This is a genomic window from Pseudomonas sp. 02C 26, assembly GCF_002843585.1.
In the GTDB taxonomy this organism is placed as follows: domain Bacteria; phylum Pseudomonadota; class Gammaproteobacteria; order Pseudomonadales; family Pseudomonadaceae; genus Aquipseudomonas; species Aquipseudomonas shirazensis.
On record NZ_CP025262.1, the window covers coordinates 1,874,108 to 1,931,778 of the forward strand.

Here is a 57,671-nt window from a genome sequence, read left to right on the forward strand (position 1 = left end):
CGATCTGGGCTTTTTTCGGCTCGTTGACGTATTTGTCAGCGATCAACTTGAGCTGCTTGCCGTCGTAGACCACGGTGCTGGCGGCATTGGCCTTGAGCTGGGGTTCGATGGCCTTGCCGCCGACGGCGATCTTGTGCGTGCCGGCGGGGATGAAGCGGTACCCGCTGAGCTGGCCGGCGGCGACTTTCTGCGGATTGACCTTGCCGCTGAGGCTGACGTCGATGTTGCTCTGCGACAGGTTGAGCACGCGGACAAACGCCGAATCGGCCGGGGCGACGGCATCGTACAGGTCGGCGTTGCCTTCGGCGGCGACCGCCAGGTGGCTGCCGAAGGCGAGGGCGATTGCGGTAAACAGGTGGGTGAGTTTCATCAGTTACTCCTTTGATTCTTCAAAAATGCTGCGGCTGGGCGCTACGGCTGAGCGAGCCCGGGCGATGTGCCAGCAAAGTGCGCAGGGGGAATTCCCAGACCACGGTGTCGATCTGTGGGTTGCTCAACTGATCGCTGGCGAGAAACTGGCTCATCGACTCGAACGGACCACGTGCCTCGACGGCAATCGAGATCAGGTCACGGTTGAGCGCTTCCTTGAGGAAGCCGACAAAGTTCCAGTCATCGATCTTGCTGTAGCTGGTGCCAACCAGCAGCAGGCTCTGCTCCTGCTCGGCAAACAAATCGTCGCTGCTCTGCTCGGCCTTGAGCGTCTCGTACAGGTCGATCTGGTTCGGGCCGAACTGCGGCGCGAGGCGGTTGTGGTCGAACTGGATGTAGTTCATCAGGTCGCCCTTGACGCTTTTCTCGCCGGCCTTGTGCGACACGTAAGCCTGATCGCCGATCAGTTGCGGGCGTTGCCGGGCCAGCTCGAAGGCGGCCAGGCGGGCACCGTCCGGGCTCCAGTGGGTATCGGACTTGAGGAACAACTCCGGGCCGTTCAGTTTGCTGAGGAACGCCCCGCGCAGAGGCACCACGTCGAGCTGACGCGCTTGCAGTTCGCCGACAAAATCGTCGTACAGGCTGACTACGCGTGGATCGAAGCGGTGCTGTGCATGCTCGGCATACACATCCAGCTTCATCGGCAGCGGCAGGATCACCAGCTGCTTGCCGTGCTCGGCCAGCTGCGTCTTGATCTTGGCGATCTGCTCCAGCTGGGTGTTGAGGTTGGCCTGCAGGTCGTTCGGGACGCGGTATTCCTGGTTGGTGTAGAGCCAGCCCTGCTTGCCCAGGACCACGCCTTTGGTGCCTTCACCAAACAGCTTGAACTGGGCATCGGCCCACAGCTCCACCGAAGGCTCACGCAGGAAGAAGCGCTTGTCGTAGACCTGCTCGAACTTGCGCAGCAGCTTGCCATCGACAAACAGGTTCCAGGTGTCGGTCTGGGTGCGGGCAAAGCTGAACACCGGCGGCAGCGAATAGACGAACATCGCCGCCAGCACCAGCACGAAGAGAATGCCATTGGCCTTGCTGGCCGAATTCATCACGGGGTACATGGCAGTCTCCTAGAACTGGAAATACAGGAAAGGCGAGAACGAATTCGCCGCCAGGCTGCTCAGTGCCAGCACGAAGCCGCCCCACAGCAGCACGCTGTGCAGCGCGCCGACGTGGCGCATGAAGTAGCCGTCCTTGTTGCCGGCGTAGAAACGCACGTTGTTGATCCCTGCCAGCAGCAGCCACACCACCGCCACCAAGACAAACGCCATGGCCATCTTCGAGGCACCCAGCACGTACAGCTCCAGCGAGCCGAAGCCGTTGAAACCAAACAGCGCCTGGTAGATGTCCAGGCTGTGGCGCAGGTCCATGGTGAAGAACAGCGGCATGCTCAGCACGATCAGCAGCGCGGTGCGCAGGTTGCGGCCGAGCTTGTACGGCGTGTTGATCTTGGTCGCCAGGTGGAACTTGCGCTCGATGACCATGGCGAAGCCGAAGAACAGCCCCCAGAAGATGAAGGCGAAACTCGCGCCGTGCCACAGGCCCGACAGCAGCATGGTCCAGACCAACGCGGGCAGGGCGCCGGTGACGCGCTTGCGCACCAAAGGCATGTACACGTAGTCGCGCAAAAAATGCGCCAGGGTCATGTGCCAGCGCGCCCAGAACTCGGTCACGCTCTGCGCTACATACGGCTGGTTGAAGTTCTCCGGGAAGCGGAAGCCCATCATCAACGCCAGGCCCAGCGCCATGTGGCTGTAACCGGCGAAGTCGAAGTACAGCTGCAGTGTCGACACCACCAAGCCAAACCAGGCATCGCTGAACTGCAGCGTGCCTTCACCGACGAAGAGCATGTTGATCGGCGCAAGGCGGTCGGCAATCAACACTTTCATGATGAAGCCGAGCATGAACCGACATACACCGAGCGAGAACAGTTCCCAAGAGTGGGTACGCTCGCGCAACTGCGGCGCCAATTGGCTGTAACGCAGGATCGGCCCGGCCACCAGGTGCGGGAACAGCGCCACAAAGGCGGCAAAGTCGATGAAGCGGTTGGTTGGCGTGGCGTCCTTGCGGTAGATGTCGACGATGTAGCTCAGTGCGTGGAACACATAGAACGAGATGCCCAGCGGCAGGAAGATGTTCTCCAGCGTCCAGGTGTTGATACCCAGTGGCGCCAGCAGCACCGCCAGCACTTCAGCGCCGAAGTTGGCATATTTGAAGTAACCCAGGGTCGACAGGTTGCCGATCACGCCGATCCACAGCAGGCGCAGCGCCCAGCGTTTGTCGCCGGCATCCAGGCGATCCTTGATGCGCAGGCCGAACCAGTAGTTCCAGTAGGTGATCGCGACGAACAGCAGCAGGAAGTCCGGCCGCCACCAGGCATAGAAGATGTAGCTGGCGGCAACGATCACGGTCGAGCGCCACTGCGGCCTGGCCAGGAAGTACACGGCCAGGAACAGCGGCAGATACAGGAACAGGAACACATTGGAGGCGAAGATCATGGCAAGGTCCGTCCTTAGTAGCTGACAACTACGCCGAGGCTGAGCTGATAGTCATCGCCGGTTTCCAGCGCGCTACCGGCATTGAGGTAGCTGGCGCTGACCAGGGCGTTGATATCGAGGTGCTTGCCATCGAGGGCGACCGGGAACATCTTCCAGTAGTAGTTGACGTCGAGCATTTGCCCGACGTTACGGCCACTGCCGTTGGTGCGATTGTCGATTTTGTTGTTTCGTTGCGATCTTGCATCGCTGGCCACGCGGATTGGCATGACGCCGTCTTCATCACGCAGATTCAACTGAGTGACCCGCAGGTCCAGTGAGCTACGGGGCGTTGGGTTGGTTTCCAAAGCGAAGCCGTAGTAGCTCAGGTTCTGCAGGTCGAGGGCGACGAACGAGCTGGTCAGCCGCGTGCTGTAGGAACCCTGGCGAGTGATCCGATCAGACTGAATGGCGTTCAGGCGGAAGCCATCCTTTTCATCACTCGGTTTATCTGTCAAACCGGCGCGCAACGCTACGCGAGGAGTCCAGGGCAACAAATCGAAACGACGGCCGATTTCACCTAGCGCGGCCCAACCTCTGCTGTCGTTGCGCTTGGTCGTTCCCGCCTGCCGTGTCTCAACCATCTCGCCATCAAGCGCAGCCAGCTCCAGATGATAGTCACTGATCACCGGGTTGACGAGGTTGTCGCCCTTGAAGAACAACCCATAACGCATGCCTTTGAAGTCGAATCGATCGTCGATGTCGCGATCGCTGCGGTCATTCTCATGCATCAAGCGCACACCGACCTGATTGTTCTGGCTCAAGCGGTAAGCGTACTCACCCATGACATAGGTCGTGCGCGTTTCGCTGTCAGCGAGCGAGTTGACGTCGGTGTTGTAGTTGTTGAACTTCTGCCCAACCGCAACGAACGCTTCAGAGAACGTGTCCTTGTAGTTGAAGCGCAGCGACTCCAGGCTGTCATCCCACCAGATGCCGTAATCGTCAGAGAACCGCTGGCGACCCAACGATGCCGAGAAACGCGGGTCATCGCCGATCAGGTTGCGTTTGACGTACAGCTCACGCATTTCGGCGTACCAGCCTTCTGGCTGTTCGCGCGCGTTGGCAGTGGTCGATTCGTTGGTCAGGTTGCTCGACTGGCTCGAGTCATAGTTGACCCACAGGCGACCGTACACCATCCACTTCGCCCAGCGTTTCTCAGGTGAGTACCAGGCAAACGACGGCTCATAGCGCAAGCTGTAGAACATCTCGCGGTCACGGTCGACCTGCGAGTCTTCAGGGCCGTAGCCAGTTTGTACGGTCACCTTGTTGAAGACTTCAGACGTGATCACCGGCTCGCTGCCATCAGCAGCGGCAACCCGCACGGGTTCGTTGCTGTCAGCCTCGGGGCCGGTGACTTCTTCAGCAGCGAACGCTGCCGACATTGGGGCCAGGGCAAGCAGGGCGCCGAACAGGGGGGAATGCGCTTTCACAGGGTGGCCTCCTTCAACAGGTCGTTGCGTGCGGCCAGGGCACGCTCGATATCATCCTTGGGCAAGGTTCTTTCCAGACGTCGGACCAGGCTGCGCGCGCTGCGCTCACCCATGTCCAGGGCAATCCGCGCGTAGGTGTAGGCCTTGACCCGGTCATGGCACAGGGCACGGCCAAAGGTGTGCAGGCTGGCCATGCGGTACCAGGCAGCCGATGAACCCTTGTTGGCCTCGGCCTGGAACAACGCCATGGCCTTTTCCTGATCGGGCTGATCAGCCACGCCCTTGCTGTAGTACTCGGCCAGCAACAGGCCGGCGCTTGGGTAACCGCTGGCGCGCAGCTCTTCGATCAGGGCCAGGGCCTTGTCCGGGTCCAGCGTCAGCCAGTTGTTGACCATATAGAACGACGCCTGCAGGGCTTTGCCGCGGACCGGGTCGCGCTTTTGCACCAGATCGATCATCGCCTGGGTTTCATCGGCGTTGTGCTCGGTCGGGTTAGAGATCATGTAGTTGGCCTTGGACACCATCGCCGGCACAAACCCGCGCTCGACGGCGTCATCGCGCCAGCGCTGAACCTGCGCAATCGACGCCGCCAGCGCCTCGGCCTGAGCCTTGTCGTGGGCCAGTTGCTCAGGCGTTGGCGGTAGCTTGGCAGCGGCCGGGTTGGCTTCTTCGCGCTCGTAGCGGTCGGCGTCCTGCTCGGCGCGTTGCACGCTGGTGATGTTGTCCAGCAGCGAGGCAATCGCGTGCACGACTTCTACCGGCAGCTGGCTGCGCTGCGGCTCAAGCTCGGTGGCGAAGGCGCGGAAGGCCGGATCCTGTTGTTCGCCGAGAAACGCGTAGTAACGGTTGACCGCACGCACATCGAAACGCGCAGCCTCGCGGTACCAGCGCTCGGCGCCGGCGCGATCGCCCTTGCGTTCAGCCAGCACCGCCTTGTACAGCTGCGGCCGGCAGTTGAGCAGGCACGACTGTTCGTACAGGCCGAGCAGCTCGGTGGCCTGCGGCACGTCGACCAGCTCCGGGTAGACCAGGAACACCTCAAGCGTAGTGCTGGCGTTGCGCGGGTCGAGCCGGCTCGGGTAGCGCTCCAGTGCCTGTTTCATCCACGGCTGTTGGGGCTGGCGCAGGCTTGGCTGGCGCTCGATCAAGCGTGCCAGCGAAGCCAGCGCCGGGATCAACCCGCGGCCATCGGCAAAGGCCTGGTGATACAGCGCCACCGATTCTTGCGGTTTGCCATCCGGCCGCCCGGCCAGTACGTCGCCCAGCAGCAGGGCACTGGCCAGGTCACCGCGGCCGGCCAGCTCGCGCAGGTCGGCAGTGACGTCGGCGCTCGGGTCCTTGTACAAGGCGTAGCGGATCTGCTCCAGGCTCTGTCCAGCGCTGGCGGCGCTGGCACAGGCGAGGGCGATGCTGGCCAGCAGCAGGCGCGAAGGCGTCTTCAGGGTCATGACGTCAGCTCTCTCGATGAACTCAGTTCTGGCCGGTAAATGGCAGGCCCAGGAACAGGTCTACCGACACTGCCTTCTGGTAGGCCGTGGCCGGCAACGGGCTGTCTGGGGCAATGGTCAGGGACAGGTTGCGGTTAACCTCGTCAACCCGTGCATCGACCACCTTGCCGCTGAAGTGTTCATCCAGGCCAAACACCTGCATGTCCACCGAGCGAATGCGGCTGACGTCGGCCAGCTTGTCGAACGGCACGTTGGCGCGTACGAACAGGCCTTGGTCTTTCGGCAGCAGATGCATCAGCGGTGCTTCTTTATAGCCATAGCCATCCAGTGGCTGGCTTGGGAAGTACACCTGGCAGTCGCATGGGCTGTTGATCACGGTCTCGATGGTGGCGCGGCCGAGCAGGGTTTGCAGGTCGCCTGGCGAGAGGTCGGCAACCGCCTTCATGTCAGCCGGGCTGGTGAAGCTGGTGGCCAACTGAGTAGAGATGCTGGCCAGTGGCTGACCCGCTTTGACTTCGGTGGTGCCGGCCGGCAGCAGGAACTTCACATAGCCGTTGTCGGGCATGCTGATGATCTGCGCGTTGGTAGCAACCTGGGCCTGCAGGGCCGGGATGCGGAAGAACAGCATGTAGCCCTTGTAGCCAACGAATGCCAGGGCAGCCAGGCCAGCAGCGCTGTACAGCAAGGTGCCGGTCATGGCCTTGAGGCGAGCACCGGCAGAACGCGGCGAAGCGTACTTGTGTTTGCGTTCCTTGATGTAGTTTTCCCGCTGCATCACGTTGAACAGGCCATTGATGTCGGCGATCTCGCCGGACATGTAGGCGGTGATGATGTAGCGCAGGATGTCGCGCTTCTGCGCGTCGAGGTCGACGAACTGCGCGCCGACTTCGTTGCCACGCTGGGAGACGATCTTGACCTTGCCATCGATCGACAGGTCGACCTGATTCAGGCGCAGCTGGATCGATGCGTCATACAGCGCGCCGATGGTCAGCGGGCCTTCATGCAGCAGGCCGATACCGCCCAGCGAGATGTCCTGCAGGGTGGTTTCGATGACGGTCTGACCACCGCTGGCAAGGCGCACGCGGGCGTTGATGCGGGTGCGTACGTACTGGCGCTCGTCAACCGCTTCATGAACGATGTTGGCCGATGTCTTGCCCGGGGCCGCGGGACTGTTGGTCATGCTCATGTGCAGGCGCCTTTCCTTTAACGTTGCGTGAGTTCAAGAAGTACGGTGATGACCCCGAAGAAGATGGCGATGGAGGAGAACAACATCGCCTTCGAGGACCAGCGGTTTAGCGAGGTGTCAAAATCGACACTGCCGGTAGCCAGGGTGGTTTTCTGCCGGGTCCAGCTTTGCTGGTCCATATGGAACATCGCGTAGACCTTCATTACCGAGCCAACGATCTGGTTGTAATAAAGGACAAACGGATACATCGGGCTGACCGGGTGCTTGGCGAACACGAACAGCACGGTCACCAGAGTGCGTGAGATCAATACCCAGAACAGGTACACCAGCAGGTACTGGATGCCGAACACCAGGCCAGCCACCACCGAGGCGGTCAGGCCCATCAGGCAGGTCCACATCGACACCCGTTGGTCCCACAGCACGTACAGGGTGAACAACCCCAGACGCGCGCGGCCGAGCAGGGCGGTGGCGCGGAAGTTCTGCCGCAGCGAGTTGCCGTACCAGCGGAACATCAATTGCCGGGTGGCGATCCAGAAGCTGTCGCTGGGCGGGTGCTCGACGGTCAGGGTGTGGCTGTCGGGTACATAGAAGGTGTCCCAGCCGGCGCGCATCAGGCTCAGCCAGCTGGACTTGTCGTCGCCGGTCAGGAACTGGAAACGGCCCAGGCGCCAGTGCTGAAGAAAGTCTGCTTCGACGTCGCGAATGAACTCCGGGTCGATCATCACGCTGGCGCGGAAGAACGACAGCCGCCCGGTCAGGGTCAGTACCCGGTGCGACAGGGCCATCGAGCACATGTTGATGTGCCGCTGGACAAAGCGCATCGAGTGCCACTGGCGCATCAGGCGGCTACCCTCGACTTCGCAGAACTCGTTGGTAGTCAGGCCGCCGACGTCGGGCAGCACGGCAAACATCTTCACGGCGCGCTCGACACAGCCGGGCAGCATCATGGTGTCGCCATCGACCACGCCGACCACCGCATCTTCCATCGGCATCTGCCGCGACAGTGCGCGGAAGGCGTGGGCCAGGCCATCACGTTTGCCGGTGCCGCGGGCGCGGACGATCACCAGCTTGATGTCGTCGCGGTCGCGCACTTCATTGCGCATGATGTCCTTGATGAAATTCTCGTCGCCCTTTTCCACGATCGAAGCAATCACCGTGCACGGCACATTCAGCCGCTGCACTTCCTGAAACACCGACTGGTAGACCTTGAAGGTGGTCGAGGTCGGGATACGGAAGCTGGTCACCACCATGAACATGTGCGAAGGCAGTGCCGCATCACCCAGGCGCTCGACTTCGCGGCGCATGCGTGGGAACCGCCAATGCAGAAAATACATGCCGCGCAGGTAGTGCACGATGGCATTGCCATAGCGCCACATCCCGAGCGTGCCGATAACAAAGATGAACAGATGATGGCTCGGGTCCAGATAAGCCGGGGCGATCATCTCCGACGCCAGCGCGATCAGCCCGGCCAGGCACGCCCAGGCGCAGAAGCTGGCGGCCGCGCGCAGGTAACCTGGGGCCTCGAAAGGTCGCTGTTGCGTTCGTTCCATGTAGCGTGTGCTCCTGTCTGCGGCCGCACCCACGGCGAACTGCCGGGGGTGCGACCTGCATCGATTACCAGCAGATGCCTTGGCGTTGCTCGTCGCTGACGCCATCCATGAACCCGACCAGGTCGATGACCTGTTTGCCCTCGTTGTTCTCCAGGGCACTGGCAAAGCGCTCGTCGTTGTTGCCCAGGACGATCACATCGGCTTCGCCGATCACTTGCTCAAGGTCGTTCTGCAGCAACGAAGACACATGCGGGATGACCGACTCGATGTAGTCGCGGTTGGCACCGAACACCCGTGCGTACTCGACGTTGGCGTCGAAGATGCGCAGGTCGTAGCCCTTGCCGATCAATTTCTCGGCCAGGGTTACCAGCGGGCTTTCGCGCAGGTCATCGCTGCCGGCCTTGAACGCCAGGCCGAGCAGGGCGACTTTGCGTTTGCCGGTGCGCTCGACCAGGTCAAAGGCGATATCGACCTGATTGCGGTTGCTGGCCATCAGCGAGGCGAGCAGGGGGTGCTCGACATCCAGCTGGCCGGCGCGGTAGGTGAGGGCGCGCACGTCCTTGGGCAGGCACGAGCCGCCGAACGCAAAGCCTGGGCGCAGGTAATAGCGCGACAGGTTGAGCTTGTAGTCCTGGCAGACCACGTCCATCACTTCGCGGCCATCGACGCCGGAGGCTTTGGCGATGTTGCCGATTTCGTTGGCGAAGCTGACCTTGGTCGCGTGCCAGACGTTGCAGGTGTACTTGATCAGCTCGGCGACTTCCACCGACTTGCGGATCACCGGCGCATCCAGGCCCTGGTACAACGAAGCCAGCAAGTCGCCCGACTGGGTGTCGAGCTCGCCGATCACGGTCATGGCCGGGAAGTCGTAGTCCTTGATCGCGGTACTTTCGCGCAGGAACTCAGGGTTGACGGCAACGCCGAAATCGGTGCCGGCCTTCTTGCCCGAGTACTGCTCAAGGATCGGAATGACCACATTCTTGACGGTGCCCGGCAGCACGGTGCTGCGCACCACGACTGTGTGGCGGCTTTGCTTGTCGCGCAGGACCGTGCCGATTTCACGGCACACGGCTTCCATATAGACCAGGTCGAGGTCGCCGTTCTTCTTGCTCGGCGTACCGACGCACAGAAGCGACAGGTCGGTGGCGAGTACCGCGGCCTGCACGTCGGTAGTACCGCGCAGGCGGCCCTGGTTGACGCCGTCTTGCAGCAGTTGCTCGAGGCCTGGCTCAACGATTGGCGACTTGCCCTGGTTGATCAGATCGATTTTCGCCTGGGAGACGTCCACTCCCAACACATGATGACCGCGCGCCGACAAGCAGCCCGCGCACACTGCGCCCACATAGCCAAGGCCAAAGATGCTGATGTTCATAGATCCCTCTCCCAGGACACGGCAAGGCCGGCCGAGATGCTCAGTTCAAGAAGTTTTCAATTAGGCAGACGCGCAGAAACAAGCCGCGAGGAAGTGGCAATACAGGCTGTTTTTTTTGGTCTTTTTTCATCCTAAAGGGGTTGCTGTTAGAACCGCAAGCGTTGATCTGCGGCTTTGTGAAAATACTTTAATCGTCGCTTGTTAAAGTTTAAAAACCGTTTTAAAACAACGACTTAAAGTTTGATGTAAGTTCGGCGTCAAAAAACCGATGCTGCTTGATTGGCAACAAAATGGCGTCGGTAAACTGTCGTTGATGTATTATTTTCATCTTGCTGACTGCGCCTGGTGCCAACTTGCGTCGAGCGGCTGTGCTAGGCATAGTTGCGCTTGGTTACACCTCGGGTGCTGGAAGTGCTCGATCGCCCTTTACTGCACAGGAGGCATCTCATGAAAGGAATCGGACCTAGGCTGCGCGAAGAGCGTGAACGTCTGGCACTTACCCAGCGCAGATTTGGTGAGATCGGGGGCGTCGAGCCCAATGCTCAGGGCAAATACGAGAGTGGCGAGCGCACTCCGCGTGTTGACTACCTTGCCGCGGTGGTCGCTTGCGGCGTTGACGCCAGATACGTGCTCGGTGGTGTCCGCACGCCACCGCCCATAACCAATCTAAGTGAAGACGAGACCCGCTTGCTGGGTACGTTTCGCAGCCTGTCCGCCAGTGATCAGGCTGCGCTGTGGTACCTCGCCGAGCGCTTGCTGGGTGACGCCAGCTAAAGCCTGACCAGATAGTCAGTTCAGATCGAGCAAAAGGCCTGGAATCGTGATGCGAAGGGCTAGGTCGACCTTGTAATTTTTTGTTATGGTGGCGGGATCCAATCGCCCCACTGACGAGGTGTCTGCTTGATTAGGGTCTTAGTGGTCGATGATCACGATCTGGTGCGTACCGGCATCACCCGCATGCTTGCCGATATCGACGGCTTGCAGGTGGTGGGTGAGGCGGATTCCGGTGAGACAGCCCTCAAGCTGGCCCGTGAGCTGAAACCCGATGTTGTCCTCATGGACGTCAAGATGCCTGGCATCGGCGGCCTCGAGGCGACCCGCAAGCTGCTGCGTAGCCATCCGGACACCAAAGTGGTGGCGGTCACCGTGTGTGAGGAAGACCCGTTCCCGACGCGTCTGCTGCAGGCCGGCGCCGCTGGCTATTTGACCAAGGGCGCGGCGCTGGATGAAATGGTCCAGGCCATTCGCCTGGCATTTGCCGGCCAGCGCTATATCAGCCCGCAGATCGCCCAGCAGCTGGCGCTGAAGTCATTCCAGCCGCAGGGCTCGCCGTTCGACTCGCTGTCCGAGCGAGAAATCCAGATCGCTTTGATGATCGTCGGCTGCCAGAAAGTGCAGATCATCTCCGATAAGTTGTGTCTGTCCCCCAAGACCGTCAATACTTACCGCTATCGAATCTTCGAAAAACTTTCGGTCACCAGCGATGTCGAATTGACGTTACTGGCCGTACGCCACGGTATGGTCGACGCAAGCCTCTGAGTTTCCATGTCCCCAATTTTTGATGCCAGCGCATTCCTGGCGACCTGCAGTGGTCGGCCGGGTGTGTACCGTATGTTCGACGCCGAGGCGCGGCTGCTCTATGTGGGCAAGGCCAAGAACCTCAAGAAGCGTCTGGCCAGCTATTTCCGCAAGACCGGGCTGGCGCCCAAGACTGCCGCCCTGGTGGGGCGCATCGCCCAGGTCGAAACCACCATCACCGCCAATGAGACCGAGGCACTGCTGCTCGAGCAGAACCTGATCAAGGAGTGGCGGCCGCCGTACAACATCCTGTTGCGCGACGATAAGTCTTACCCATATGTATTCCTGTCTGACGGCCAGTTCCCACGCCTGGGTATTCATCGCGGGGCGAAGAAGGCCAAGGGTCGTTATTTCGGCCCGTACCCAAGTGCTGGTGCCATCCGCGAAAGCCTGAGCCTGTTGCAGAAGGGCTTCATGGTCCGCCAGTGCGAAGACAGCTATTACGCGAACCGGACCCGGCCGTGCCTGCAATATCAGATCAAGCGCTGCAAAGGCCCCTGCGTGGACTTGGTCAGCCCAGAGGAATATGCCGAGGACGTGCGTCACTCGGTGATGTTCCTCGAAGGCCGCAGCCAGCAGTTGGGCAATGAGCTCAATGCCGAGATGGAACAGGCGGCGATGACCTTGAATTTTGAGAAGGCAGCCCAGCTGCGCGATCAGATCGCCTTGTTGCGCCGGGTGCAGGACCAGCAGTACATGGAGGGTGGCTCCGGTGAGGTCGACGTGGTGGCTGCCTTCATCAACCCGGGCGGCGCCTGTGTGCACCTGATCAGCGTGCGCGGCGGGCGGGTGCTCGGCAGCAAGAACTTTTTCCCGCAGGTGGGCATCGAAGAGGAGGTCAGCGAGGTCATGGCGGCCTTCCTCGCCCAGTATTACTTGGGCAATGCCGAACGCGAGATGCCCGGTGAGTTGATCGTCAACGTCGTCCACGAAGACTTCGCGGCTATCAGCGAAGCCGTGCAGACCTTGCGCGGGCGCGAGTTAGCTATTACCCATCGCGTGCGTGGCACCCGTGCCCGTTGGCAACAACTGGCCGTGACCAATGCCGAGCAGGCGTTGAACGCCCGGCTGGCCAACCGGCAACACATGGCCGCACGCTTTGAAGCCCTGGCCAGCGTGCTGGGCCTTGATGAAGTACCGCAGCGCCTTGAGTGCTACGACATCAGCCATTCCAGCGGTGAGGCCACTGTAGCCAGTTGCGTGGTGTTCGGCCCGGAAGGCCCGATCAAGTCCGACTATCGCCGTTTTAACATCGAAGGGATTACCGGCGGTGACGACTATGCCGCCATGCACCAGGCACTGATGCGCCGCTATGGCCGGATCCAGGCCGGCGAGGGCAAATTGCCCGATGTGTTGCTGGTCGACGGCGGTAAAGGTCAGTTGAACATGGCCCGCGACGTCATGCAGGAACTGGGCATCAGCGACCTGACCTTGCTCGGCGTAGCCAAGGGCGTGACCCGCAAGGCCGGCTTCGAGACCCTCTACCTCAACGACGTAGCCCACGAGTTCACCCTCAAGGGCGACTCTGCCGCGCTGCACTTGATCCAGCAGATCCGCGACGAAGCGCACCGTTTTGCTATCACCGGCCACCGTGCCCGGCGCGGCAAGGCCCGACGCACCTCCAGCCTGGAAGACGTCGCCGGGGTTGGTCCGAAGCGCCGCCGCGAGCTGCTGAAACATTTCGGCGGACTGCAGGAGCTCAATCGCGCCAGTATCGACGAGATAGCCAAAGCACCCGGAATCAGTAAAAAGCTTGCCGAGTCGATTTATGCCAGCCTGCATAGCGAGTAGAATGCCCAGTTCAACTCGCAGCCAGTCGTACCGATGAATATTCCAAATCTGCTCACCGTTCTACGCGTCCTGCTCATCCCGATCTTCATTCTGCTGTTCTATGTGCCCTATCACTGGAGCTACATGGCTGCCAGTACGGTGTTTGCCATCGCCGCTGCTACCGACTGGCTGGACGGCTATCTGGCCCGTCGTCTGCAGCAGAGCACTGCGCTCGGTGCCTTCCTCGACCCGGTCGCAGACAAGCTGATGGTCGCGGTTGCTCTGGTGCTGCTGGTACAGGTACACGCGAACTTCTGGCTGACCTTGCCTGCGGCGGTGATCATCGGGCGCGAGATCGTTGTTTCGGCGCTGCGTGAGTGGATGGCCGAATTGGGGGCGAGGGCACATGTTGCCGTGTCCAATCTGGGCAAGTGGAAGACTGCGGCGCAGATGCTGTCCCTGGTGATCCTGCTGGCCAACCCGCCGGTCTTTGGCTTCTGGGTTGTGCTGGGCTATGGTCTGCTGCTGGTAGCTGCAGCGCTGACGTTGATCTCCATGATCAATTACCTGGTCGCCGCCTGGCCGCATCTGCGTGAAGGTTCAGAGCCGAAATAAAACTTTTTTGAATCAAGGGCTTGACGGCGTTTGGCAGATCGCTAGAATAGCGCCATCACCAAGCGGGAATAGCTCAGTTGGTAGAGCACGACCTTGCCAAGGTCGGGGTCGCGAGTTCGAGTCTCGTTTCCCGCTCCAAATATCGGTCTGCAGAAGGAAGGTAATTTCTGCAAGGCCTTGAAAAAAGACGCTTCGGCGTCTTTTTTCGTTCCAGGCCAAACCACGCCGATCCATGGGCCGCCAGACTTTTTGCTCCAGGAATCAGCCCATGAAGCCCGCACTCCCATTCGCTGGAGCGGGAGACCTGGATCCCCGCGGTGTGCCCGAGCCAAAAGGCGACGTCGCTACTCTGGTCGCCTGATTGGAGTATTCTCACTGCTGCTCACTCCTGGCTACCCAGACACTCTACAAGACGCCCCTCCAGGGGTGCTCGGTAAGCAATCCCAGCGTCAAAGTCAGCGTCAGCTCGCGCTCGGCTGCGCTGCGTTCATCAGCCAGCATGCCCACCGCTTCAATGACTTGCTTCTCGTTGGCGCCTTCCTCGGGCAGCAGCAGCGTTTCGAGGCGGTCATGGTAGGGTTGGTTCAGCGCCTCGTATTGTTGCGCAAAGGTCTCACGCAGAAAATCGATCCAAAAGCCATGCTGCGCCAGCGAATCTGCGATACGGGCGTTGGTCTCTGCCTGCAGGATGGTCCGGGCGGCGTCACGCAGGCGAGCGTCGTTCACGTCGGAGAATATCCGGTGATACATGTAGCGCGCCTGGGCCGGCAGCCCCAGCGGGCGCACCAGACCGGCGCGATACGCCAGGTGTATTTCCACTTCATCGATCAGCCCGTGGGGGTTGCTGGTTCTTAGCTCCCTTATGTGCTGCGCCGCGACGCGATCTACCTCGTCAAGCCGGTACAGCTCGCGGCCCAGCTGCACCAGTGCCGGGCTCATCTCTGCGCTGCCCAGCCCGGCCGTGCGGGTGGCGACCAAGGCGCGCACCTCGAACAAACTGAGCATCAACAGCATCTGGTCTGCGCAGGTCGCGGGCCTGCTGCTTGCTGAAAAATCGCCTCCCGCACTTGTGTATTCTCCACGCACACCTCAACCAGCGCCCAGATGCGCCTGCGCAAATCGATGCCCTGGAGGTCATAATCACTGGATCGGCCGAGGTCGTTGAGAAACCGCATGAGATCATCGCAACCCGGTCGTTGCGTCAGGGCCAGCCACTGTTCGGAGCGGATGGCACGTTCCTCAACGCTGAAGTCGGCCAGCCATCGCTCGAGTGACTCCTGTCCGCCAGGCCCATGACGTCGCGTAGGCAATGCTCCCGCACCGGCCTCGCCCAGGGTGCTGCGCAAGGCGGTCTGGGTCGGCTCGGGTAACGGGTTGTCATGCAGGCTCAACCCGGCCAGTCGGCGGTGCGACCGAGCAAGGGTCGGGCTCATGTCCTGTATGTGATTGTCGCGCAGATCGATGTCTTCAAGCGCAGGGTGCATGTACACCTCTACAGGCAATTCGCTCAGGCCGCAGTGGCGCAAATGCAGGCGCTGGAGGTTGAGCAGACTTCCCAATGGCGGCAGCTGCCCGATCGGATTATGCGACAGGTCCAGCACCCGCAGTCTGGACAATGCACTCAGCAGGTTCGTGCGCCATGCTTCTTCGAGTATGGCGTTGACGCTGCGCCGGCGGCTGTCGTCTGCAAACAGCACCTGCTTGAGATGTTGCTGATAAAGCGCGCCCACATCCAGAGAACGGCACAGGCCGGCAAATGCACGAGGTCGCAGCGCGATCAGCGTACCGTCTGCATCTTGCAGCCTGGACTCTGGCAACCAGGCCGACTCGGAGGTTTCCCGGCGCTCGAAGTTGTGCAGGGCGCAGGCCAGCAGGCTTTGCTCCGAGGTTGTGGCGACCACACGATCGGGAACTGTGCTGACACCTGATGGGTAACGCACGTGTACCACCCGGCGGAGCTTGGCCGTGTGGACATCCACTGGGCGCTGCACGAGCCTTTGCAGCGCTGCGTCCAGCGATGTGCTGGCGAAGCTGTCCAGGGGTTCTATCTGGGCGAAAAGACGCGTCAGCTGTTCGCGCGCACGCTGTTGCGCGATCAGTGCCTGATGCAGAACAGAACGTTGATCGGCGGTAGCCGCGGTCAGCCAGTCTGGTAAGCGATCTGCTATGAGTGTATCAACGGAAGTGTCCGGGAATAGAGTAGGTTTCATAACGTACAAATGAGCGCAAAACGCTCATTCAGCCCGCGTTGTCACCGGCGCGTGCGGTAGTTATGTCGATGACAGCGGGCACTGGGACGCCAAGATCGAGAGCGATCCGCGCCGAACACATGAGAATGCAGCGCAATGAACGCTGGCAGGAGGGCGGTGGTTTTTGATTGATGTTGGGCAAGACAGGTTCACAACTGGCAAAAATGATAGGGCTGCTTCCTGAAATGATCAGCACTGAAGCCGCTGACGGCAAAGTCGACGGCTTGGTTGCCGAGTCGGATCACTCCCACTGCATCTCGCCCTTGGCCACCTTGGCACTCAGCTCCAACGAGCTGTCCCCGCCCAAATCCGGATAGCGCTTTTTCATCGCCGCAATCAGCTCAGCGGAGTTGTCAGCCTTGGCAGTCTCTTTGTCAAACGCGCGAATGTAGTCAGCGGTGAACTGAACAGCTTGCAGGCCCTTAGGGAATGTCCCGTTGAAATGCCCTGGTATCACCGTGTCCGGTGCCAGTGCCTTGATCTGCTCCAGCGTCGCCAGCCAGTGCTCATGGGAGGCGGCGCTCTGCGTATCAGCCATCCACACATGCTCACCCCATTGCACCGGAATGCCGCCAACCACCGTCTTGATCGAAGGAATCCAGACAAAGGTGCGCTCTGGCGTCGGGCCATCGAGGCCGATGATCTTCAATGGCTGACCTTCCAGCATCAGGGTATCGCCGCTGAGGGGCTGCGGCACCACGATCTGCCGCGGCGCATTGGCGCCAAGCTCGGGAGCCCAGATTTTCAGTTTCGCGTCTTTGCTGGCGTTGATATGGGCAACGGTCTGCGCGGTGGCGACAACTTTTGCCTGAGGGAATGCGCGCACCAAAGTGTCCAGCCCGAAGTAATAGTCAGGGTCGCCATGGCTGATATAGATGGTCGTCAAATGCTTGCCGGAGGCCTTGATCCGGGCTGCCAGTTTGGCGGCCTCCTGCGCGGAGAACTGGGCGTCGATCAGGATTGCGTCCTGCTTGCCTTCGACCAGTACCGATGACACGGCAAAGATTGCCGCTTCTCCTGGGTTGAACACATCCACAGTCAGTGCCTGATGCGCAGGCTTGGTCATGGCGGGCGGCTCGCTGACTGGGCTGGCAGCGGGTGCGGTGCCAGCCACTAGCATGGCGAAGGCGACGGTCAAGGCTGAGAGGACAAATCGCGGTGTTTGCATCGGAGTTCACTCGGCAAAAGATTGAAAGGAATGGCGCAACGCCCCTGGATTGAAGCGCACTGTCCGCATCAACGTGTAACGAAAATCAGCCCTCAGCTATTAGCGCTTTCTAAATTAAGTAATCATTAACCTGAGAGTAATGATCAGCCCCGGGCATTGATTGATCGGCCTGAACTGCCAGCCTTAAATGACTCCACGAAAGCGCACCCGTGGAGTTGCAGAATGACAACAAGAACCTCCCCCCCACCGCAATGGTCGCGGCGGCGCAGCGAAAAGCAGCGCCGCCTTGAGCAGGTGCGAGACCTAGCCGATGGCGTGGTGTTGCCCAGCGAGCGGATCGTCGAAGCCCTTGAGCGCCTGATCGCCCCTGGTGACCGGGTGGTACTCGAAGGGAATAACCAGAAGCAGGCAGATTTTCTCTCGCGCTCGCTGGCCAAGGCAGACTCCGCTCGCCTGCATGACCTGCACATGATCATGCCCAGTGTCAGCCGTGCCGAGCACCTTGATCTGTTCGAGCGCGGGATCGCCCGCAAGCTCGACTTCTCCTTCGCTGGGCCGCAGAGTCTGCGCATCGGCCAGTTGCTGGAAGACGGCCTGCTCGAAGTCGGCGCCATTCACACCTACATCGAGCTGTACTCGCGCCTGCTGGTCGACCTGATCCCCAACGTTGCCCTGGTTGCCGGCTTCATGGCCGACCGCGAGGGCAATATCTACACCGGCGCCAGCACCGAAGACACTCCGGCGCTGGTCGAGCCTACGGCGTTCAGCGATGGCATCGTCATCGTTCAGGTCAATCACTTGGTTGACGACGTGCGCGACCTGCCGCGGGTGGATATCCCGGCGTCCTGGGTTGACTTCGTGGTGGTCGCGGACAAGCCGTTCTATATCGAACCGCTGTTCACCCGCGACCCACGCCACATCAAGCCGGTGCACGTGCTGATGGCGATGATGGCGATCCGCGGCATCTACGAAAAACACAACGTGCAGTCGCTCAATCATGGCATCGGTTTCAACACCGCGGCCATCGAGCTGATCCTGCCGACCTACGGCGAGTCACTTGGCCTGAAGGGCAAGATCTGCCGCAACTGGACACTGAACCCGCACCCGACATTGATCCCCGCGATCGAAACCGGCTGGGTGCAGAGCGTGCATTGCTTTGGCACTGAATTAGGCATGGAGGACTACATCTCCCAGCGCCCGGACGTGTTCTTCACCGGCCGCGATGGCTCGATGCGCTCCAACCGCATGATGTGCCAGTTGGCCGGGCAGTACGCTGTCGACCTGTTTATCGGCGCCACGCTGCAGGTTGACGGCGACGGTCATTCCTCGACCGTCACCCGTGGCCGCCTGGCCGGCTTTGGCGGCGCGCCGAACATGGGCCACGACCCACGCGGTCGGCGCCATGCAACGCCGGCCTGGCTCGACATGACAACCCCGGTGACTATGCTCGAACGCGGTCGCAAGCTGGTGGTGCAGATGGTCGAGACCTTCCAGGAGGGCGGCAAACCCACCTTCGTCGATACCCTCGATGCGGTCGAGGTAGCCAGGAAGGCCGGTATGCCGCTGGCGCCGGTGATGATTTACGGCGACGACGTGACCCACCTGCTCACCGAAGAAGGCATTGCCTATCTGTACAAGGCGCGCACGCTCGAAGAGCGCCAGGCGATGATCGCGGCGGTTGCCGGCGTGACCAGCATCGGCTTGCGCCACGACCCTAAAGACACCGCACGCATGCGCCGCGAAGGGCTGATCGCCTTGCCCGAAGACCTTGGCATCCATCGCAACCAGGCCTCGCGTGCGTTGCTCGCCGCCAAGAGCATCGCCGAGCTGGTCGACTGGTCCGGCGGCCTGTACAACCCGCCCGCACGCTTCAGGAGCTGGTGATGACTGCATCCATTCAGATCCACGCACCACTGCCGTTGTCGCACCAGTTGGCCGACCTGGCGGTTGAAGCGCTGATCGACGAAGCCGATCTGTCGCCCAAACCGGCCCTGGTCGACCGCCGTGGTAGCGGCGCCCACAGTGATTTGCACCTTGGCCTGATGCACGCTTCGGCGCTGTCGCTGTGGCCATGCTTCAAGGAGATGGCCGAGGCCGCCATGCTCCACGGAGAGGTCGGCCAGCCATTGCGCGAAGCCCTCGGCCGCATTGGCCGGGAAGGCGAGACAGCCATGCGCGTCACTACTGCCGGCATCAATACTCACCGTGGCGCCATCTGGGCACTGGGCTTGCTGGTCGCTGCCCGTGCCCTTGATCCAATCAACAACGATGCCGCATCGATTGCCGCACGGGCAGGGCGCATCGCCCTGATCGACGACCGCTATGCGCCGCGTCAGCACGACAGTCATGGCCTGCAGGTACAGCGCCGCTTCGGCGTGCGTGGTGCCCGCGAAGAAGCGCAGTTGGGCTTCCCGACGGTGCTCGCCCACGGCTTGCCGCAGTTGGCCAAAAGCCGCGCTGCTGGCAGTGGTGAGCAGAATGCGCGGCTGGATGCGCTGCTGGCGATCATGAGTCAGCTACACGACACCTGCGTGCTCTGGCGCGCCGGCCTCGACGGCCTGCGGGCCATGCACCAAGGTGCCCGTGGCGTACTGGATGCTGGCGGCAGCGCAACCCTGGCCGGGCGCCGTGCGCTGCGCCAACTGGATACGCGCCTGCTGGCGCTGAACGCCTCACCGGGCGGCGCCGCTGACCTGCTGGCGGCCTGCCTGCTGCTTGATAACTTCGGGAGCCTTTGAGCATGGAAACCTTGTCTTTCAGATTTCCGGCCGGCGCGCCGGCAACCAACCGAGCCTTGGTCGGCTGTGTCGGCTCAGGCGACCTCGAAGTGCTGCTCGAACCTGGCACCAGCGGTGTACTGAACATCAACGTAGTGACCTCGGTAAACGGCAGTGCGCCGCGCTGGGAGCAGCTTTTTCAGCGCCTGTTCGCCGAGCACAGCCTGCCCGCCATGAACATCGACATCCACGACTTCGGCGCCACGCCTGGCGTAGTACGGCTGAGGCTGGAACAAGGCTTCGAGGAGATCAACCATGACTGACATCGACCGTTTACTGCAGGCCTGCAGCTTTGTTGAACTCAGCGCCCGCGAGCGCGCCCGCGCCTTGCTCGATGCCGGCAGCTTTCGCGAATTGCTTGGGCCGTTTGATCGGATGATGTCGCCGTGGCTACCCCAGCAAGGCATCGTGCCCCAGGCTGACGATGGCGTGATCATCGCCAAGGGCAGCCTCAATGGCCAGCCGTTGCTGGTGGCCGCCATCGAAGGCGTATTCCAGGGCGGCAGCATGGGCGAAGTCGGCGGCGCCAAGATCGCCGGGGCGCTGGAGCTGGCGGTCGAAGACAACCGTAACGGCATACCCACCGCCGCTGTGCTGCTGCTGGAAACCGGTGGCGTGCGCTTGCAGGAAGCCAACCTCGGCCTGGCCGCGATTGCCGAGATCCAGGCCGCGATAGTCGAGCTGCGCCAGTACCAGCCGGTGATCGGCCTGATCGCAGGTTCAGTCGGTTGCTTTGGCGGCATGTCGATTGCCGCTGGGCTATGCAGCCGGTTGATCGTCACCCGCGAAGCACGCCTGGGCCTGAATGGGCCGCAGGTCATCGAGCAGGAAGCCGGCATCGAAGAATACGACTCGCGCGACCGGCCGTTCATCTGGAGCCTGACCGGCGGCGAGCAACGCCACGCCTGCGGCCTGGCCGACGCCTATGTGGCGGATGATCTGGCCCAGGTACGTGAGGCGCTGGTCGCGCAACTCGCTGCAGGCGAACCGGCGTTGCCGCGCAGCCGTCGCTACGCTGACTTCCTCGCGCTGTTGGCCACGCTGGGCACTGACTGTGCGCAAGTCGACGCTGCGCTGACGCGGGCGCTGTATCAAGGAGAACTGCAATGAGCCGTGGTCTTGAGTGGATTCGGGCGCTGGCCCAGGGCAGCGAGCTGCGAGGCTATCCCGCATCGGTAAAAGTCATCGACGGTGAACTGGGCAACCGTCCTGCACGCTTCATCGCGGTTGTGCCCGACGCGCAAAACCCCTTCCCAAGGGCTCGCGATGGCGAGGTCGGCCTGCTCGAAGGCTGGGGCCTGGCCAAGGCTGTCGATGAGGCTATTCAGGCTGACCAGGGCGGCACGCCGCGGGTGTTGGTCGCCGTCGTCGATGTGCCCAGCCAGGCCTACGGCCGCCGAGAAGAGGCGCTGGGGATCCATCAAGCGCTGGCTGGCGCGGTAGATGCCTATGCCCGGGCGCGCCTGGCCGGGCATGCACTGATTGGACTGCTGGTGGGCAAGGCCATGTCCGGGGCGTTTCTCGCCCACGGCTATCAGGCGCAGCGCTTGATCGCGCTGGATGATCAAGGTGTGATGGTGCATGCCATGGGCAAGGCGGCAGCTGCGCGGATTACCTTGCGCAGTGTCGAGGAGCTGGAGGCTCTGGCTGCAAAAGTGCCGCCCATGGCCTACGACATCGCCAGCTATGCCTCGCTCGGCCTGCTCTGGGAGCGGGTCAAGGTGGACGCGGTCGAGCAGCCGACTGCCGCCGATATCGGCAAGGTGCGCGCGGTGCTGGAAAGCGCTGTGGACGACATCGGCAGCAGTACTGATCTGCGCGGGCGACTGGGCGCGCCCAACCGAGCGATGTCTGCCCAGGTTCGGCAACTGCTGCGCGAGCAATGGTGAAAGCATGAACGCACACGACCTGCTGTGGGGCATAGCCCCGGACCATTTGCCTGCAGACGCCCCCGCGTGGGCGCGGCAGATGCTGCTGGCCGGTCAGCCGGTGGTGGTGCGCCGCGCCGTAGCCGGTGCGGGGCGCGTGGCGGTCGGCGTGCGTGGCAGTCAGCGCGGCGAGCGTCTGGCGGCTGAAATGCCCGTCGCCTCGATCAAGCACCGTTGCAGCCCTGAACAGCTGCGTAGCGAGGGCAGGGCAGAGCTGGCTGCGCTGCAGGCACTGCACGCTGTTACGCCATTTATGGACAGCCTAGGCCTGTCGTGGGGGCCGACCGGGGGTGTGGGCTATCAGTTGGCGACGGGGATCGCTGTGCTGCACCACGGCAGCGATCTGGACCTGGTTTTGCGCACGCCCGCAGCCTTGACTCGCGTCGATGCGAAAGCGCTGTATCAGGCGTTGTGCGCTGCACCGTGCCGTATCGACCTGCAGCTGGAAACACCCTTCGGCGCCGTCGCGTTGGCTGAATGGGCCGGTGCTTCAAAGCAGGTGCTGCTCAAAAGCCGCCACGGTGCATGCCTGGTCAGCGACCCTTGGTCAGCATTGGAACTGTCGGCATGAGCAGCTTGTTTGCCTTCCCTGGCCAAGGCGCGCAACGGCCCGGCATGCTCCAGCACCTGCCGGATGCGGCCGTAGTGCGTGCCTGCGTGGAGGAGGCCAGCGACGTGCTGCAGCAGCCGGTATTGCAGCTCGACACGGCGCAGTCGCTGGCGTCTACCCGTGCAGTGCAACTGTGTTTGCTGGTGGCCGGTGTCGCCCATGCGCGCTGGTTGCTGGAGCGCAGCCCGGCGCCGGGCTACGTTGCCGGGCTGTCGATCGGCGCTTACCCAGCGGCAGTCATAGCCGGGGCTTTGACCTTCGCCGATGCCCTGCGGCTAGTGGCGTTGCGCGGTGAACTGATGCAACAGGCTTATCCCGAGGGCTACGGCATGACCGCGATCATCGGGCTTGATCAAGGCACTGTCGAACGACTGCTTCAAGACTCGGCGCAGCCGCTGTACCTGGCCAACATCAATGCCGACAACCAGTTCGTGATCGCCGGCAGCGATACGGCCATGGCCGCGCTTGCCCGCCAGGCCCTGGCGCTGGGTGCCGGCGCGTGCAAGCGGCTGGCGATGAGCGTGCCGTCCCACTGTGCGCTGCTCGATGCGCCTGCCGCCGAACTGGCGGCTGCATTCGCCGAGGTGCCGCTCAAACGCCCGCAACTGGGTTACCTGAGCAGTACCAGCGCTCGCCAACTGCATGACCCAGAAGCCCTGCGCCGCGACCTGGCGCTGAACATGTGCCGCACCGTCGACTGGTACGGCACGCTGTGCAATGCCTACGAGCGCGGTGTACGGCTGCTGATCGAACTGCCCCCCGGCACCGTCCTCAGCGGCCTGGCGCGGCGTGTATTCAACTCCGGTACGGTGATCGCCTGCCAAGGCGCCCGCGCCGACACCCTGGATGCCCTGTTGCGGCGGGAGGTGAACGCCAGCGACTGACTGCCCGCATTTCGAAGAACAACAACAAAACAACTTCGATTCAACGTGAGGAAAACAACAATGATCATTTACGGTGTGGCCTTGCTGGCCATCTGCACGCTTGCCGGTGTCATCCTCGGCGACTTCCTTGGCGTTCTGCTCGGGGTCAAATCCAACGTCGGCGGGGTCGGCATTGCCATGATCCTGCTGATCTTCGCCCGCCTGTACATGCAGCGTAACGGCGGCATGAGCAAAGAGTGCGAGCTGGGCGTGGGCTTCTGGGGCGCGATGTACATCCCCATCGTGGTGGCCATGGCTGCGCAGCAAAACGTCGTCACTGCTTTGCATGGCGGCCCGGTCGCGCTGCTGGCAGCGATCGGCTCGGTCCTGCTGTGTGGCGCCACCATCGCCCTGATCAGTCGCACCCACCGCGGAGAACCGCTGGAAAAGGAGGTCGTTGAAACCTCCAGCGCAGTCGCACCGGTCGGAGGTCGCTGATATGGAAGTCATCCTCAAAGCACTTGAACACAACAGCCTGATCACTGCCTTCGCCGTAGTCGGCGCAGTGATGTGGATCTCGGTAATCCTCTCCAAGCGCCTGACCTTTGGCCGCGTGCACGGCTCGGCGATTGCCATCGTCATCGGCCTGGTGCTGGCCTGGGTTGGCGGCACCCTTACCGGCGGTCAAAAAGGCCTGGCCGACCTGACTCTGTTCTCCGGCATCGGCTTGATGGGCGGCGCCATGCTGCGCGACTTCGCTATCGTCGCCACCGCCTTTGAAGTGCAGGCCACCGAAGCACGTAAGGCCGGCATGATCGGCGCAATCGCACTGCTGTTGGGTACAGTGCTGCCGTTCGTGGTCGGTGCGGCAGTCGCCTGGAGTTTCGGCTACCGCGACGCGGTGAGTATCACCACCATCGGTGCCGGCGCCGTCACCTACATCGTCGGTCCGGTCACCGGTGCCGCGCTGGGCGCCAGTTCCGAAGTGATGGCGCTGTCGATCGCCACCGGCCTGATCAAAGCTATTCTGGTGATGGTCTTCACCCCCGTCTCGGCGCGCTGGCTGGCGCTGGACAACCCACGCTCGGCGATGGTCTTCGGCGGCCTTGCCGGTACCGTCAGCGGCGTTACCGCAGGCCTCGCGGCAACCGACCGCAGGTTGGTGCCATACGGCGCATTGACCGCAACCTTCCATACCGGTCTTGGCTGTTTGATGGGGCCATCGATCCTGTACTTCTGCGTACGCGGCCTGGTCGGCTGATAGTACCTTTGACAAGCGCCCCGGCCCCGAACGCCGGGGCGTTTGCGTTTCAGCCTTCGCGTTGGCGGCTGTACATCCGGCATTCGGCAACCAAGGCGAGCAGGTTCGGGTCGCGCTCGCGAGTCTTCAAGAACACCGCGCCGATATGCTGCTGATGACGGTAACGCGCCTGCAGCGGGATCAGCCGAATCCGGTTCTCGTACACCGCCGAAATCCGCCCCGGCAACAGCGCATAACCCACCCCGGAACTGACCATGCTCAGCAGGGTGAAAATGTCATTCACCTGCATTGCCACATTCGGCTTGAACCCCGCCTGCTCGAATACCCGCTCGCCATCGCGGTGAGTGGCAAAGCCCTGGGTCAGGGTGATGAAGGTCGAATTGGCCAGATCCGCCAGGTCGACCTCCTGCTCCTGAGCAAATGGCGAATCGGTCGGCACCGCCAGGAAGATATCGTCCGAGAACAGCGGTAACTGCTCGCACGCCGCATCGCAGGTGCTCTCATCCAGCGAGACCAGAATCGCGTCCAGCTCGAAGTTTTTCAGGCGGTACATCAAGTCCACGTTCGAGCCCAAGGTCAGGTCGATGTTCAGCTCGCTGCGGCGCAGCTTCAAGCCCATTACCAGCAGCGGCACGGTTTTCACCGTCAGCGAATACAGCGCGCCTAGCTTGAACCGCTCCGACGAAAAGCCCGCCGCCTCGCGTGTGGCGCGGACCATCTCGGTGGTGTCCTGGATCAGCTTGCGGGCCTTCTCTTCAAGCACGTAGGCGCTCTCCAGCGGCGTCAATGTGCGGCCCTCGTGCTTGAACAGCGGGCAGCGCAGGGCGTTTTCCAGGGAATGGATGGCCCGGTGCACGCTGACACTGCTTGTGTCCAGCGCGCTGGCTGCACGGGCCAGGTTACCGCTGTGCATGAAGGCGAGGAATATTTCGAGCTTCTTCAGGGTGAGCTCTTCGTCGATCTGCATGTGGGCCTCGGGAGCGGTGGGGCGGTTTTCAGTTGCTGCTGACGAGCGAGGGGTAGGGCGGGATCAGGATAGGGCGTTGGGGGTTGGGGGGCAATTTGTATTCAGGGTGGGTGAACAGTGGTGGGTTGTGGATGGCCTCGGCAGCTATTGCGGTGTGGTTTTGCGTGCAGAGGCCGTGGGCAATCTACTCTTTGGGGAGTTGTGTGCGGCGACGACAGTATAGGTTTTTCTTCCGCGACGGTTCGCGTGCGGGTGCCTCTTCAAAGGCTTCAGCAGGCGGCGCTGCAGCTTTGACGTTGAACAGGCGGCAGACGATGTACCAACAGATGGCGAGTGACAAGTTGTGGTTCCTAGCCATGACAGCCGCGGCTGAACGGCGCCGCTGACGCGGCGCCGTTCCCCTTCACTCCACCGTCTTAGGCGCAAAGCGCAATATCAAACAAGCAATCACCGCCGACAGTAGCGACCCCAGCAAAATCCCGATCTTGGCTTTATCAATCAGCTCAGCCTGCCCCGGAAACGCCAACTCACCGATAAACAGGCTCATGGTGAAACCAATCCCACAGAGCATGGCCACCCCGTAAATCTGCAACCAGCTAGCCCCCTGCGGCTTCGAAGCCAGGCCAGTCTTGACCGCCAGCAACACCCCGGCAAACACCCCAAGCTGCTTGCCCAGCAACAGCCCAAGGGCAATCGCCAGCGGCAGGGGCGCAAACACGTCGCTCCAGCTCAAGTGGGTAAACGCCACGCCGGCATTGGCAAAGCCGAACGCGGGTACGATCAGGAAACCTACCCACGGCGCAATGGCATGCTCCAGCGTCAGCAGCGGGCTCTTGGCATCGCCGGCGGTGTAGGGGATCAGCAGTGCGCCGACCACGCCAGCGATGGTCGCGTGCACGCCGGACAGCAGGGTGAAGTACCACAGGGCGGCGACGCCGATCATGTATGGCCACAGGCTGACCACGCGCAGGCGGTTCAGGCCCAGCAGCAGGGCGACGATAGCGCCGGCGCCGGCGAGGGCGATGAGGTTGATCGAGGAGGTATAGAACAGCGCGATGATCGCTACTGCGCCCATGTCGTCGATGATCGCCACCGATACCAGCATCACTTTCAGCGACAGCGGTGTGTGCTTGCCGAGCAGCGCCAGGGCGCCGACGGCAAAGGCGATGTCGGTGGCCGCGGGGATTGCCCAGCCACCGGCAAGGCCCGGTTCGACGGCAGACACCTTGAGGTAGATCAGCGCTGGCACTGCCATGCCCATCAGCGCTGGCAGCGCTGGCAGGCGGCGTTGCTCCCAGGTGGCCAGGCGGCCGTCGACCATCTCGCGTTTGATCTCCAGGCCAACCATCAGGAAGAAGATCGCCATCAGGCCGTCGTTGATCCACAGGTGCACGGTCATCGGCCCGAGCTTTTCTGTGAAGGTGGGGCCGAGGGGTAGGTGCAGCAGGTGTTGGTAGGCCGCAGCCCATGGGCTGTTGGCGATGATGATGGCTACTACTGCGGCAAGCATCAGCACCACGCCGCCTGCGGCTTCGCTGGCGAGCAGGCGCTGCAGCAATGGGCGCCGCTGGGCGTTGTTCAGAGAAACGGTCATGCGAGGTCCTCGTTCATGGATTCGCCCTGGATGCTGCAGGCATTGGCCGAACGACGGCCACGGCAAAGCGCTGGCACCGAATGGGCCACTGCAACAATAGGCGAGAAGAAGGGAAGGGGATGCAGCGAGCACGTACCCGGCAAAAAACGCGGGAACGGCATACGCCAAAGAAATAGCAAGGCTGCGTGCAACATGGATGGACTCTCGGAAAACAAATGAATGTTCTCCGTATTCGGGATAGCTCCCGGGCGCACGCAGCACACGCCAGGCGGCGAATTATACAGAGTTGGCAGTCAAGGTGGGCGAGGGGTCTGCATCGAAATGTTGCAATGGGGCGCCGCGCTCGAGCATCAGCCCATTGCGGGCGTCTGCTCGAGCGCGGTCAGGCGTTAGCCGCCGATGGCCGCAGTCGACCCTTGCAGCTGCCAGCGGCTGCGCAGCGACTGCAGTGCATCATCAAGGATCGAGATGCCGCTCTGCTCGCGTGCGATGCGCTCCTGGCGGAAGCTGTCGTCCAGTACCGTCAGCAGGCTCTGGCTGCGGCTGCTCGAGCTTGGCGTGGTCACGTCATCGGTCAGGTCGCCATTCACATAAGTACGCACCCGCTCGCTCTGGCTGGCGGATTGCGAGGCGCTGGCTTCGACCAGGCGGCCTTTGTCGAAGGCCAGGCGCGTGCTGCTGCTGGCCTGGTCGTTGATCTCGTGATAGCGGTAGTTCTGCGATTCGCGGTCCAGCCCTAGCTGCATGTTGGTCAGCGGGTTGAGGCCCAGGTGGTAACCCGCTTTCAGTGCGCTCTGCTGATCCTGCTGCACCGAGCGGGTCAGCTGGCCGCCACCTGTAATGCTGGTCGATTGCGACGCGCGGTAATCGAAGCGGTCGGATTCTTCCAGGCGCATCGGGTTGCTCTGCTGCGAGGTCTGGCTGATCGAGGCATTGAAGTCGGCCAGGCCGCTGAGCAGGGCGCGGTCGCTGGCGCTCTGCAACGAGCCACGCTCGGTCACCGCCTGCTTGCCGTCATCGACGGCGTTGAGCTGGGTGAAGGCGTCCTTGAACAGGTTCATCAGGTTCTCATCGCCTTTACCGCGCTTTTGCGCGGCGTCGAACTGGCTCAGGTAATTGCTGATGGCGGCCTGGCGCTGGCTGCTACTGCCCAGTTTGGCAGCGTCCGGCGTGTCGAGGTTCATCTGTACGCGCCCGGAGGGGCCGTCCAGTGTCAGGTTGCGCGACTGCTCGTTGACGCTGAGGTCAAAGGTCTGTGGTTCGCCGTTGACGTCCAGCTTGGCGTTCAGTTGCAGGCCGCTGAACAGCGTCGTGTCAAACTTGACCAGGTTACCGAGCTGCAAGCGCGGTGGCACCTGGGTCAGGCCGTCGAGCGCCGATTGGAAGTCGTCGGCCATTGCCGCCAGGCCTTGGAGTTCTTCGTCGTTCAGTTCACCGCCAAGCACCTCGGCGCTCACGGCCAGGCCTTGTGCGCTGCTCGCCAGGGAGAGGTTGACGGTCGCTCCGGAGGCCGTGGTCAGGCTGAATGTCACCCCATTGGTGGGGTGCGAGCGCAGGTTGGCCAGCTGCAATTGCAGGGCAGCCTCATTGGGCTGCTCGCCGCTGGCGATGGTCATGATGGACTGCGAAACGGCCTTGCCGCCATTGCCTGCCAATTGCTCCAGCAGCGCGGCGCCGATGTTCTGGAAGCGGCCACCATTGGACGACGACTGGATGCTGTTCATCAGGGCAATGCTGAGCTTGTCCGATCCTTCCCGCTCCCAGACGTGGCGCACCTGCGGGCCAGCCAGAGTACCGTTGGCCAGCGTACCGTTGGCGGTGTAGGTCGGGTCGGGGGTAGCGTCCACCGCCTGGCCGAGGCTGACCGAAGTGCTTGGCGAGGTCAGGGGTTGGCTGGCTTGGGCAACCGCCTGCACTTGAACAGGCGGCGGAGCGTTGTAGATTGGGGTTAGGCGCTGCGCAGCAGTTATCGCATTCATGGTCGGCTTCCGTGCAGATCTAGGGTCTAACCCAAGGTATCGGCACGGTCAGGCAAAACCTTAGCGTTCATGTAGGTATTGGCGGGGCTGCGCCAGCCAGAAACAAATCAGCCCGCCAAAGGGCGGGCTGATTGCTCAAGCACAGACGATCAGCGGCGGCGGAACAGCGGCAGCGGTTCGTCGGTCGCGGCCTGGTAGGTCACCGAAAAATCTTTCAAGCCTTCCAGGGCATCGACGGGGTCTTTGTCAGCGCGAATGGCAAATGCATCGAAGCCGCAGCGCGCCAGGTAGAACAGCTGGTCACGCAGGACATCGCCGATTGCGCGCAGCTCACCCTTGAACTGATAGCGATCACGCAGCAGACGCGCATTGGAGTAGTTGCGCCCGTCGGTGAAGGCCGGGAAGTTCAGGGCGATTACCTGGAAATGCGCAACGTCGTCACCGATTTCTTCAGCTTCTTCGTCGCTGTCCAGCCATACGCCAAGGCCGCCATCGCGGGCCTTGAGCGCATGGGCGTGATCGCGCCAGAGTTGCAGCGGCACGATGTAGTCGTCGCAGTTGGTCAGTTCGTCGAACGAGGCATCCTTGGGCAGCAAGTGCCAGGTTTCGTCGACCAGCTGGTTGTTCTTAATGATTCGCTGCATAGACGCGCTCCTTGAAGGGGTCGATGCCAATACGTTGGTAGGTGTCGATGAAGCGCTCTTCTTCGGTACGTTGTTCAACGTAGACGTCGATCAGCTTCTCGATCACATCGGCCATCTGGTCCTGAGCGAACGATGGGCCGAGGATCTTGCCCAGGCTCGCGTCACGGGCGGCGTTGCCACCCAGCGAGACCTGGTAGAACTCCTCGCCCTTCTTGTCGACACCAAGGATGCCGATGTGGCCGACGTGGTGGTGACCGCAGGCGTTCATGCAACCAGAGATGTTCAGGTCCAGCTCACCGATGTCGAACAGGTAGTCGAGGTCGTCGAAGCGACGCTGGATCGACTCGGCAATCGGGATCGACTTGGCGTTCGCCAGCGAGCAGTAGTCACCACCCGGGCAGCAGATGATGTCGGTCAGCAGGCCGATGTTCGGCGTGGCGAAGCCGCTTTCGCGCAGCTCTTGCCAGAGCGTGTGCAGCTGACGCTGCTCGACATCGGCAAGGATGATGTTCTGCTCGTGCGAGGTCCGCAGGAAACCGAAGCTGTAGCGCTCGGCCAGATCGGCAACGGCGTCCAGCTGCTTGTCGGTGAGGTCGCCCGGGGCAACCCCGGTCGGCTTCAGCGACAGGGTCACGGCCACATAGCCTGGGCGCTTGTGCGCACGGGTGTTGCGCGAACGCCAGCGGGCGAAGCCTGGGAACTCCTGGTCGAGCTCGGCGTAGTCGACGTTGTCCAGCGCCTGGTAGGCCGGGTCGACGAAGTGGCGCGAAACGCGCTCGATCTCGGCTTCGGTCAGGGTCGTGTTGCCACCGCGCAGGTGGGCCATTTCGGCTTCGACCTTTTCCGCGAACACTTGCGGGGTCAGGGCCTTGACCAGGATCTTGATCCGCGCCTTGTACTTGTTGTCACGACGACCGTAACGGTTGTACACGCGCAGGATCGCGTCGAGGTAGCTGATCAGGTCCTGCCACGGCAGGAACTCGTTGATGAACGAGCCGACCACCGGGGTACGCCCCAGGCCGCCGCCGACCAACACGCGGAAGCCCAGTTCGCCGGCTTCGTTGTGCACCGGCTCAAGGCCGATATCGTGCACTTCGATGGCCGCGCGGTCGTCCTTCGAGCCGTTCACGGCAATCTTGAACTTGCGCGGCAGGTAGGCGAATTCGGGGTGGAAGGTGGTCCACTGACGGATGATCTCGCACCATGGGCGCGGATCGATCAGCTCGTCGGCGGCGACGCCGGCAAACTGGTCGGTGGTGGTGTTGCGCAGGCAGTTGCCGCTGGTCTGGATCGCGTGCATCTGCACGGTGGCCAGCTCGGCAAGGATGTCCGGGATGTCTTCCAGCGCCGGCCAGTTGTACTGGACGTTCTGCCGGGTACTGATGTGCGCATAGCCCTTGTCGTAGTCGCGGGCGATCTTCGCCAGCACACGCACTTGCGTCGAGTTGAGTTGGCCGTAAGGCACGGCCACCCGCAACATCGGGGCGAAACGTTGGACATACAGGCCGTTCTGCAGGCGCAGAGGGCGGAATTCTTCTTCGCTCAGTTCACCGGCCAGATAGCGGCGGGTCTGATCACGGAACTGCTTGACGCGGTCCTCGATGATCCGCTGATCGTACTCGTCGTATACGTACATAAAAGTCCTGTCTCAGGCTGCATGCAGCTAATCGCGCGCACGGCCGCGCACTCCGGTTCGGAGCCGGGGAACGATATCAGGTTGCATTTATGCGCTAAAGTGATGTTTTTGCATATGAAAAGAACTAAACGGACTAAGTGAGACTGACTGGCATTTATTCCAGGCGTCTGCGCTGGGTATAATCCGCGCTTTGCTCCACAGAGATGCACCCATGTTCAAAGCGCTGTGCCAGAGTCTGTGCCTGTTTCTGCCGTTATCGGCCGGTGCGCAGGCGGCGTCCGTGGTGTTTCTCAACCCGGGTCATGCCAACGAGAACTTCTGGGTGGGATACACGCGCTTCATGCAGGCCGCCGCTGACGATCTCGGCATGCAGCTGCGGGTGGAATACAGCGAGCGCCGCGCCGATCTGGTGTTGAGCCAGGCGCGGGCTATCTTGAGCGGGCCGCAGCGCCCCGACTATCTGGTGCTGGTCAACGAGCTGTATGTCGCTCCGGAGATCATTCGCCTGTCCCGCGACAGCGGCGTGCAGCTGTTTCTGGTCAACAACGGCCTGACCGATAACCAGCTCGAGAGCGTCCGGGCACAACCGGACAAATACCCGCCAGTGCTGGGCACGCTGACCAGTAACGATGAGCAGGCCGGTTACCAGATGCTGCGCGAGATGGTCGCGAAGTTGCCGCCATCGGACGAGCCGATCGACCTGCTGGCATTTGCCGGCGTCAAGACCACCCCGGCCTCGCAACTCCGCGAGCATGGCATGCGCCGGGCCTTGGCCGATCACCCGCAGGTGCGCTTGCGCCAGGTGGTATACGGCGGCTGGAACCGCGAGCGCGCGTTCGAGCAAGCGCAGCTGCTGCTCGAGCGCTATCCACAAGCGCAGTTGGTGTGGTCGGCCAATGACGAAATGGCTTTTGGAGCGATGCAGGCGTTCGAGGCAGCGGGGCGCAAACCTGGCGTGGATGTGCTGTTCGGTGCGGTCAACAGCTCGCCTGAAGCGCTGCGCGCGCGTATCGACGGGCGCCTCAGCGTATTGATGGGCGGCCATTTCACTGTCGGCGGCTGGGCCATGGTCATGCTGCATGACCACGCCCAGGGCATCGCCATCAATCCCGACGGTGGCGGCGAATACAGCTTGCCGGTGCTGCAGTCAATCGATCAGGCCAAGGCGCGGCGCTGGCTGGCCCTGCAGGAGGGCGACGATTATGGTCTGGACTTCCACCGTTTCAGCGCCGAAGGGCGACCAGCCGATTATCGTTACCCGTTTCTGACGTCACCGGTCGACTATTGAAAGACCCTGCTTGAATCAAGGGCATTGCTCGACTTAACTGCTGGTGGTGTATGTGCATTCCCATAACCACTACAAGAGGCAATGCAATGGGTAACTCCACCAAGCTGCGCAAAAGCGACAGCAGTGTCGATGCCTGGGCGATCCTGTGTCTGATCGTGCTGGTCGTCGTCACTGCGGTGTACTGGGTCAGCCATCAGTAGCGCATCACCGCTGTCGACCGTGATTGCAACCTGAACCGCCCGTGGCAGGCACCGCCACGGGCGGCTTGCCTTTCAACGGGCGGTCAGGTGCATGGCCAGTTGCACCAGGCCAATCAGCACCAGTACGAATACCAGCGTGAACAGCACGCCCAGGGCGATGAAATGGCTGGCCTTGCCATGAGTGAAGTCGCGAGCGCGGTTCTTGCCGCTCTGCACGCCCAGGGCAGCGGCAAGCACGCTGTGCAGCATCTGCCAGAAGGTCGGCGGTTTGCCTTGGCTGGGGTCGTCCATGCTGGCCTCCTGTAGGTAGCGCAGGCGATCAGTGCACAGTGTAGACCTTCAGCAGGCAGGGGCCGCGCAGCAGCCCCTGGCAGGCCCTAGCCCCTGGCACGCTTTAGTTGTCGTAACCCAGATTAGGTGCCAACCAGCGCTCGGTGACATTCAGCGCCTGGCCTTTGCGCTCGCTGTAGCGCTCGACCTGGTCCTTGTCGATCTTGCCCACGGCAAAGTACTGCGCCTTGGGGTGGGCAAAGTACCAACCGCTGACCGCTGCCGCCGGGAACATCGCGAAGTGCTCGGTAAGGAACACACCACTCTGGCCGGTCTCGCCAATGGCCGTGCCGTCGAGCAGGCGGAACAGGGTTTCCTTCTCGGTGTGGTCTGGGCACGCTGGGTAGCCCGGGGCAGGGCGGATACCGCTGTACTGCTCCTTGATCAGCGCATCGTTGTCCAAGTGCTCATCACGGGCATAACCCCAATAGTCCTTGCGCACCTGCTCGTGCAGCCACTCGGCGCAGGCCTCGGCGAGACGGTCGGCGAGCGCCTTGACCATGATCGAGCTGTAGTCGTCGCCCTTGTCCTGATAAGCCTTGGCCACTTCCTCGGCGCCGATGCCGGCGGTAGTGATGAAGCCGCCGATATAGTCGCTGACGCCGCTGTCCTTCGGTGCGACAAAGTCGGCCAGCGACAGGTTGGGCTTGCCGTCGGGCTTGATCGTCTGCTGGCGCAGGTGGTGCAGTTTGGCCAGCGGTTGGCCATCGGCGCCGTACACTTCGATGTCGTCGTCGGCGACCTGGTTGGCCGGCCAGAAGCCGAACACCGCACGCGCGCTGATCAGCTTCTCGTCGATCAGTTTGTCGAGCATCTCGCGGGCATCCTGATACAGCGCGGTAGCCGCTTCGCCGACCACTTCGTCGGTGAGGATGCGCGGGAACTTGCCGGCCAGGTCCCAGGAGATGAAGAACGGGGTCCAGTCGATGTACTCGGCCAGGGTCCGCAGGTCGATGTCTTCCAGCACCTTGACGCCGGTGAAGGAGGGCACTGCCGGGGTGTACTCGGCCCAGTCGTATTTGGGCTTGGCAGCAATCGCCTGGGCGTAGCTGAGGCGTTCGGTGCGGGCACTGCGGTTGGCGGTGCGTTCACGGACTTCGATGTAGTCCAGGCGAGTGCGCTCGACGAACTCCGGCTTGAGCTCCTTGGACAGCAACTGGGTGGCCACGCCGACCGCACGCGAGGCGTCGGTCACGTAGATCACCGCGTCGTTGGAGTACTTGGGCTCGATCTTCACTGCGGTGTGCGCCTTGGAGGTGGTCGCGCCACCGATCATCAGCGGCAGGTGGAAGTCCTGGCGCTGCATTTCGCGGGCGACGTGGACCATTTCGTCCAGCGACGGCGTGATCAGCCCGGACAGGCCAATGATGTCGCACTTCTGCTCGCGGGCGGTCTGCAGGATTTTCTCGGCCGGGACCATCACGCCCATGTCGACGATGTCATAGCCGTTGCAACCGAGCACCACGCCAACGATGTTCTTGCCGATGTCGTGCACGTCGCCCTTGACCGTGGCCATGAGGATCTTGCCCTTGGCTTCGGGCTTGTCGCCTTTTTCCGCTTCGATGAACGGGATCAGGTGGGCCACCGCCTGCTTCATGACGCGGGCCGACTTGACCACCTGTGGCAGGAACATCTTGCCCGCGCCGAACAGGTCGCCGACCACGTTCATGCCGCTCATCAGCGGCCCTTCGATAACCTCGATCGGGCGTGTCGCCAGCTGCCGGCATTCTTCGGTGTCTTCGACGATGAACGCAGTGATGCCTTTGACCAGTGCGTGTTCGAGGCGCTTGCCGACCGGCAGCGAGCGCCACTCTTCGTTCTCGACCTCTTTGGTGGCGCCGCCGCCCTTGTAGTCGTCGGCAATCGCCAGCAACGCGTCGGTGCCTTCGGGGGTGCGGTTGAGCACCACGTCCTCGACCTTCTCACGCAGCGCAGGCGGGATCTCGTCGTAGATCTCCAGCTGGCCGGCGTTGACGATACCCATGGTCAGGCCATTCTGGATCGCGTGGTAGAGGAACACCGAGTGAATCGCCTCACGCACCGGGTTGTTGCCACGGAACGAGAACGATACGTTGGAGACGCCGCCACTGGTCAGTGCGTGGGGCAGATGATCGCGAATGAAGGCACAGGCCTCGATGAAGTCGACGGCATAGTTGTTGTGCTCTTCGATGCCGGTGGCAACGGCGAAGATGTTCGGGTCGAAGATGATGTCTTCAGCTGGGAAGCCCACTTCGTTGACCAGAATGTCGTAGCTGCGCTGGCAGATTTCGCGCTTGCGCGCCGCTGTGTCGGCCTGGCCCAGTTCGTCGAAGGCCATTACCACTACCGCTGCGCCATAGCGCTTGCAGAGGCGGGCGTGATGTTTGAAGGCATCTACACCTTCTTTCATCGAGATCGAGTTGACGATGCCCTTGCCCTGGATGCACTTGAGGCCGGCTTCGATCACTTCCCACTTGGACGAGTCGATCATGATCGGCACGCGCGAGATGTCCGGTTCACCGGCAATCAGGTTAAGGAAGCGGACCATGGCAGCCTGGGAGTCGAGCATCCCTTCGTCCATGTTGATGTCGATCACCTGCGCGCCGGCTTCAACCTGCTGCAGGGCGACTTCCAGCGCCTCGGTGTAGTTCTCTTCGCGGATCAGCCGGGCGAACTTGGCCGAACCGGTAATGTTGGTGCGCTCGCCGACGTTGACGAACAACGACTGGCGGTCGATGGTGAATGGTTCCAGGCCCGACAGGCGGCAGGCCTTGGCGATCTCCGGGATGACCCGCGGCGGGTACTTGGCCACGGCCTCGGCAATCGCCTGAATGTGCCCTGGGGTGGTGCCGCAGCAACCGCCGATGATATTGAGAAAGCCGCTGGCGGCAAATTCTTCGACCACTTCGGCCATTTCTGCCGGGGTTTCGTCGTATTCGCCAAAGGCATTCGGCAAGCCGGCGTTGGGGTGCGCAGAAACGTAGGTGTCGGCTTTGGTCGACAGCTCTTCCAGGTACGGGCGCAGGTCTTTGGCGCCGAGGGCGCAGTTGAGGCCGACCGAAATGGGCTTGGCGTGACGCACCGAGTTCCAGAAGGCTTCGGTGGTCTGCCCGGACAAGGTCCGCCCGGAGGCGTCGGTGATGGTCCCGGAGATCATGATCGGCAGCTCGATGCCGTCGTCTTCGAACACCTGCTGCACGGCGAAGATGGCCGCCTTGGCGTTGAGGGTGTCGAAAATGGTTTCGATCAGGATCAGGTCGGCGCCCCCGGCAATCAGCCCGCGGGTCGACTCGATGTAGTTTTCTACCAGCTCGTCGAAGGTGACGTTGCGATAGCCCGGGTCGTTGACGTCGGGCGAAATCGAGCAGGTGCGGCTGGTCGGGCCGAGCACGCCGGCGACGAAGCGCGGCTTGTCTGGCGTCTCCAGGGTTTTTGCGTCGGCCACCTGGCGGGCAATACGCGCGCCTTCCAGGTTCATCTCATAGGCCAGTGCTTCCATGCCGTAGTCGGCCTGGGAAATCTGCGTGGCGTTGAACGTGTTGGTTTCGAGGATATCGGCGCCAGCGTCGAGGTAGGCTTTCTCGATCGCGGCAATGATATCGGGCTGGGTCAGCAGCAAAAGATCGTTATTGCCCTTGATGTCACTTGGCCAATCGGCAAAGCGCGTGCCACGATAGTCGTGTTCCTCGAGACGATAGCTTTGGATCATAGTGCCCATGCCTCCGTCGAGGATCAGTATGCGCTCCTTGAGTGCGTGCTGGAGTGCTTGGAGACGAGCGCTACGGTCGGACATAGGACTACCTGGTCGGGCGAAAAACAGAAGGTGCGGAATGATAGCAAAGCTGCGCGGTTTTTAGGTGCGTAGAGCTTTTGCATGAATTTCTCTCATGTTTACGCATCCCGCCGGCCCGTTAGATACACCGTGATGGCTTTATTCGAAACCAGGACATTCGGCACATGATTCACCGCTGTTTACTTGCCCTAGCTGGCACGCTGGCCCTGTCGGTCAGCAGCATGGCGCTGGGGCAGGCCCCGCAATCGAGCCCGGCAATCTCCTACACCCGGGACATTCAGCCGATCTTTACCAACAAGTGTGTGGCCTGCCACGCCTGCAACGACGCTGCCTGCCAGCTCAACCTGGGCAGTGCCGACGGCGCCCAGCGCGGCGCCTCCAAGGTGCCGGTGTATCAAGGCGACCGCAGCCAGGCGGTGCCGACCACGCGTTTGTTCTATGACGCCCATAGCGAGCAGGCCTGGCGCAAGCAGGGCTTCTATTCGGTGCTCGACGGCCAGGGCAGTCAGGCGGCGCTGATGGCGCGCATGCTCGAGTTGGGCCACAAGACGCCGCTGACGCCCAACGCCAAACTGCCCGAGAGCATTGTGCTGGGCCTCAATCGCAACAATATGTGCCCGTTGCCCCATGAATTCGATGCCTATGCCGGTGTTCATCCTGGCGAAGGTATGCCCCTGGCCGTCACCGGCCTGACCGATCAGGAATACCAGACCCTGCAGCGCTGGCTGGCAGCCGGTGCGCCGGTCGATGCCCAGGCGCTACAGCCGAGCGCTGAGGAAGCCAGCCAGATCGCCGAGTGGGAAGCGTTGCTAAACCGCCCAGGCTCATCCGAGGCGTTGATCGGTCGCTGGCTGTACGAACATCTGTTTCTTGCCCATATCGACTTCGTCGGTGGCCAGCCTGGGCACTTCTTCCAGTGGGTGCGTTCGCGCACGCCCAGCGGTCAGCCGGCCGACATCATCGCCACTCGCCGACCCAACGACCCGCCCGGTACTGACTTCTATTACCGGTTGGTCCCGGTGCAAGGCGTGATCGTTCACAAAACGCACATCAGCTACCCGCTCGGGCCGCAGAAGCTCAAACGGGTCAAGCAGCTGTTCTATAGTGGCGACTGGCATGCCACCTCATTGCCAGGCTATGGCCCAAGGCACCGGGCCAACCCGTTCGAGACCTTCGAAGCGATCCCGGCGGTGGCGCGCTACCAGTTCATGCTGGATAACGCCGAGTACTTCGTGCGCACGTTCATCCGCGGGCCGGTCTGCCGTGGGCAGATTGCCACCGATGTGATTCGCGACAACTTCTGGGCATTGTTCCAGGAGCCTGCACATGACCTGTACATCACCGACGCACGTTATCGCGGTGAGGCGACGCCGCTGTTGGCCATGCCCGGCCAGATCGACGACGTTGGCAGCGTGATCAGCCTCTGGCATTCCTACCGCGACAAGCGTAACGAATACGAAAAGCTGCGCCGCGAAGCCTATGCTGAAGCCCCCGCGCCGAGCTGGTCGACCTTGTGGGCCGGTAATGACAACGCGCTGCTGAGCATCTTCCGCCACTTCGACAGCGCCTCGGTGAGCAAAGGCTTGATTGGCGACGTGCCACTGACTAGCTGGCTGTTCGACTACCCGCTGCTTGAGCGCACCTATTACCAACTGGCGGTCAACTTCGATGTGTTCGGCAACGTCTCGCACCAGTTGCAGACCCGGCTCTACTTCGACCTGATCCGTAACGGCGCCGAGGTCAATTTCCTGCGGTTGATGCCCGCTGACCAGCGCGGCGCGATCCTCAGCGATTGGTACCAGACCACCGGCAAGGTCAAGATGTGGCTGGATTACGAAGACATCGACACCGATACGGCAAGCGCTTTCAAGCTCGACGAACGTGACCCCAAGCGCGACTTCGGTCTGCAATTGCTGCAGCGCACCAAGAGCCTCAATGTCACGCCCGACCCGATCAACCGCTGCCAGGGCGCGTACTGCTCGCGGCCGCAGATGAGCGCCGAGTTTCGCGATGTCGAGCAGAGCCTCAGCCGCTTGGTATCACGTCCTGCCGCAGGCCTGAAGGTAATCAATCAGCTGCCCGAAGCGAGCATGCTGCGTATCGAAGGGCAGGGTGGGCAACGCCAGGTCTACAGCCTGCTGCGCAACCGTGCGCACAGCAACGTGGCGTTCCTGCTGGGTGAGGAATCGCGCTATCAGCCGGGTCTGGACACCCTGACCCTGGTGCCGGGCGTGCTCAGCAGCTACCCCAATTTCATCTTCAACATCCCGGCCAGCGATGTCCCGGAGTGGGTCGAAGACATGGAAGCTGCGCGCGATGATCCGGCCAAGTTCGAGCGCATCGTCATGCGTTGGGGCGTGCGCCGCAGTCACCCGCAGTTCTGGCAGTACTTCCATGATCTGAATACCTTTATCCAGGAGACCGATCCGCTTGAAGCGGGGGTGCTGGACATGAACCGCTATGAAAACCTGTGAGTTGACCGCCCGGCAGGAGGGCTGATCTTTTCATCGATGTCGTGGTCCCAATAGCAAGTGGTCTGTGGTTCGGCTCGCCGCTCTCGGTGGCGCGTCTGCGCCGAACCCCAGGCTTGAATGCACCAGGACCACAGGGCATTGCATGTTGTACTCGCTTCAGGCACTTCGGGCGTTCGCCGCCTGGGTGGTGGTTTGCCACCATTTCATGCAGATATTCTTCGACTTCCACGCCAGCGGCCCCGTTGGCGCCCTGCTCGCCGAGCGCGGCGCAGTTGGGGTGGACATCTTTTTTGTGATCAGCGGGTTGGTGATCTACCTGTCGACACGTGACAAGGACATCGTCCCCAGTCAGTTTCTGCTCAACCGCGCGTTGCGCATCATACCCGCCTACTGGTTTTACACCGCTCTGATGGCCCTGCTGCTGTTCGGCGCCAGCCGCTGGATGCCGCATCAGGTGTTCGACTGGCAGCATTTGCTGCTGTCGTTGCTGTTCATCCCGGCAGAAAACCCCGGCGGCTACGGCATGTATCCAACGCTCAATGTGGGCTGGACACTGAATTTCGAGATGTTCTTCTATCTGCTGTTCGGCCTCGCCTTCATGGTACGTCGGCGTCTGCACCTGCTGCTGGTCACGGCCGCGCTGTTGCTGGTCAGCGAAGTTCTGGGGCGGCTGGGGGTGGTCAGCCACTTCTACAACAACGGCATCATCTACGAATTTCTGTTAGGGATCGGCCTGGGCGTGCTCTACCGCCGAGGTCTGATCCGCGAGGGCTTTTGGCTGCCGTTGGCATTGCTGGCGCTGGCCGGGTTTGCTCTATACCGGCTGGATGCGTCGCTGCGCCTGCTGCACTGGGGCCTGCCGAGCGCGCTGGTGGTGCTGGCGTTCATCTCGCTTGAGCCGTATTTCCGTGGCAACCAGCTGCTCAAGATGCTCGGTGACTGCTCCTACTCGGTATATCTGATCCATGTGCTGGTGCTGCATGCTGGCTGGTTCGTCAGCGAGCGTTTTGCACTCAACCCTTATCTGGTCTTCGCCTTCTGCGTGCCGTCCATTGGACTAATGTCGTGGCTGAGCTACCAATGGCTGGAACGCGGCCTGTATCAACGGATGAAGGCCTGGATCGACGCACGTTCGGCGCAGCAGCCAGCCTGGGAGCTATCCCGAGTCAAATGCTAGGACTTTGTTCGGGGCCTGGGTTGGCGTACACTTGCCAGCAAGTCTGTGAGGAACTTCCATGAGCGCTATAACCATTACCGACGCCGCCCATGATTACCTGGCCGATCTGCTCTCCAAGCAGAACACCCCGGGTATCGGCATCCGCGTATTCATTACCCAGCCAGGCACCCAGTACGCAGAGACGTGCATTGCCTACTGCAAGCCGGGCGAAGAGAAGCCAGAGGACACTGCCCTTGGCTTGAAAAGCTTCACGGCCTACATCGACGCCGTCAGCGAACCGTTTCTGGATGACGCGCTGGTCGACTACGCCACCGACCGTATGGGCGGCCAGCTGACCATCAAGGCGCCAAACGCCAAAGTGCCGATGGTCAACGAAGACAGCCCGATCAACGAGCGCATCAACTACTACCTGCAAACCGAGATCAATCCAGGGCTGGCCAGCCACGGTGGCGCAGTGAGCCTGATCGACGTAGTTGACGACGGCATTGCCGTCCTGCAGTTCGGTGGTGGTTGCCAAGGCTGCGGCCAGGCCGACGTGACCCTCAAGGACGGCATTGAGCGCACCTTGCTTGAACGCATTCCTGAGCTCAAGGGCGTGCGCGATGTGACCGACCATACCCAGAAAGAAAACGCCTACTACTGATAGCGGTAGTGGTGCGCAAGCAGACCTGGGCAGCAACGCCCGGGTCGCGCTTCTAGCAACAATCTGTTACTGATTCAACCCCCGCGACAACAGGTCGCAGCCGCGTATTACAAGGGCTGCAGGCCGATCACCGGCTTTGTTGGGTAGATAGCCAACAGAGGTCATGCCAGAATGCCGCGGCTTTTTGACCGGCCCTGCCCAGGGGCTGGCACCTTCCCTGTAAAGGATGGTTCCATGACTGATCTGTTGAGCCGGCGTGCCGTTGTCGCCGGCATGGGCGTACTCGGGCTTGGCCTGTTGGCCGGTTGCAACCCGGCGCGCGGCCTTGATTTCAAGTACGGCAAGAACATGAGCAACGAAATCCTCGGCCGTTCGTTCCGCCTGACCGATAGCCAGGGCAACGTGCGGACCTTGTCGAGCTTCTACGGCACCATGCCGATGATCTTCTTCGGCTTCACCCAGTGCCCGGCCGTGTGCCCGACTGCGCTGGCGCGTGCCGCCCAGATCAAGAAGCTGATGGGCCGCGATGCTGGCTTCTTGCAGGTGGTATTCATCACCCTCGACCCCGAACGTGATACGCCCGAAGTGCTTGACGCCTATGTCAAGGCATTCGACCCATCGTTCACGGCCCTGACCGGTACGCCGGAAGAGATCGCCGCGGTTGCGCGGGAGTTCAAGGTGTTCTACGAAAAGGTCCCCACCGGCGACACGTACACCATCTCCCACTCGTCCACCAGCTACGTCTACGATTCGCGCAGCACACTGCGCCTGAGCCTGGGGCATTCCCTGAATGCCAAGGAATGCACAGAAGACCTGCTTACCCTAATGGAGATCTGCTAAATGGCAATTTCGCTGCAACCGATCAAGCGCGGCCTGGCCGCTCTGGCACTGATGGGCATGGCGCTGCCGGCCCTGGCCGAGACCAGCGTCAGCGATGCCTGGGTGCGAGCAACCGTGCCGCAGCAGCATGCTACCGGCGCCTTCATGGTGCTGACTGCCACCACCGACAGCAAATTGGTCGGGGTCGCTTCGCCAGTAGCCAAGGACGTGCAAGTGCATGAGATGACCATGAACGGTGACGTCATGGGCATGCGCCAGGTCAAGTCGATCGAGCTGCCTGCCGGCAAAGCCGTGAGCCTGGATCCGAACGGCTACCATGTGATGCTGATGGGCTTGCATGAGCAGGTCAAGGAAGGCACCCAAGTGCCGCTGACGCTGACCATCGAAGACGCCAAGGGCGCCAAGCAGACCTTGCAGGTCCAGGCGCCCGTGCGTGGCCTGACAGCCGATGGCAACACTGGTGGCCACGAGCACGCGCATCAGCACTGACAGCTGCCGGAGCTATTCGCTCAGTAAAGAAAGCCGCTCCCTGGAGAGCGGCTTTTTTTTGCCGAGAATCAACCGCGGAAACGTGGCAGCGGGCGGTCGGTCTTCAGCGAGGTCAGCGTTTTGCGCACCTGTGCTTCTTCAGCCTCCAGTGCCCGCAAGCTGTCGCGGATCTTGCCGGCTGCGGGCACATCACCCTGCCGGTCGATCCAAGCGGCAATTTCCTTGCACGCGCTGGTCAAGTGGGTTTGGCGCTGATTCATCAACGTCAGCAGGGTGTTGAGCTCTTTTGCAGACATGGCAGGTTCCTCCGTTCAGCGCTTGAAGTGTAGCAGCGCTGGCAGAATTTGCCGGGCGCCTCAGCGGCTCAGGCAGGCGCTGCGGTAGGCGCCAGGGGTGACGCCGTAGGCCTGCTTGAACTGGCGGTTGAGATGGCTTTGATCGGCAAAGCCCAGGGCGAACGCGGCATCGGCAGCAGCCATGCCACCCTTGAGCAGCTCCCGCGCGCGGGCCAGGCGCCGTTGCTTCAGCCAGCTGTGCGGGGGCAGGCCGGTGGCTCGGCAGAATACCCGGGCAAAGTGAAAGGCAGACAAGTTAACCGCCGCCGCCAACGCTTCCAACGAAGGCGGGTTGGCGAGCTGGCTTTCCAGCAGCTCACGAGCGCGGGCGACAGCCAGCGGCTCACGGCCTGGATCGCGTGGCGCGCTGCACTGGCCGTGCCGCTGGGCCAGGGCCAGCACCGCTTGGCGCCAGGCAGTCTGCTGTTGCAAGGCGCTAGCCCCGGCTTCCGAGAGCTGGTGCAACTGACTGAACGCCGCCGCCAGGGCGGGATCATTGATCACGCTCTGCTGAAAGTAAGGCATGCCCTGGCCGCTCAGTTCCAGCTCGTCGAGCACGCCCGTAACCCGTGCCTGCTCGGGATAAAAGCCCCGATAACGCCAGCCGGTCTCGTGCGCAGTAGCGCCGGTGTGCAGTTCGTCGGGGTTGATCAGGACCATGCTGCCCACCGGCGCCAGGTGCTCGCTGCCACGGTGCCAGAAGCGCTGCGCGCCCGATTCGATCACGGTGAACACATAGCCTTCATGCACATGCGGGGCAAACCGTTGCTGTACATAACGCGCGTGCAGCATCTCGACGTCGCCAAGTGCCGGCGCCTGCCAGAGGTGGGTTTGTTCACGCAGGGGTGTGCTCATGCCAGCCAGCTGCGCAGCAGGAAGAAGATCAACATGCTTACCAGCATGCTCAGCAGCACACTGCGGGTCAACAGCACCAGCGCCACAGCCACCACCGAACCGAGCAGGTACGGATTGGTCAGGCTCAGGTCAAGCTGGTGCTCAGGCAGAAAGATGATTGGCCCGCAGATGGCTGTGAGCATGCCGGGTACGGCAAAACCGAGAAACTGCCGTGCGTTGGAGCTCAGGCGCAGCGGTAAACGCGGTTCGAGAAACGCGTAGCGGTTGAGAAATACCAGCAGGCCCATGCCCAAGATCAACAACCAGATCATGCCCGTGCTCCAGCCAGTTTTTGACAGACAAAGCCTGCACCCATGCCCAGCAACCCTGCTGCAATCAATGCGGTCTCCCAGTGCCAGTAGGTGAACAGCACCGAGCTGAACAGCGATACCAGCACGCACACCAATGCCGGCACGTTGCGCACGGTGGGCGCTATCAGGGCAACGAAGGTGGCGACGATGGAGAAATCCAGGCCCAGTTGGTCCAGGTGCGGGATGTTCTGGCCGAGCACAATGCCGGCCAAGGTAAACAGGTTCCACGCCACGTAGAAGGTCAGGCCAACGCCCAAGGCATACCAGCGGTTGAACTGCTGTTGGTCGTAGTGGCTGGTCAGCGCAAAAAATTCATCGGTGAGCAGGAAACCCAGGCCCAGCCGCCAGCGCAATGGCTGGCCCGACAGCAGCGGGCGCATCGACAGCCCGTAGAGCAAATGCTGGGAGGTCAGCAGCAAGGTCGTGAGCAGGATCGACAGCAGGCTGGCGCCACCCTTGAGCATCCCGATCGCCACCAACTGCGCTGCACCGGCAAACACGATCGCCGACAGGCCTTGGCCTTGCCATGGGCTGAGGTTCGCCTCGATGGCCATCGAGCCTGCCAGCAGGCCCCAGGGAGCAACCGCCAGCGACAGCGGCAGGCTGGCAATGGCACCGTGGAGAAAGGCGTGGCGAGTGATTGGCTGACTGCTGGGCATGATGACGGCTGCAAACAACAAGGCAGCGCAGCATGGCAGAACAGCTCAAGGCTGGCTTGAACGATCTTGCTCGTCTAAGGCCAGCCTGTGCTTCAGCGATTGCTGGTCAGGCGTTGCTGCGCAGCGGCGCAGCCGTTGATCTCTACTGCCTTCTGCAACAGTGTCTGCCGATGCTGCGGGTCCAGATCACCCAGCAACCGATAGACCTCGGCCTGATAATCGCGCTGCCGCCCCCATTGCATCTGCAACCCTTGTGGCTGGCTGCGGTTACAGGCCAGGCGCACAGCGGGTTGCGGGTAGTACTGCGCGTACAACGTGGCCATGTTGGGGATGGCTTCCATCGCGTCGCGATACGCCGGGCTGGCGTTGTACGGTGGGCACCAGGTCGAAATGGCCGGCGCGGGCGGGGCAAAGCCCTGCTGCAGGCTGGCCTCGAGCAAGGGGCAGGCGGCGTCGGGAATCTGCGCGGCAGGCAGGTAGGTCATGTAATACAGCGCCAGCCGGTATTGCGCCACCGGATGCCCCAGCGCCACCGACTTTTTCAGCAACGCCACCGCGGTCGGCAGGGTCTGCGCCAGTGCCTGGCCTTGGCGGCTCAGCTCGGGGTCGCTGTCGGCAACCGAGCGCAGCGGCGAGGGACTGTCGCTCACGCTGTCGGCTTGCTCGAGCAGCGGCAAGGCCTGCCGGTAGAGCAGATCAGCGTGCGGGTCGATCTGGCTCTCAAGCGCGTCTGCCATGGGCGCAGCCAGGGCGATGAGCAGAGGCGAGAACAGGACAGCACGCGTGACGATTGAACGTGGCGTGCCGCTGTTGGCAGCGTTGGAGCTTCGATGTTCTTTGCAGATGCGCATATGCCTCGGTAAATCACAGCGATGACCGGCTATTCTAGCCATCCCGAGGCCCATGCCGATAGACCATGGCCGCGTTTATCAGACGAGCTTGATCGGCGTCACCTTGCGCAGGCGTTGTTTATCCTGCGCCAGGCCCAGCTTGGCAGTGATCACCTTGGCCAAGGTATTGTTCCCCAAGTCATTGAAATGCAAGCGATCTACGAACAGTGACTGGGCGAATACCGGTGAGCTGTCGAGCATGCAATTCATGTCATAACAGGCGACAGAATCGGCTTGGTTCTTGATCCGGCGAAAGAATGCCGAGTGCCGTTCGGCATCGAAAACGCCCGCCAGCAACTGATCGAACGGTACCGGCTGCTGCTGCAAAGCATCAAGCCTGGCCTGCTCAGCTGCGGGCACCGTATCGCGGCACCAGGGCAGCAGCGGCTGCAAGATGAAGGTGAGGGTGGCATGGCTGTCGGCCAGCAAGCGGTCCCACTGGCGCAAGGTGCGTCCAATACAGTCGGCAGCGCGCATCAGGCGCTTGTCCGCAGGCGGCAGCGACCAGCTCAAGGCAGGCTGCTCGCGGCGTGGCACCAACGCCTGGCGCAAGCGTTGCCAGAGCGAATCGACGCCTTTGCAGGGCGGTGCCTGCAAGGTCTCATTGAAGCTGTTCAGGTATGCCTGACGCGGGTCGGAACCCGTGGCCAGTAACTCGCTGAGGGCCTCCTGGGCCAACGTGTTGAGCCCGCTGAGGATCACCACATGGCCGATCTTGCCCAGCCGATGCTGGTGTGTAAGGAACAGCAGCAGCTCTTGCGTAGCACTCAGCCCGCAGCCAGCCAGGCTCAGCCAGACCTCACCGGTGAGCGCCGACAGGTGCGAGGCAACCGTAGCGTCATCGCCGCTCGCGCCTATGCCAAAAGCGGTCGAGCCGCCCACCAGCAGGTTGACTCGCGCCGTACTGCCACGTTCGGCGGGTGAGTAGCGCTTGCCCGCCCAGTGGCTATAGCGCAAGCCCAATGAATCGGTATTGATGGTGTCCGAGCGATAACCCCGTTCGTGCATGTACAGGGTTTGCGGCAAACGCCGGCTGCCCAGCTGCATAAAGCGCTGGTAGTCCAGTTGCAAAGGAAGCAGTTGGCCGTCCGTGGCGCTATCGATCAGGCTCATCAAACCTCCTCACTCGGTCAGCAGGCGTGTGCGGCTCAGGCCGTCAGTTCCTTCAGGTTGTAAAGCAGGCCGACCGCTGCAATCAGCAGCAGCGCTACGCCGGAGGCAAGGCTGATCATGCGGCTGCTGCGCTGCGAAGCGATCCTGCCGATGGCGAAGATATACAGACTGAGTACGGCGAAATCGATGGCGATCCACAGCAGCGACAGCACCACCATGCTCTTGCCGAACGACTCGGTGATCTGGATGAACTGCGGGAAGAACGAGATGAAGAAGATGATGTCCTTGGGGTTGGAAATGCCCACCATGAACCCCTGCAGCAAGCCGCCGCGGGCCGGTTGCGGCGTTTCTGCCACGGCTGGCGCTGTAGCCGTAGGCGGTTGCAGTGCCTCGCGCAGAGTCGCCACGGCGATGTAGCCGATGAATAGGCAACCGAGCAGGCTCATGCCGTTGAGCCAGGCCTTGTCGATGGCGGCGCTGGTCATGATGATCCAGGCCGCAGCGCCGATCAGGACCAGTGATGCCCAGTTGGTACCGATGGCCGTGAACAGCGCCTTGCGTGAGCCGGACGCTGCAGCAGTGTTGACGATCAGGGCGACGACTGGGCCGGGGGTGGCGATCAGCAGCAGCACGGTCAGGGCATAGGTGGCAGTCAGGGCGGTATTCACGATTCAGTTCTCGATCAGTGTGTCGGGTGCCTTGTGGGCATGGAAAGGGCAGCGCGACGGGTTCAGCGACCCCTGCTCCTGCAACTGGTACTGCTTCCATTCAAAATTGTCGTCTTGGCCGAAGTACCCCAGCGAGTCAGGCACGACACCGTCGTTGTAGTGGCTGACCCGTTCACGAATCCGCGCGCGAATGCGCTGACCGCTCTCGGTCTGGGCACTCGCGACTTCTTCGAAGCTCTCGCGGGGGTTGATCACGAAGACCATGCTGTCGCCCAGGTTGCGGCTCTTCATCAGCCGGTGCGCCGGGAAGTTCATGTTGATGAACAGCGGCATGCCGGCGAAGCAGAACGACCATTGATTATCGTGCGGGTCGCCCGGCACGTCCTGAGGCCAGGGCTGCGGGTCGCGGGCATGCACGCCTTGCAGCACTTTCCAGGCCAGCGCCTGCTGCTCGTCGAGGCTGCCGCCAGGGGCGGTTTCGATGAATACCAGCAGCGGGGTGCCGATGCGTTGCTTGCGAGGTATCGGTTCGATGGTGCGCACGTAGTCGGTCAAGCCCTTGGCCATGTCATCAGCCATGTGCTCAGCACGGGCGAAGACAATGTGACACGTCTTGGCACCGACCGCCTTGCGGCCAAACAAACAAGGAAATTCAGGATTGGCGAGAATTGCGCGAAAGTGTTCTATGGTTTTGAAGGTCCAGTGACTCGTATTCTGGACATGTTCGGCGGCCAGCTCTAGCGCATCCAGGCGATAGCAGTTTCCATATCCCGTAAACATGGTTTCCCCAGACGTTCTAATGATCATTTCTGCCTAGCTAAGGCTGATTAGCTCTATGTATTTATGGTTTACAGGCATTTTCTGAGATGCGCCCAGCGTTGTAAAACGCCTGGATTTATGACCTACTATTAGTCTCACTCATGCTGCGGACGGCCATAGATGTCAGAACGGATTCAAGCACTGCATGCCCTGCGCGCTTTTGAAGTGGCTTCGCGCTACGGCTCATTCACTCGTGCAGCCGAAGAGCTGGCCCTGACCCAGGGCGCCGTCAGTCATCACATCAAGACCCTTGAGTCGATGTTTGGCTGCAGCCTGTTCGAACGACGCGGGCCCAAGCTGCGCCTGACCGAACATGGCCGCTTGCTGGCGCAGGAGCTCAAGGTCGGCTTCAAGATCATCGAAAACGCCTGCGCCTTGCTGCGTCAGGATCGCTATGGCTTGCGCCTGAAAGCACCGTCGACGCTCACCGTACGTTGGCTATTGCGCGCGCTGGATGGCTTCAAGAAGGTGGAAAACAGCTGCAGCGTGCAGCTGTCGAGCGTGTGGATGGACATCGATAGCGTCGATTTTTATTCAGAACCGTACGACTGCGCGATTCTTCTGGCCAACGGTCGTTTCCCTGCCGACGTCGAGGGCTTCAAGCTGTTCGACGAGTGGCTGATTCCGGTCTGCCACCCCGATTACCTGCAAGACCCCAACCCGGATCTGGCCATACTCAGTCAGTGCGACTTCCTGCACCCCTCGACCGACCGGCGTGACTGGCGGCGCTGGCTGGCGCGGATGGACGCATTGCACATCAGCATCGACCAGGGGCAGGTGTTCGACACCCTTGATCAAGGTATTTCCGCCGCCCAGCAAGGCCTGGGCATCTCGGTAGTGGACCTGGTGCTGGCCAGCGCCGACGTCGCTGCCGGGCGCCTGGTGATGCCGTTCAAGCACGCCGTGGCAACCGGCGACGGCTATTACATGACCTGGCTCAAGGCCAGCCCCAAGGCTCGGCAGATGCTGCGGCTGCGCGATTTTCTGCTGGCCCAGGTGCCGCCGCTGGTGTCCAAGGAGATCAACTACCTCTACGGCTGACGCAACAAGGTAGAATCCCTGCTCAGCACGCCGTATCACAGAGGTCATCGCAGTGGAGTTGCAGCAGGGCTTTGTCCTCACCCGACATTGGCACGATACGCCCGAAGGCACCTGCGTGGAGTTCTGGCTGGCGACCGATCAGGGCCCGCGCCAGCTGCGTCTGGCGCCGCAGGAATCGGTGGCGTTCATCCCTGAGCGGTTCGCCGCCCACGCCCGCGCAGTGCTCAAGGGCGAGCAGGGTGCTGAGCTCAAACCACTGCGCTTGCGCGACTTCGAGCAACGCCCGGTGCTGGGCCTGTACTGCCGCCAACATCGCCAGCTGATCCAGCTTGAGCACCGTCTGCGCAGCGCTGGTATCGATGTATACGAAGCGGATATCCGTCCACCGGAACGCTACCTGATGGAGCGCTTCATTACCGCGCCGGTGCTCTTCAGCGGCCAGCCGGATGCCCACGGCGTGCTCTGCAACGGTCAGCTCAAGCCGCACCCCGATTACCGCCCGCCGTTGCGCCTGGCCTCGCTGGACATCGAAACCACCGAGCGTGGGGAGTTGTACAGCATTGCCATCGAGGGCTGCGGCCAGCGTCAGGTGTACATGCTCGGGCCGGCCAATGGCGACTACAGCATCGTCGACTTCGATCTGCACTACTGCGCCGACCGCGCGCAACTGCTGCACTGCCTCAATCAATGGATGGCCAGCCACGACCCAGATGCGATCATCGGCTGGAACGTGCTGCAGTTCGATCTGCGCTTGCTGCACGAGCACGCCGCGCGCTTGCAGGTGCCGCTGCTGCTTGGCCGTAACGGCGCACCACTGACCCTGCGCGCACACCCCGAGCGCAACCATGTGTTCGTCGAGGCGCCGGGCCGCTTGTTGATCGACGGCATCGAGGCGCTGCGTTCGGCGACCTGGAGCTTCCCTTCATTCAGCCTGGAGAACGTCGCCCAGACCCTGCTCGGCGAAGGCAAGGCGATCGATACGCCGTACCAGCGCATGGACGAAATCAACCGCATGTTCGCCGAGGACAAGCCGGCCCTGGCCCGGTACAACCTCAAGGACTGCGAGCTGGTCACGCGGATTTTCGCCCATACCCGCCTGCTCGAATTCCTCCTGGAACGCGCCAGCGTCACCGGTCTGCCGGTGGACCGCAGCGGTGGCTCGGTCGCGGCGTTCTGCCATTTGTACATTCCGCACATGCACCGGATGGGGTTTGTCGCGCCAAACATGGGCAGCCAGCCGGACACTGCCAGCCCTGGGGGCTTTGTCATGGACTCGCGCCCCGGCCTGTATGACTCGGTGCTGGTGCTCGACTACAAGAGCCTGTACCCGTCGATTATCCGCACCTTTCTGATCGACCCGGTCGGGTTGGTCGAAGGGCTCAGCCAGCCCGATGACGAGCACTCGGTCGAGGGTTTTCGCGGCGCACGTTTTTCCCGCACCCGGCATTGCCTGCCAGCCATCGTCGAGCGCGTCTGGCAAGGCCGGGAAGCGGCCAAGCGCGACGGTAACGCGGCACTCTCGCAAGCCTTGAAGATCATCATGAACGCCTTTTACGGCGTGCTCGGCTCCAACGGTTGCCGCTTCTTCGACACGCGCCTGGCCTCGTCGATCACCCTGCGTGGCCACGAAATCATGCGCCAGACCCGCGCCCTGATCGAGGCCGAGGGTTACGACGTTATTTATGGTGACACCGACTCGACCTTCGTCTGGCTCAAGCACGCCCACGACGAGCAGGCGGCGGCGAGCATCGGCAAGGCGCTGGTGGCCAAGGTCAACCAGTGGTGGCGCGAGCACCTGCGTCAGAGCCTGAACCTCGACTGTGCACTCGAGCTGCAATACGAAACCCATTACCAGCGTTTTCTGATGCCGACCATCCGCGGCGCCGAGGAGGGCAGCAAGAAGCGCTACGCAGGCCTGGTGCAGGGCGCCGATGGCGAGCTGCAGATGATCTACAAGGGCCTGGAGTCGGTGCGCACCGACTGGTCGCCACTGGCCCGGCAGTTTCAGCAAGGGCTGTATGAGCGGATCTTTCGCAACCAACCTTATCGTGACTATCTACGCGATTACGTACAGCGCACCCTCGCTGGCGCGCAGGACGAGCTGCTGATCTACCGCAAGCGTCTGCGCCGGCCGCTGGCCGATTACCAGCGCAACGTGCCGCCGCACGTGCGTGCGGCGCGTCTGGCCGATGACTTCAATGCGCGGCTGGGCCGTCCCAAGCAGTACCAGCGCGGCGGCTGGATCAGCTATGTGATCACTACAGCAGGCCCCGAACCGCTGGAAAACCTGCAGTCGCCGATCGACTACGAGCACTACCTGAGCCGCCAACTGCAACCGGTGGCGGACGCGATCCTGCCGTTTGTCGGTGACGATTTCAACGCCCTGACTGGTCGCCAGCTGATGCTGTTCTGAGCCCGCACGGGCGCTAATTTTTCCTCGTTGCATTCGTTCTATAGGGATGGTTCGCCACCGCCCCACGCCTATAGATTCGGATGCCCACACAATGAATGCTGAAGACGCCCTGAAACTCGCTCGTCGCTTTATTGGCCTGCCGGTGGAGAAACGTCAGCTGTTTCTCGCTGCATTGGCCCGCGAAGGGGTGGATTTTGCCCAGTTTCCGATCCCGGCCGACGTGCCCGCCGAGGATCGCCAGGCGTTGTCCTATGCCCAGCGGCGCATGTGGGTGTTGTGGCAACTGGACCCGCACAGCGGCGCCTATAACCTGCCCGGTGCAGTGCGGCTCAAAGGGGCGCTGGACATCAACGCGCTGGAGCGCGCCTTCGCCAGCCTGATCGAGCGGCATCAGACCCTGCGCACTGTATTCCGGCGCCGTGATGACGACAGCGTGCAGCAGGTGCCCGCCGAGCAGCCGCTGCACATCGTTCATCAGGACTTTTCGGCGCTGGCCATTGATGCGCGCGAGCAGGCGGTACGAGAGGCAGCCGAAGCCCAGGCGGTGCAGCCCTTCGACCTTGAGCAAGGCCCACTGCTGCGGGTCAGCCTGCTGCGTCTGGCCAGCGACGAGCACGTGTTGCTGCTGACCCTGCACCACATCGTCTCCGATGGCTGGTCGATGAACGTGTTGATCGAAGAATTCACTCGTTGCTACGACGCTTTCGCGCTGGGCAAGAATCCTGCGCTGGCGCCGTTGCCGGTACAGTACGCCGACTATGCCCTGTGGCAACGACGCTGGCTCGAGGCGGGTGAGCAGGCGCGTCAGCTAAGCTATTGGCAGGAAGCGCTCGGCAACGAGCACGATCCGCTTGAACTGCCCACCGATCATCCACGCCCGGCGCTGCCAAGCCAGCGCGGCCGGCGCCTGGAATTCGCCATCGACACAGCGTTGGCCGACGGCCTGCGCGAACTGGCCCGCCAGCACAACGTGACCTTGTTCATGCTGCTGCTCGGCGCCTTCAACGTGCTACTGCTGCGCTACACCGGGCAAACCGACCTGCGTGTCGGCGTACCGATCGCCAACCGCAACCGCAGCGAGATCGAAGGCCTGATCGGCTTCTTCGTCAATACCCTGGTGCTGCGCACTCAAGTCGACGCCCTGCAGCCATTCGCCAGCTTGCTGCAAGCGGTCAAGGAGCGCGTGCTCGGGGCCCAGGCGCATCAGGATCTGCCTTTCGAACAGTTGGTCGAAGCGCTGCAGCTGGAGCGCAGCCTGAGCCACACGCCGCTGTTTCAGGTGATGTACAACCACCAGCCGCACGTAGCCGACATGGCCAGCCTGCAAACGGCCTCGGGCGTGAGCCTGAGTGCGGTGCAGTGGCAGAGCCGCACCACTCAGTTCGACCTGACTCTGGATACCTATGAGCAGGGCGGGCAACTGCGCGGCGCCCTTACGTATGCGGATGAACTGTTCGACGCCGCCACTATTGCGCGCATGGCCAAACACTTCACCGGCCTGCTGGCAGCGCTCGTGGCCGACCCAAATCAGCGCGTTGGCGAGCTGGCGCTGCTGGCGGATGAAGAACACGACACCCTGATCAGCGGCTGGAACCAGACCGCCCAGGCCTATCCGCTGGATCAGTGCCTGCACAGCCTGATCGGCGAGCAGGTGCAGCGCACGCCAGATGCGCCGGCCGTGCGTTTCGCCGAACAGACCCTGAGCTACGTGGCCCTCGAACGCCGCGCCAACCAGCTGGCCAACCTGCTGCGTGAGCGCGGAGTTGGCCCGGATGTGCTGGTCGGGGTATGCCTGGAGCGCTCGCTGGAGATGGTCGTGGCCCTGCTGGCCATCCACAAGGCCGGCGGTGCCTACGTGCCGCTTGACCCGGAATACCCGCAGGAACGCCTGCACTACATGATCGACGACAGTGCCGTGCGCCTGTTGCTGACTCAGCGTGCGTTGCGGCCTTTGCTTGAAGGGCAGGCCGGCCTGCAGACGATCGATCTGGATCAGCCGCAAGGCTGGCTCGATGGCTACTCCGAGCAAGCACCGCTGTCGCAGACCTTGCCCCAGCACCTGGCCTACGTGATCTACACCTCAGGCTCCACCGGCAAACCCAAAGGCGCGGGCAACAGCCATGCGGCGCTGGTCAACCGGCTGTGCTGGATGCAGCAGGCCTATGCACTGACCAGCAGCGATGTGGTCCTGCAGAAAACCCCGTTCAGTTTCGACGTGTCGGTGTGGGAGTTCTTCTGGCCGCTGCTGACCGGCGCCTGCCTGGTGGTCGCTGCACCCGGTGCGCATCGCGACCCCGAGCGGCTGATCGAAACCATCGTCGACAACGGCGTGACCACCCTGCATTTCGTGCCTTCGATGCTGCAGGCATTTATCCATGAATACGGCGTCGAGGCCTGCCAGAGCCTGCAGCGCATTGTCTGCAGCGGCGAGGCACTGCCGCTGGAAGCGCAGCAGCAGGTTTTTGCCCGCTTGCCGCAGGCTGCGCTGTACAACCTCTACGGGCCGACCGAAGCAGCCATCGATGTCACGCACTGGACCTGCATCGACGAAGGCGCGCTGGCCGTGCCGATTGGTCAGCCGATTGCCAACCTGCGCACCCTGGTGCTGGATGCCCAACTGCAACCGGTGCCGGCAGGTGTTGCCGGCGAGCTGTACCTGGGCGGGATCGGCCTGGCGCGCAGCTATCATCGCCGCCCCGGGCTGACCGCCGAGCGCTTCGTCGCCTGTCCGTTCGTTGCCGGTGAGCGGCTGTATCGCACCGGTGACCGGGTCCGCCAGCGCCGCGACGGGGTGATCGAATATCTGGGCCGCTTCGACCATCAGGTCAAACTGCGTGGCCTGCGCATCGAGCTGGGCGAGATCGAGACGCGCCTGATGCAGCAGCCGCAGGTCGATGAGGCGGTCGTGCTGGTGCAGGAAGGCAAACACCTGGTGGCGTATCTGGTACTTGCTCAGGAGCCACAGGAGGGCTGGCAGGCCCAGCTCAAGAATGCGCTGCTCGAATGCCTGCCCGAGTACATGGTGCCGACCTACTGGCTGGCATTGGACCAGCTGCCCGTGACTGCCAACGGCAAGCTCGACCGCAAAGCCTTGCCACTGCCGGAGGCGGCGGCGCAGCAAACCTACGTGGCCCCGCAGGACGAACTGCAACGGTTGCTGGCCGGGATCTGGCAGGACGTGCTCGGCCTGGCCCAGGTGGGCCTGGAAGACAATTTCTTCGAGCTTGGCGGCGACTCCATCGTCTCCATTCAGGTGGTCAGTCGCGCGCGTCAGGCCGGCGTGCGGCTCAAGCCGCGTGACCTGTTCCAGCATCAGACGGTGCGTAGCCTGGCCCAGGTCGCGGTGCGCGACAGCCAAGGCCAGCAAGAGCAGGGGCCAGCAACCGGCGACGTACAGCTGACGCCGATCCAGCACGCGTTTTTCGCGCTGGACATGCCGCAGCGCAGTCACTGGAACCAGTCGCTGCTGTTGAGCCCGCGTGAACCGGTGCAAGCCGAAGTGCTCGCGCAAGCCTTGCAGCTGCTGCTGGCCCAGCACGATGCGCTGCGCCTGCGTTACACCGCGCAGACGCAAGGCTGGCAGCAGGCGTATGCGCCGGTCAGCAGCGCTCGAGTCCTGGAATCCGCGCAGGTAACCGACACCGCCCAACTGGCAGCACTCTGCGATGGGGTGCAGTGCAGCCTCGATCTGCAGGCAGGGCCACTGCTGCGTGCGCTGTTGGTAGAGCTGCCTGATGGCGAGCAACGCTTGCTGCTGGTCATTCACCACCTGGTGGTCGATGGAGTGTCCTGGCGGGTGCTCCTCGAAGACCTGCAACTGGCTTATCAGCAATTGGCCGCCGGCCAACCAGCCAGGCTGCCGGCCAAGACCAGCAGCTATCAAGCCTGGGCCGCGCGCCTGCAGCAGCACGTACCGGCTGTGCTCGATCAGCTGCCGTACTGGCTTGCCCAGCATCAAGACATCGCCGAACTACCGTGCGACCGCCCCCACGGCGCCCTGACCAATCAACTGCAGCGCAAGGTCGAAGCGCGCCTGTCGCGGGAGGCCACCCGGCAACTCTTGCAAGTCGCCCCGGCGGCTTACCGCACCCAGGTCAACGACCTGCTGCTGACCGCTCTGGCGCGCCTGCTGCAACGCTGGACGGCGCAATCAGGCTGCCTGATCCAGCTCGAAGGCCATGGCCGCGAAGACCTTGGCGATGACCTCGACCTGACCCGCAGCGTCGGCTGGTTCACCAGCCTGTTCCCGGTGCGCCTGCAAGTCCCGGCCGACTGGCCGGGTTCGATCAAGGCGGTCAAGGAGCAGTTGCGCCGGGTGCCCGGCAAGGGTCTCGGGTATGGCCTGCTGCGTTACCTCGCCGAGCCTGCCGTCGGCGCCCAACTGGCCGCGCTACCAGCGCCGCGGGTGACCTTCAACTACCTGGGCCAATTCGATGGCCAATTCGACCAGGCGGCGCTGTTCGCCCCGGCCAGCGAACGCAGCGGCCAGGCGCAGGACCCTCAAGCGCCGCTGGCCAACTGGCTGACCGTTGAAGGCCAGGTGTATGCCGGGGAGCTGGCCTTGCAGTGGGGCTACAGCAGCGCCATGTATGACGATGCCAGCATCCAGCAACTGGCTGACGGTTATCTGCAGGAGCTGCACGCGCTGATTGCCCACTGCCTGCAAGTACCGGCCGGGCAGGTGACGCCCTCGGACTTCCCGCTCGCCAGCATCAGCCAGGCGCAGCTCGATCAGTTGCCGGCCAGCGCCGATCAGGTCGAAGACCTGTACCCGCTGGCGCCGATGCAGCAAGGCATGCTCTTTCACAGCCTGTACCAGCCGGCAGACGGCGCTTACGTCAACCAGATGCGCCTGGACATCGCCGGCCTCGACGTCGAGCGCTTCCGTCAGGCCTGGCAAGCTGCGCTGGATCATCACCCGATCCTGCGCAGCAGCATCCATTGGCAGGGCCTTGAGCACGCGCATCAGTTGGTCCATCGCCAGCTGCAACTGCCGCTGACGTTGCTCGAAGCGGGTGAACATGACCTTGACCAGTTGGCCGCCGCCGAGCGCGCGCTGGGCTTCGATCTGGCTCGCGCGCCATTGCTGCGCCTGAGCCTGGTGCCGACCGGTAGCGGCGACTGGCACCTGATCTACACCAGCCACCACATTCTGCTCGACGGCTGGAGCAACGCCAGCCTGCTGGCTGAGGTGCTCGGCCGTTATGCAGGCATACAGCCGAGCGCTGCACCAGGGCGTTACCGCGACTATCTGGCCTGGCTGCAGGGGCGCTCTGCTGAAGCTGCCAAGGCCTACTGGCAAGTCAACCTGGCAGCGCTGGAGCAGCCGATCCTGCTCGCCGAAAGCCTGCGCCGACCGGCGCACGGCAGCGGCTACGGGCAGCTGCTGACCGAGCTCGAGCCCGTGCAGACCGAGGCGCTGAAGGCGTTCGCCCGCGCCCATAAAGTCACCCTCAACACCTTGCTGCAAGGCGCCTGGGCGGTGTTGTTGCAGCGTTACAGTGGGCAAGCGTGCGTAGCCTTCGGCGCCACCGTGGCTGGACGCCCGGCCGAGTTGCCGGGCATCGACGCGCAGCTAGGGCTGTTCATCAATACCTTGCCGATCGTCTGCCAGCCGCACCCGCAGCACAGTGTGGCGCAGTGGCTGCAGGCCTTGCAGTCGCACAACCTGGCGCTGCGCGAGTTTGAGCATGTGCCGCTGTACGAGATCCAGGCCTGGGCTGGACAGCAGGG

General features: G+C 62.4%; 46 protein-coding genes, 1 tRNA gene and 1 pseudogene (2 of these 48 running past the window's edge). 23 read left to right on the forward strand and 25 right to left on the reverse strand.

The features are described 5' to 3' along the window. From CXQ80_RS08560 to CXQ80_RS08595, 8 genes are all read right to left on the reverse strand, one after another. A protein-coding gene (locus tag CXQ80_RS08560; RefSeq protein WP_101318418.1) for an alginate O-acetyltransferase AlgF crosses the window boundary here: on the reverse strand, window positions 1-370 show its 5' portion. It extends 260 nt beyond the left edge of the window; only the first 370 of its 630 coding nucleotides appear in the window; its start codon is at window positions 368-370; its stop codon lies beyond the left edge, outside the window. A gap of 19 nt (window positions 371-389) precedes the next feature. After that, the gene (locus CXQ80_RS08565; RefSeq protein WP_101318420.1) at window positions 390-1,484 is read right to left on the reverse strand and encodes an alginate O-acetyltransferase; all 1,095 of its coding nucleotides are present in this window, start codon (window positions 1,482-1,484) and stop codon (window positions 390-392) included. Window positions 1,485-1,493: 9 nt separating this feature from the next. Further along, window positions 1,494-2,921, reverse strand: coding sequence for an MBOAT family protein (locus tag CXQ80_RS08570; protein ID WP_101318422.1), 1,428 nt, complete (start codon window positions 2,919-2,921; stop codon window positions 1,494-1,496). 14 nt (window positions 2,922-2,935) lie between these two features. Beyond that, window positions 2,936-4,387: an alginate export family protein gene (locus CXQ80_RS08575; RefSeq protein ID WP_101318425.1), complete on the reverse strand. Its 1,452-nt coding sequence runs from the start codon at window positions 4,385-4,387 to the stop codon at window positions 2,936-2,938. Next, entirely contained in the window at window positions 4,384-5,835 is a 1,452-nt protein-coding gene (locus CXQ80_RS08580) for a sel1 repeat family protein (RefSeq protein WP_101318428.1), read from the reverse strand. Before CXQ80_RS08580 ends, CXQ80_RS08575 begins: the two co-directional genes overlap by 4 nt. 22 nt (window positions 5,836-5,857) lie before the next feature. Next, entirely contained in the window at window positions 5,858-7,021 is a 1,164-nt protein-coding gene (locus CXQ80_RS08585) for a PilZ domain-containing protein (protein ID WP_101318430.1), read from the reverse strand. Between the two features lie 17 nt (window positions 7,022-7,038). After that, complete coding sequence (locus CXQ80_RS08590; RefSeq protein ID WP_178080758.1) at window positions 7,039-8,571, reverse strand: glycosyltransferase; 1,533 nt, start codon at window positions 8,569-8,571, stop codon at window positions 7,039-7,041. 64 nt (window positions 8,572-8,635) lie between these two features. Further along, window positions 8,636-9,943, reverse strand: coding sequence for a nucleotide sugar dehydrogenase (locus CXQ80_RS08595; protein ID WP_101318432.1), 1,308 nt, complete (start codon window positions 9,941-9,943; stop codon window positions 8,636-8,638). Between the two features lie 447 nt (window positions 9,944-10,390). Here CXQ80_RS08595 and CXQ80_RS08600 point away from each other — a divergent pair, with 447 nt between their 5' ends. From CXQ80_RS08600 to CXQ80_RS08620, 5 genes are all read left to right on the forward strand, one after another. Further along, complete coding sequence (locus CXQ80_RS08600; RefSeq protein ID WP_101318434.1) at window positions 10,391-10,717, forward strand: helix-turn-helix domain-containing protein; 327 nt, start codon at window positions 10,391-10,393, stop codon at window positions 10,715-10,717. A gap of 126 nt (window positions 10,718-10,843) precedes the next feature. After that, window positions 10,844-11,482, forward strand: coding sequence for a UvrY/SirA/GacA family response regulator transcription factor (uvrY, locus tag CXQ80_RS08605; RefSeq protein WP_101318436.1), 639 nt, complete (start codon window positions 10,844-10,846; stop codon window positions 11,480-11,482). Between the two features lie 6 nt (window positions 11,483-11,488). Next, window positions 11,489-13,312, forward strand: a complete 1,824-nt coding sequence (gene uvrC / locus CXQ80_RS08610) for an excinuclease ABC subunit UvrC (protein ID WP_101318439.1) — start codon at window positions 11,489-11,491, stop codon at window positions 13,310-13,312. A 33-nt stretch (window positions 13,313-13,345) separates the two neighbouring features. Further along, a complete protein-coding gene (gene pgsA, locus CXQ80_RS08615; protein ID WP_101318441.1) occupies window positions 13,346-13,906 on the forward strand; it encodes a CDP-diacylglycerol--glycerol-3-phosphate 3-phosphatidyltransferase in 561 nt (186 codons plus the stop codon). Window positions 13,907-13,968: 62 nt separating this feature from the next. After that, window positions 13,969-14,044: transfer RNA gene (locus CXQ80_RS08620), tRNA-Gly, on the forward strand. Between the two features lie 267 nt (window positions 14,045-14,311). On the opposite strand, the pseudogene CXQ80_RS08630 reads toward CXQ80_RS08620, so the two are convergent. Together CXQ80_RS08630 and CXQ80_RS08635 are read right to left on the reverse strand one after the other, a co-directional pair. Continuing rightward, window positions 14,312-16,116 (reverse strand): annotated as a pseudogene (locus tag CXQ80_RS08630) (NEL-type E3 ubiquitin ligase domain-containing protein). A 280-nt stretch (window positions 16,117-16,396) separates the two neighbouring features. Beyond that, entirely contained in the window at window positions 16,397-17,323 is a 927-nt protein-coding gene (locus tag CXQ80_RS08635) for an MBL fold metallo-hydrolase (RefSeq protein ID WP_101318447.1), read from the reverse strand. Window positions 17,324-17,545: 222 nt separating this feature from the next. On the opposite strand from CXQ80_RS08635, the gene mdcA reads away from it, so the two are divergent. From mdcA to madM, 9 genes are read left to right on the forward strand one after another with little or no spacing between them, the layout of a single operon-like run. Continuing rightward, a complete protein-coding gene (mdcA, locus tag CXQ80_RS08640) occupies window positions 17,546-19,207 on the forward strand; it encodes a malonate decarboxylase subunit alpha (protein ID WP_101318449.1) in 1,662 nt (553 codons plus the stop codon). Next, a complete protein-coding gene (locus tag CXQ80_RS08645; RefSeq protein ID WP_101318451.1) occupies window positions 19,207-20,061 on the forward strand; it encodes a triphosphoribosyl-dephospho-CoA synthase in 855 nt (284 codons plus the stop codon). The genes mdcA and CXQ80_RS08645 overlap by 1 nt, the downstream gene beginning before the upstream one ends. Before the next feature lie 2 nt (window positions 20,062-20,063). Continuing rightward, window positions 20,064-20,363: a malonate decarboxylase subunit delta gene (locus CXQ80_RS08650; RefSeq protein WP_101318453.1), complete on the forward strand. Its 300-nt coding sequence runs from the start codon at window positions 20,064-20,066 to the stop codon at window positions 20,361-20,363. Continuing rightward, entirely contained in the window at window positions 20,356-21,210 is an 855-nt protein-coding gene (locus CXQ80_RS08655) for a biotin-independent malonate decarboxylase subunit beta (RefSeq protein WP_101318455.1), read from the forward strand. Before CXQ80_RS08650 ends, CXQ80_RS08655 begins: the two co-directional genes overlap by 8 nt. After that, window positions 21,207-21,989, forward strand: coding sequence for a biotin-independent malonate decarboxylase subunit gamma (mdcE, locus tag CXQ80_RS08660; RefSeq protein ID WP_101318457.1), 783 nt, complete (start codon window positions 21,207-21,209; stop codon window positions 21,987-21,989). Before CXQ80_RS08655 ends, mdcE begins: the two co-directional genes overlap by 4 nt. Window positions 21,990-21,993: 4 nt before the next feature. Continuing rightward, complete coding sequence (locus tag CXQ80_RS08665; RefSeq protein ID WP_101318459.1) at window positions 21,994-22,599, forward strand: malonate decarboxylase holo-ACP synthase; 606 nt, start codon at window positions 21,994-21,996, stop codon at window positions 22,597-22,599. Further along, complete coding sequence (gene mdcH, locus CXQ80_RS08670) at window positions 22,596-23,522, forward strand: malonate decarboxylase subunit epsilon (protein WP_101318461.1); 927 nt, start codon at window positions 22,596-22,598, stop codon at window positions 23,520-23,522. The genes CXQ80_RS08665 and mdcH overlap by 4 nt, the downstream gene beginning before the upstream one ends. Window positions 23,523-23,582: 60 nt before the next feature. Then, complete coding sequence (madL, locus tag CXQ80_RS08675) at window positions 23,583-23,999, forward strand: malonate transporter subunit MadL (protein WP_101318463.1); 417 nt, start codon at window positions 23,583-23,585, stop codon at window positions 23,997-23,999. Window position 24,000: 1 nt separating this feature from the next. Then, window positions 24,001-24,762 carry a malonate transporter subunit MadM gene (gene madM / locus CXQ80_RS08680; RefSeq protein WP_101318465.1) on the forward strand — a complete coding sequence of 254 codons (762 nt, stop codon included), beginning with the start codon at window positions 24,001-24,003 and terminating at the stop codon, window positions 24,760-24,762. 49 nt (window positions 24,763-24,811) lie between these two features. Here madM and CXQ80_RS08685 read toward each other — a convergent pair whose 3' ends face one another. The 5 genes from CXQ80_RS08685 to CXQ80_RS08705 all read right to left on the reverse strand — a co-directional run bounded on the left by CXQ80_RS08685 (window position 24,812) and on the right by CXQ80_RS08705 (window position 31,582). Beyond that, window positions 24,812-25,729 carry a LysR substrate-binding domain-containing protein gene (locus CXQ80_RS08685; protein ID WP_101318467.1) on the reverse strand — a complete coding sequence of 306 codons (918 nt, stop codon included), beginning with the start codon at window positions 25,727-25,729 and terminating at the stop codon, window positions 24,812-24,814. 403 nt (window positions 25,730-26,132) lie between these two features. Continuing rightward, window positions 26,133-27,323, reverse strand: coding sequence for a Na+/H+ antiporter NhaA (gene nhaA, locus CXQ80_RS08690; protein ID WP_101318469.1), 1,191 nt, complete (start codon window positions 27,321-27,323; stop codon window positions 26,133-26,135). 389 nt (window positions 27,324-27,712) lie between these two features. Further along, window positions 27,713-29,302 carry a hypothetical protein gene (locus tag CXQ80_RS08695; protein WP_101318471.1) on the reverse strand — a complete coding sequence of 530 codons (1,590 nt, stop codon included), beginning with the start codon at window positions 29,300-29,302 and terminating at the stop codon, window positions 27,713-27,715. Window positions 29,303-29,451: 149 nt separating this feature from the next. Further along, complete coding sequence (locus CXQ80_RS08700) at window positions 29,452-29,946, reverse strand: DUF934 domain-containing protein (RefSeq protein ID WP_101318473.1); 495 nt, start codon at window positions 29,944-29,946, stop codon at window positions 29,452-29,454. Then, window positions 29,930-31,582 carry a nitrite/sulfite reductase gene (locus tag CXQ80_RS08705; RefSeq protein ID WP_101318475.1) on the reverse strand — a complete coding sequence of 551 codons (1,653 nt, stop codon included), beginning with the start codon at window positions 31,580-31,582 and terminating at the stop codon, window positions 29,930-29,932. Before CXQ80_RS08705 ends, CXQ80_RS08700 begins: the two co-directional genes overlap by 17 nt. Before the next feature lie 211 nt (window positions 31,583-31,793). Between CXQ80_RS08705 and CXQ80_RS08710 the strand changes: the two genes are divergently transcribed. Then, a complete protein-coding gene (locus tag CXQ80_RS08710; RefSeq protein WP_101318477.1) occupies window positions 31,794-32,870 on the forward strand; it encodes an ABC transporter substrate-binding protein in 1,077 nt (358 codons plus the stop codon). A gap of 272 nt (window positions 32,871-33,142) precedes the next feature. Here the strand turns inward: CXQ80_RS08710 and CXQ80_RS08715 are convergent, their stop codons facing one another. Both CXQ80_RS08715 and metH read right to left on the reverse strand, forming a co-directional pair. Further along, window positions 33,143-33,361 (reverse strand): DUF2970 domain-containing protein, encoded by a 219-nt coding sequence (locus CXQ80_RS08715; protein WP_101318479.1) that lies wholly within the window; start codon window positions 33,359-33,361, stop codon window positions 33,143-33,145. A 103-nt stretch (window positions 33,362-33,464) separates the two neighbouring features. After that, window positions 33,465-37,172 (reverse strand): methionine synthase, encoded by a 3,708-nt coding sequence (gene metH, locus CXQ80_RS08720; RefSeq protein WP_101318481.1) that lies wholly within the window; start codon window positions 37,170-37,172, stop codon window positions 33,465-33,467. A 164-nt stretch (window positions 37,173-37,336) separates the two neighbouring features. Between metH and CXQ80_RS08725 the strand changes: the two genes are divergently transcribed. From CXQ80_RS08725 to CXQ80_RS08745, 5 genes are all read left to right on the forward strand, one after another. Beyond that, window positions 37,337-39,646 carry a fatty acid cis/trans isomerase gene (locus CXQ80_RS08725; RefSeq protein ID WP_101318483.1) on the forward strand — a complete coding sequence of 770 codons (2,310 nt, stop codon included), beginning with the start codon at window positions 37,337-37,339 and terminating at the stop codon, window positions 39,644-39,646. A 142-nt stretch (window positions 39,647-39,788) separates the two neighbouring features. Then, window positions 39,789-40,823 carry an acyltransferase gene (locus CXQ80_RS08730; RefSeq protein WP_101318485.1) on the forward strand — a complete coding sequence of 345 codons (1,035 nt, stop codon included), beginning with the start codon at window positions 39,789-39,791 and terminating at the stop codon, window positions 40,821-40,823. Between the two features lie 58 nt (window positions 40,824-40,881). Then, window positions 40,882-41,466 carry a Fe-S biogenesis protein NfuA gene (gene nfuA / locus CXQ80_RS08735; protein WP_101318487.1) on the forward strand — a complete coding sequence of 195 codons (585 nt, stop codon included), beginning with the start codon at window positions 40,882-40,884 and terminating at the stop codon, window positions 41,464-41,466. A gap of 234 nt (window positions 41,467-41,700) precedes the next feature. Continuing rightward, window positions 41,701-42,306 carry an SCO family protein gene (locus tag CXQ80_RS08740; protein WP_101318489.1) on the forward strand — a complete coding sequence of 202 codons (606 nt, stop codon included), beginning with the start codon at window positions 41,701-41,703 and terminating at the stop codon, window positions 42,304-42,306. Between the two features lie 6 nt (window positions 42,307-42,312). Continuing rightward, window positions 42,313-42,795 carry a copper chaperone PCu(A)C gene (locus CXQ80_RS08745; protein WP_101322982.1) on the forward strand — a complete coding sequence of 161 codons (483 nt, stop codon included), beginning with the start codon at window positions 42,313-42,315 and terminating at the stop codon, window positions 42,793-42,795. Window positions 42,796-42,863: 68 nt separating this feature from the next. On the opposite strand, the gene CXQ80_RS08750 is transcribed toward CXQ80_RS08745, so the two are convergent. The 8 genes from CXQ80_RS08750 to CXQ80_RS08785 all read right to left on the reverse strand — a co-directional run bounded on the left by CXQ80_RS08750 (window position 42,864) and on the right by CXQ80_RS08785 (window position 48,445). Continuing rightward, window positions 42,864-43,091 (reverse strand): hypothetical protein, encoded by a 228-nt coding sequence (locus CXQ80_RS08750; protein ID WP_101318491.1) that lies wholly within the window; start codon window positions 43,089-43,091, stop codon window positions 42,864-42,866. 60 nt (window positions 43,092-43,151) lie between these two features. Further along, window positions 43,152-43,985, reverse strand: a complete 834-nt coding sequence (locus tag CXQ80_RS08755) for an AraC family transcriptional regulator (RefSeq protein WP_101318493.1) — start codon at window positions 43,983-43,985, stop codon at window positions 43,152-43,154. Further along, a complete protein-coding gene (locus tag CXQ80_RS08760) occupies window positions 43,982-44,296 on the reverse strand; it encodes an AzlD domain-containing protein (protein ID WP_101318495.1) in 315 nt (104 codons plus the stop codon). The genes CXQ80_RS08755 and CXQ80_RS08760 overlap by 4 nt, the downstream gene beginning before the upstream one ends. After that, window positions 44,293-44,994 (reverse strand): AzlC family ABC transporter permease, encoded by a 702-nt coding sequence (locus CXQ80_RS08765; protein ID WP_101322983.1) that lies wholly within the window; start codon window positions 44,992-44,994, stop codon window positions 44,293-44,295. The genes CXQ80_RS08760 and CXQ80_RS08765 overlap by 4 nt, the downstream gene beginning before the upstream one ends. A 92-nt stretch (window positions 44,995-45,086) precedes the next feature. After that, window positions 45,087-45,731 (reverse strand): hypothetical protein, encoded by a 645-nt coding sequence (locus tag CXQ80_RS08770; protein ID WP_101322984.1) that lies wholly within the window; start codon window positions 45,729-45,731, stop codon window positions 45,087-45,089. Window positions 45,732-45,923: 192 nt separating this feature from the next. Beyond that, a complete protein-coding gene (locus tag CXQ80_RS08775; RefSeq protein WP_101318497.1) occupies window positions 45,924-46,997 on the reverse strand; it encodes a hypothetical protein in 1,074 nt (357 codons plus the stop codon). A gap of 35 nt (window positions 46,998-47,032) precedes the next feature. After that, on the reverse strand, window positions 47,033-47,665 hold the full coding sequence (locus CXQ80_RS08780; protein ID WP_101318499.1) for a LysE family translocator: 633 nt from the start codon (window positions 47,663-47,665) through the stop codon (window positions 47,033-47,035). Between the two features lie 3 nt (window positions 47,666-47,668). After that, window positions 47,669-48,445 (reverse strand): YqcI/YcgG family protein, encoded by a 777-nt coding sequence (locus CXQ80_RS08785; protein ID WP_101318501.1) that lies wholly within the window; start codon window positions 48,443-48,445, stop codon window positions 47,669-47,671. Window positions 48,446-48,604: 159 nt separating this feature from the next. Between CXQ80_RS08785 and CXQ80_RS08790 the strand changes: the two genes are divergently transcribed. The 3 genes from CXQ80_RS08790 to CXQ80_RS08800 all read left to right on the forward strand — a co-directional run. Then, entirely contained in the window at window positions 48,605-49,525 is a 921-nt protein-coding gene (locus tag CXQ80_RS08790) for a LysR substrate-binding domain-containing protein (RefSeq protein ID WP_101318503.1), read from the forward strand. 52 nt (window positions 49,526-49,577) lie between these two features. After that, window positions 49,578-51,938 carry a DNA polymerase II gene (locus CXQ80_RS08795; protein WP_101318504.1) on the forward strand — a complete coding sequence of 787 codons (2,361 nt, stop codon included), beginning with the start codon at window positions 49,578-49,580 and terminating at the stop codon, window positions 51,936-51,938. Between the two features lie 91 nt (window positions 51,939-52,029). Continuing rightward, window positions 52,030-57,671 carry the 5' portion of a non-ribosomal peptide synthetase gene (locus CXQ80_RS08800; RefSeq protein ID WP_101318506.1) on the forward strand. It continues 3,610 nt past the right edge of the window, so 5,642 of the gene's 9,252 nt are visible here — the first part of the coding sequence; it begins with the start codon at window positions 52,030-52,032; its stop codon lies off the right edge, out of view.

What these genes read in the sequence shown, in the direction of transcription:
- CXQ80_RS08565 (WP_101318420.1), bottom strand. Translation starts at nt 1,484, where the DNA reads ATGTACCCCGTGATGAATTCGGCCAGCAAGGCCAATGGCATTCTCTTC.
- CXQ80_RS08570 (WP_101318422.1), bottom strand. Translation starts at nt 2,921, where the DNA reads ATGATCTTCGCCTCCAATGTGTTCCTGTTCCTGTATCTGCCGCTGTTC.
- CXQ80_RS08580 (WP_101318428.1), bottom strand. Translation starts at nt 5,835, where the DNA reads ATGACCCTGAAGACGCCTTCGCGCCTGCTGCTGGCCAGCATCGCCCTC.
- CXQ80_RS08585 (WP_101318430.1), bottom strand. Translation starts at nt 7,021, where the DNA reads ATGAGCATGACCAACAGTCCCGCGGCCCCGGGCAAGACATCGGCCAAC.
- CXQ80_RS08590 (WP_178080758.1), bottom strand. Translation starts at nt 8,571, where the DNA reads ATGGAACGAACGCAACAGCGACCTTTCGAGGCCCCAGGTTACCTGCGC.
- CXQ80_RS08595 (WP_101318432.1), bottom strand. Translation starts at nt 9,943, where the DNA reads ATGAACATCAGCATCTTTGGCCTTGGCTATGTGGGCGCAGTGTGCGCG.
- CXQ80_RS08600 (WP_101318434.1), top strand. Translation starts at nt 10,391, where the DNA reads ATGAAAGGAATCGGACCTAGGCTGCGCGAAGAGCGTGAACGTCTGGCA.
- uvrC (WP_101318439.1), top strand. Translation starts at nt 11,489, where the DNA reads ATGTCCCCAATTTTTGATGCCAGCGCATTCCTGGCGACCTGCAGTGGT.
- pgsA (WP_101318441.1), top strand. Translation starts at nt 13,346, where the DNA reads ATGAATATTCCAAATCTGCTCACCGTTCTACGCGTCCTGCTCATCCCG.
- CXQ80_RS08635 (WP_101318447.1), bottom strand. Translation starts at nt 17,323, where the DNA reads ATGCAAACACCGCGATTTGTCCTCTCAGCCTTGACCGTCGCCTTCGCC.
- mdcA (WP_101318449.1), top strand. Translation starts at nt 17,546, where the DNA reads ATGACAACAAGAACCTCCCCCCCACCGCAATGGTCGCGGCGGCGCAGC.
- CXQ80_RS08645 (WP_101318451.1), top strand. Translation starts at nt 19,207, where the DNA reads ATGACTGCATCCATTCAGATCCACGCACCACTGCCGTTGTCGCACCAG.
- CXQ80_RS08650 (WP_101318453.1), top strand. Translation starts at nt 20,064, where the DNA reads ATGGAAACCTTGTCTTTCAGATTTCCGGCCGGCGCGCCGGCAACCAAC.
- CXQ80_RS08655 (WP_101318455.1), top strand. Translation starts at nt 20,356, where the DNA reads ATGACTGACATCGACCGTTTACTGCAGGCCTGCAGCTTTGTTGAACTC.
- mdcE (WP_101318457.1), top strand. Translation starts at nt 21,207, where the DNA reads ATGAGCCGTGGTCTTGAGTGGATTCGGGCGCTGGCCCAGGGCAGCGAG.
- CXQ80_RS08665 (WP_101318459.1), top strand. Translation starts at nt 21,994, where the DNA reads ATGAACGCACACGACCTGCTGTGGGGCATAGCCCCGGACCATTTGCCT.
- mdcH (WP_101318461.1), top strand. Translation starts at nt 22,596, where the DNA reads ATGAGCAGCTTGTTTGCCTTCCCTGGCCAAGGCGCGCAACGGCCCGGC.
- madL (WP_101318463.1), top strand. Translation starts at nt 23,583, where the DNA reads ATGATCATTTACGGTGTGGCCTTGCTGGCCATCTGCACGCTTGCCGGT.
- madM (WP_101318465.1), top strand. Translation starts at nt 24,001, where the DNA reads ATGGAAGTCATCCTCAAAGCACTTGAACACAACAGCCTGATCACTGCC.
- CXQ80_RS08685 (WP_101318467.1), bottom strand. Translation starts at nt 25,729, where the DNA reads ATGCAGATCGACGAAGAGCTCACCCTGAAGAAGCTCGAAATATTCCTC.
- nhaA (WP_101318469.1), bottom strand. Translation starts at nt 27,323, where the DNA reads ATGACCGTTTCTCTGAACAACGCCCAGCGGCGCCCATTGCTGCAGCGC.
- CXQ80_RS08695 (WP_101318471.1), bottom strand. Translation starts at nt 29,302, where the DNA reads ATGAATGCGATAACTGCTGCGCAGCGCCTAACCCCAATCTACAACGCT.
- CXQ80_RS08700 (WP_101318473.1), bottom strand. Translation starts at nt 29,946, where the DNA reads ATGCAGCGAATCATTAAGAACAACCAGCTGGTCGACGAAACCTGGCAC.
- CXQ80_RS08705 (WP_101318475.1), bottom strand. Translation starts at nt 31,582, where the DNA reads ATGTACGTATACGACGAGTACGATCAGCGGATCATCGAGGACCGCGTC.
- CXQ80_RS08710 (WP_101318477.1), top strand. Translation starts at nt 31,794, where the DNA reads ATGTTCAAAGCGCTGTGCCAGAGTCTGTGCCTGTTTCTGCCGTTATCG.
- CXQ80_RS08715 (WP_101318479.1), bottom strand. Translation starts at nt 33,361, where the DNA reads ATGGACGACCCCAGCCAAGGCAAACCGCCGACCTTCTGGCAGATGCTG.
- metH (WP_101318481.1), bottom strand. Translation starts at nt 37,172, where the DNA reads ATGTCCGACCGTAGCGCTCGTCTCCAAGCACTCCAGCACGCACTCAAG.
- CXQ80_RS08725 (WP_101318483.1), top strand. Translation starts at nt 37,337, where the DNA reads ATGATTCACCGCTGTTTACTTGCCCTAGCTGGCACGCTGGCCCTGTCG.
- CXQ80_RS08730 (WP_101318485.1), top strand. Translation starts at nt 39,789, where the DNA reads ATGTTGTACTCGCTTCAGGCACTTCGGGCGTTCGCCGCCTGGGTGGTG.
- nfuA (WP_101318487.1), top strand. Translation starts at nt 40,882, where the DNA reads ATGAGCGCTATAACCATTACCGACGCCGCCCATGATTACCTGGCCGAT.
- CXQ80_RS08740 (WP_101318489.1), top strand. Translation starts at nt 41,701, where the DNA reads ATGACTGATCTGTTGAGCCGGCGTGCCGTTGTCGCCGGCATGGGCGTA.
- CXQ80_RS08750 (WP_101318491.1), bottom strand. Translation starts at nt 43,091, where the DNA reads ATGTCTGCAAAAGAGCTCAACACCCTGCTGACGTTGATGAATCAGCGC.
- CXQ80_RS08755 (WP_101318493.1), bottom strand. Translation starts at nt 43,985, where the DNA reads ATGAGCACACCCCTGCGTGAACAAACCCACCTCTGGCAGGCGCCGGCA.
- CXQ80_RS08760 (WP_101318495.1), bottom strand. Translation starts at nt 44,296, where the DNA reads ATGATCTGGTTGTTGATCTTGGGCATGGGCCTGCTGGTATTTCTCAAC.
- CXQ80_RS08765 (WP_101322983.1), bottom strand. Translation starts at nt 44,994, where the DNA reads ATGCCCAGCAGTCAGCCAATCACTCGCCACGCCTTTCTCCACGGTGCC.
- CXQ80_RS08770 (WP_101322984.1), bottom strand. Translation starts at nt 45,731, where the DNA reads ATGGCAGACGCGCTTGAGAGCCAGATCGACCCGCACGCTGATCTGCTC.
- CXQ80_RS08775 (WP_101318497.1), bottom strand. Translation starts at nt 46,997, where the DNA reads ATGAGCCTGATCGATAGCGCCACGGACGGCCAACTGCTTCCTTTGCAA.
- CXQ80_RS08785 (WP_101318501.1), bottom strand. Translation starts at nt 48,445, where the DNA reads ATGTTTACGGGATATGGAAACTGCTATCGCCTGGATGCGCTAGAGCTG.
- CXQ80_RS08790 (WP_101318503.1), top strand. Translation starts at nt 48,605, where the DNA reads ATGTCAGAACGGATTCAAGCACTGCATGCCCTGCGCGCTTTTGAAGTG.